The sequence below is a fragment of the Bradyrhizobium sp. USDA 4454 genome (genome assembly GCF_054822705.1).
This window is the reverse complement of record NZ_JBTRCN010000001.1, coordinates 7,137,088-7,192,212: the sequence shown is the minus strand read 5'-3', so window position 1 is coordinate 7,192,212 and position 55,125 is coordinate 7,137,088. Positions and strand designations below refer to the sequence as shown.

52 protein-coding genes and 5 pseudogenes (1 of these 57 only partly in view) are annotated in these 55,125 nt (G+C 64.9%); 35 read left to right on the top strand and 22 right to left on the bottom strand.

The features are described from left to right. Positions 1-183: 183 nt before the first annotated feature. From ACVIW0_RS33480 to ACVIW0_RS33465, 4 genes are all read right to left on the bottom strand, one after another. Positions 184-444, bottom strand: coding sequence for a hypothetical protein (locus tag ACVIW0_RS33480; protein WP_461356243.1), 261 nt, complete (start codon positions 442-444; stop codon positions 184-186). A 308-nt stretch (positions 445-752) separates the two neighbouring features. Next, positions 753-1,835 (bottom strand): ISAs1 family transposase, encoded by a 1,083-nt coding sequence (locus ACVIW0_RS33475; RefSeq protein ID WP_461351070.1) that lies wholly within the window; start codon positions 1,833-1,835, stop codon positions 753-755. Positions 1,836-1,992: 157 nt separating this feature from the next. Then, entirely contained in the window at positions 1,993-2,436 is a 444-nt protein-coding gene (locus tag ACVIW0_RS33470; RefSeq protein ID WP_461356242.1) for a nuclear transport factor 2 family protein, read from the bottom strand. 530 nt (positions 2,437-2,966) lie between these two features. Further along, a complete protein-coding gene (locus ACVIW0_RS33465) occupies positions 2,967-3,818 on the bottom strand; it encodes a hypothetical protein (RefSeq protein WP_461356241.1) in 852 nt (283 codons plus the stop codon). 136 nt (positions 3,819-3,954) lie between these two features. Here ACVIW0_RS33465 and ACVIW0_RS33460 point away from each other — a divergent pair, with 136 nt between their 5' ends. The 3 genes from ACVIW0_RS33460 (at position 3,955) to ACVIW0_RS33450 (ending at position 5,771) form a co-directional block, all read left to right on the top strand. After that, positions 3,955-4,191, top strand: coding sequence for a hypothetical protein (locus tag ACVIW0_RS33460; protein ID WP_461356240.1), 237 nt, complete (start codon positions 3,955-3,957; stop codon positions 4,189-4,191). Positions 4,192-4,289: 98 nt separating this feature from the next. Further along, positions 4,290-4,481, top strand: coding sequence for a hypothetical protein (locus ACVIW0_RS33455; protein WP_461356239.1), 192 nt, complete (start codon positions 4,290-4,292; stop codon positions 4,479-4,481). A 903-nt stretch (positions 4,482-5,384) separates the two neighbouring features. Further along, positions 5,385-5,771 (top strand): hypothetical protein, encoded by a 387-nt coding sequence (locus ACVIW0_RS33450; RefSeq protein WP_461356238.1) that lies wholly within the window; start codon positions 5,385-5,387, stop codon positions 5,769-5,771. 347 nt (positions 5,772-6,118) lie between these two features. On the opposite strand, the gene ACVIW0_RS33445 is transcribed toward ACVIW0_RS33450, so the two are convergent. The 3 genes from ACVIW0_RS33445 to ACVIW0_RS33435 all read right to left on the bottom strand — a co-directional run bounded on the left by ACVIW0_RS33445 (position 6,119) and on the right by ACVIW0_RS33435 (position 11,841). Then, a complete protein-coding gene (locus ACVIW0_RS33445) occupies positions 6,119-6,886 on the bottom strand; it encodes a DpnI domain-containing protein (protein WP_461356237.1) in 768 nt (255 codons plus the stop codon). A 91-nt stretch (positions 6,887-6,977) separates the two neighbouring features. After that, positions 6,978-9,890: an excinuclease ABC subunit UvrB gene (gene uvrB / locus ACVIW0_RS33440; protein WP_461356236.1), complete on the bottom strand. Its 2,913-nt coding sequence runs from the start codon at positions 9,888-9,890 to the stop codon at positions 6,978-6,980. A gap of 280 nt (positions 9,891-10,170) precedes the next feature. Then, positions 10,171-11,841, bottom strand: coding sequence for a methyl-accepting chemotaxis protein (locus ACVIW0_RS33435; protein WP_461356235.1), 1,671 nt, complete (start codon positions 11,839-11,841; stop codon positions 10,171-10,173). A 520-nt stretch (positions 11,842-12,361) separates the two neighbouring features. Between ACVIW0_RS33435 and ACVIW0_RS33430 the strand changes: the two genes are divergently transcribed. From ACVIW0_RS33430 to ACVIW0_RS33380, 11 genes and pseudogenes are all read left to right on the top strand, one after another. Beyond that, the gene (locus ACVIW0_RS33430; RefSeq protein ID WP_461356234.1) at positions 12,362-13,015 is read left to right on the top strand and encodes a glutathione S-transferase family protein; all 654 of its coding nucleotides are present in this window, start codon (positions 12,362-12,364) and stop codon (positions 13,013-13,015) included. Between the two features lie 150 nt (positions 13,016-13,165). Continuing rightward, the gene (locus tag ACVIW0_RS33425; RefSeq protein ID WP_461356233.1) at positions 13,166-13,537 is read left to right on the top strand and encodes a nuclear transport factor 2 family protein; all 372 of its coding nucleotides are present in this window, start codon (positions 13,166-13,168) and stop codon (positions 13,535-13,537) included. 129 nt (positions 13,538-13,666) lie between these two features. Next, positions 13,667-14,083 carry a YciI family protein gene (locus ACVIW0_RS33420; RefSeq protein ID WP_461356232.1) on the top strand — a complete coding sequence of 139 codons (417 nt, stop codon included), beginning with the start codon at positions 13,667-13,669 and terminating at the stop codon, positions 14,081-14,083. A gap of 134 nt (positions 14,084-14,217) precedes the next feature. After that, positions 14,218-14,643 (top strand): YciI family protein, encoded by a 426-nt coding sequence (locus ACVIW0_RS33415; RefSeq protein ID WP_461356231.1) that lies wholly within the window; start codon positions 14,218-14,220, stop codon positions 14,641-14,643. Positions 14,644-14,679: 36 nt separating this feature from the next. Next, positions 14,680-15,045: a YciI family protein gene (locus ACVIW0_RS33410; RefSeq protein WP_461356230.1), complete on the top strand. Its 366-nt coding sequence runs from the start codon at positions 14,680-14,682 to the stop codon at positions 15,043-15,045. Positions 15,046-15,170: 125 nt separating this feature from the next. Then, positions 15,171-15,881 (top strand): TetR/AcrR family transcriptional regulator, encoded by a 711-nt coding sequence (locus ACVIW0_RS33405; protein ID WP_461356229.1) that lies wholly within the window; start codon positions 15,171-15,173, stop codon positions 15,879-15,881. 130 nt (positions 15,882-16,011) lie between these two features. Beyond that, positions 16,012-16,503 carry a DUF2852 domain-containing protein gene (locus ACVIW0_RS33400; protein ID WP_461356228.1) on the top strand — a complete coding sequence of 164 codons (492 nt, stop codon included), beginning with the start codon at positions 16,012-16,014 and terminating at the stop codon, positions 16,501-16,503. Between the two features lie 164 nt (positions 16,504-16,667). After that, the gene (locus ACVIW0_RS33395) at positions 16,668-17,429 is read left to right on the top strand and encodes a serine O-acetyltransferase (RefSeq protein WP_461356227.1); all 762 of its coding nucleotides are present in this window, start codon (positions 16,668-16,670) and stop codon (positions 17,427-17,429) included. 341 nt (positions 17,430-17,770) lie between these two features. Beyond that, positions 17,771-17,875, top strand: a pseudogene (locus ACVIW0_RS33390) (serine O-acetyltransferase); the annotation flags it as partial. Between the two features lie 311 nt (positions 17,876-18,186). Beyond that, the gene (locus ACVIW0_RS33385) at positions 18,187-19,269 is read left to right on the top strand and encodes an ISAs1 family transposase (RefSeq protein ID WP_461351070.1); all 1,083 of its coding nucleotides are present in this window, start codon (positions 18,187-18,189) and stop codon (positions 19,267-19,269) included. Positions 19,270-19,404: 135 nt separating this feature from the next. Beyond that, a pseudogene (locus ACVIW0_RS33380) lies at positions 19,405-19,509 on the top strand (serine O-acetyltransferase); the annotation flags it as partial. 231 nt (positions 19,510-19,740) lie between these two features. On the opposite strand, the pseudogene ACVIW0_RS33375 reads toward ACVIW0_RS33380, so the two are convergent. From ACVIW0_RS33375 to ACVIW0_RS33365, 3 genes and pseudogenes are all read right to left on the bottom strand, one after another. Further along, positions 19,741-20,855, bottom strand: a pseudogene (locus tag ACVIW0_RS33375) (integrase core domain-containing protein); the annotation flags it as partial. Positions 20,856-21,173: 318 nt separating this feature from the next. Further along, positions 21,174-22,247, bottom strand: a complete 1,074-nt coding sequence (locus ACVIW0_RS33370; protein ID WP_461356226.1) for a tartrate dehydrogenase — start codon at positions 22,245-22,247, stop codon at positions 21,174-21,176. An 18-nt stretch (positions 22,248-22,265) separates the two neighbouring features. Beyond that, positions 22,266-23,576 carry an MFS transporter gene (locus tag ACVIW0_RS33365; RefSeq protein WP_461356225.1) on the bottom strand — a complete coding sequence of 437 codons (1,311 nt, stop codon included), beginning with the start codon at positions 23,574-23,576 and terminating at the stop codon, positions 22,266-22,268. A gap of 168 nt (positions 23,577-23,744) precedes the next feature. Here ACVIW0_RS33365 and ACVIW0_RS33360 point away from each other — a divergent pair, with 168 nt between their 5' ends. After that, positions 23,745-24,662, top strand: a complete 918-nt coding sequence (locus ACVIW0_RS33360) for a LysR family transcriptional regulator (protein WP_461356224.1) — start codon at positions 23,745-23,747, stop codon at positions 24,660-24,662. 284 nt (positions 24,663-24,946) lie between these two features. Here the strand turns inward: ACVIW0_RS33360 and ACVIW0_RS33355 are convergent, their stop codons facing one another. Next, positions 24,947-26,146, bottom strand: a complete 1,200-nt coding sequence (locus tag ACVIW0_RS33355) for a leucine-rich repeat domain-containing protein (RefSeq protein WP_461356223.1) — start codon at positions 26,144-26,146, stop codon at positions 24,947-24,949. Positions 26,147-26,401: 255 nt separating this feature from the next. On the opposite strand from ACVIW0_RS33355, the gene ACVIW0_RS33350 reads away from it, so the two are divergent. From ACVIW0_RS33350 to ACVIW0_RS33305, 10 genes and pseudogenes are all read left to right on the top strand, one after another. After that, positions 26,402-26,662: a hypothetical protein gene (locus tag ACVIW0_RS33350; protein WP_461356222.1), complete on the top strand. Its 261-nt coding sequence runs from the start codon at positions 26,402-26,404 to the stop codon at positions 26,660-26,662. A 610-nt stretch (positions 26,663-27,272) separates the two neighbouring features. Further along, positions 27,273-28,262 (top strand): annotated as a pseudogene (locus tag ACVIW0_RS33345) (IS30 family transposase); the annotation flags it as partial. A 540-nt stretch (positions 28,263-28,802) separates the two neighbouring features. Then, positions 28,803-29,558, top strand: a complete 756-nt coding sequence (locus ACVIW0_RS33340; protein WP_461356221.1) for a metal ABC transporter ATP-binding protein — start codon at positions 28,803-28,805, stop codon at positions 29,556-29,558. A 5-nt stretch (positions 29,559-29,563) separates the two neighbouring features. Beyond that, positions 29,564-30,433: a metal ABC transporter permease gene (locus ACVIW0_RS33335; protein WP_461356220.1), complete on the top strand. Its 870-nt coding sequence runs from the start codon at positions 29,564-29,566 to the stop codon at positions 30,431-30,433. Positions 30,434-30,438: 5 nt separating this feature from the next. Next, positions 30,439-31,311, top strand: a complete 873-nt coding sequence (locus ACVIW0_RS33330) for a metal ABC transporter solute-binding protein, Zn/Mn family (protein ID WP_461356219.1) — start codon at positions 30,439-30,441, stop codon at positions 31,309-31,311. Between the two features lie 108 nt (positions 31,312-31,419). Then, positions 31,420-32,460, top strand: coding sequence for a CobW family GTP-binding protein (locus tag ACVIW0_RS33325; protein WP_461356218.1), 1,041 nt, complete (start codon positions 31,420-31,422; stop codon positions 32,458-32,460). Then, positions 32,460-33,479, top strand: a complete 1,020-nt coding sequence (locus ACVIW0_RS33320) for a WD40 repeat domain-containing protein (protein ID WP_461356217.1) — start codon at positions 32,460-32,462, stop codon at positions 33,477-33,479. The genes ACVIW0_RS33325 and ACVIW0_RS33320 overlap by 1 nt, the downstream gene beginning before the upstream one ends. Before the next feature lie 88 nt (positions 33,480-33,567). Next, positions 33,568-34,284, top strand: coding sequence for an MgtC/SapB family protein (locus ACVIW0_RS33315; RefSeq protein ID WP_461356216.1), 717 nt, complete (start codon positions 33,568-33,570; stop codon positions 34,282-34,284). Between the two features lie 78 nt (positions 34,285-34,362). Continuing rightward, on the top strand, positions 34,363-34,695 hold the full coding sequence (locus tag ACVIW0_RS33310; protein WP_461356215.1) for a hypothetical protein: 333 nt from the start codon (positions 34,363-34,365) through the stop codon (positions 34,693-34,695). Positions 34,696-34,815: 120 nt separating this feature from the next. Continuing rightward, positions 34,816-35,556: an acetoacetate decarboxylase gene (locus tag ACVIW0_RS33305; RefSeq protein WP_461356214.1), complete on the top strand. Its 741-nt coding sequence runs from the start codon at positions 34,816-34,818 to the stop codon at positions 35,554-35,556. Between the two features lie 63 nt (positions 35,557-35,619). Here ACVIW0_RS33305 and ACVIW0_RS33300 read toward each other — a convergent pair whose 3' ends face one another. Together ACVIW0_RS33300 and ACVIW0_RS33295 are read right to left on the bottom strand one after the other, a co-directional pair. After that, positions 35,620-37,062, bottom strand: a complete 1,443-nt coding sequence (locus tag ACVIW0_RS33300) for a homospermidine synthase (protein WP_461356213.1) — start codon at positions 37,060-37,062, stop codon at positions 35,620-35,622. Between the two features lie 40 nt (positions 37,063-37,102). Beyond that, positions 37,103-37,492 (bottom strand): RidA family protein, encoded by a 390-nt coding sequence (locus tag ACVIW0_RS33295; protein ID WP_461356212.1) that lies wholly within the window; start codon positions 37,490-37,492, stop codon positions 37,103-37,105. On the opposite strand from ACVIW0_RS33295, the gene ACVIW0_RS33290 reads away from it, so the two are divergent. Next, a complete protein-coding gene (locus ACVIW0_RS33290) occupies positions 37,491-37,613 on the top strand; it encodes a hypothetical protein (protein WP_461356211.1) in 123 nt (40 codons plus the stop codon). The two genes, ACVIW0_RS33295 and ACVIW0_RS33290, sit on opposite strands and share 2 nt — an antisense overlap. Here the strand turns inward: ACVIW0_RS33290 and ACVIW0_RS33285 are convergent. The 3 genes from ACVIW0_RS33285 to ACVIW0_RS33275 form a co-directional block, all read right to left on the bottom strand. Continuing rightward, positions 37,610-37,777, bottom strand: coding sequence for a hypothetical protein (locus tag ACVIW0_RS33285; protein WP_461356210.1), 168 nt, complete (start codon positions 37,775-37,777; stop codon positions 37,610-37,612). The genes ACVIW0_RS33290 and ACVIW0_RS33285 overlap by 4 nt on opposite strands. Positions 37,778-37,788: 11 nt before the next feature. Next, positions 37,789-38,436: a GNAT family N-acetyltransferase gene (locus tag ACVIW0_RS33280; RefSeq protein WP_461356209.1), complete on the bottom strand. Its 648-nt coding sequence runs from the start codon at positions 38,434-38,436 to the stop codon at positions 37,789-37,791. 128 nt (positions 38,437-38,564) lie between these two features. Beyond that, positions 38,565-39,707 carry a type III PLP-dependent enzyme gene (locus ACVIW0_RS33275; protein ID WP_212012023.1) on the bottom strand — a complete coding sequence of 381 codons (1,143 nt, stop codon included), beginning with the start codon at positions 39,705-39,707 and terminating at the stop codon, positions 38,565-38,567. Between ACVIW0_RS33275 and ACVIW0_RS33270 the strand changes: the two genes are divergently transcribed. Next, entirely contained in the window at positions 39,706-39,894 is a 189-nt protein-coding gene (locus ACVIW0_RS33270) for a hypothetical protein (protein ID WP_461356208.1), read from the top strand. The genes ACVIW0_RS33275 and ACVIW0_RS33270 overlap by 2 nt on opposite strands. Before the next feature lie 476 nt (positions 39,895-40,370). On the opposite strand, the gene ACVIW0_RS33265 is transcribed toward ACVIW0_RS33270, so the two are convergent. Continuing rightward, a complete protein-coding gene (locus ACVIW0_RS33265; protein WP_461356207.1) occupies positions 40,371-40,631 on the bottom strand; it encodes a hypothetical protein in 261 nt (86 codons plus the stop codon). Positions 40,632-40,761: 130 nt separating this feature from the next. Between ACVIW0_RS33265 and ACVIW0_RS33260 the strand changes: the two genes are divergently transcribed. The 3 genes from ACVIW0_RS33260 to ACVIW0_RS33250 are packed head-to-tail and all read left to right on the top strand — an operon-like array spanning position 40,762 to position 44,611. Then, complete coding sequence (locus ACVIW0_RS33260) at positions 40,762-42,849, top strand: M3 family metallopeptidase (RefSeq protein WP_461356206.1); 2,088 nt, start codon at positions 40,762-40,764, stop codon at positions 42,847-42,849. A 14-nt stretch (positions 42,850-42,863) separates the two neighbouring features. Next, the gene (locus ACVIW0_RS33255) at positions 42,864-43,502 is read left to right on the top strand and encodes a DUF1007 family protein (RefSeq protein WP_461357494.1); all 639 of its coding nucleotides are present in this window, start codon (positions 42,864-42,866) and stop codon (positions 43,500-43,502) included. Next, positions 43,499-44,611 (top strand): nickel/cobalt transporter, encoded by a 1,113-nt coding sequence (locus ACVIW0_RS33250; RefSeq protein WP_461356205.1) that lies wholly within the window; start codon positions 43,499-43,501, stop codon positions 44,609-44,611. The genes ACVIW0_RS33255 and ACVIW0_RS33250 overlap by 4 nt, the downstream gene beginning before the upstream one ends. Positions 44,612-44,767: 156 nt before the next feature. Here ACVIW0_RS33250 and ACVIW0_RS33245 read toward each other — a convergent pair whose 3' ends face one another. Continuing rightward, a complete protein-coding gene (locus ACVIW0_RS33245; RefSeq protein ID WP_461356204.1) occupies positions 44,768-45,166 on the bottom strand; it encodes an MAPEG family protein in 399 nt (132 codons plus the stop codon). A gap of 112 nt (positions 45,167-45,278) precedes the next feature. Between ACVIW0_RS33245 and hemH the strand changes: the two genes are divergently transcribed. The 3 genes from hemH to ACVIW0_RS33230 all read left to right on the top strand — a co-directional run bounded on the left by hemH (position 45,279) and on the right by ACVIW0_RS33230 (position 48,025). Continuing rightward, a complete protein-coding gene (gene hemH / locus ACVIW0_RS33240) occupies positions 45,279-46,316 on the top strand; it encodes a ferrochelatase (RefSeq protein WP_461356203.1) in 1,038 nt (345 codons plus the stop codon). Between the two features lie 216 nt (positions 46,317-46,532). Continuing rightward, positions 46,533-47,537 (top strand): SPFH domain-containing protein, encoded by a 1,005-nt coding sequence (locus ACVIW0_RS33235; RefSeq protein WP_461356202.1) that lies wholly within the window; start codon positions 46,533-46,535, stop codon positions 47,535-47,537. Between the two features lie 41 nt (positions 47,538-47,578). Then, a complete protein-coding gene (locus ACVIW0_RS33230; RefSeq protein WP_461356201.1) occupies positions 47,579-48,025 on the top strand; it encodes an NfeD family protein in 447 nt (148 codons plus the stop codon). On the opposite strand, the pseudogene ACVIW0_RS33225 reads toward ACVIW0_RS33230, so the two are convergent. Next, a pseudogene (locus tag ACVIW0_RS33225) lies at positions 48,022-48,358 on the bottom strand (winged helix-turn-helix transcriptional regulator). The gene ACVIW0_RS33230 and the pseudogene ACVIW0_RS33225 overlap by 4 nt on opposite strands. A 90-nt stretch (positions 48,359-48,448) precedes the next feature. Between ACVIW0_RS33225 and ACVIW0_RS33220 the strand changes: the two are divergent. Then, positions 48,449-48,988 (top strand): carboxymuconolactone decarboxylase family protein, encoded by a 540-nt coding sequence (locus tag ACVIW0_RS33220; protein ID WP_461356200.1) that lies wholly within the window; start codon positions 48,449-48,451, stop codon positions 48,986-48,988. Between the two features lie 130 nt (positions 48,989-49,118). Here ACVIW0_RS33220 and ACVIW0_RS33215 read toward each other — a convergent pair whose 3' ends face one another. Then, on the bottom strand, positions 49,119-50,126 hold the full coding sequence (locus ACVIW0_RS33215; protein ID WP_461356199.1) for a KpsF/GutQ family sugar-phosphate isomerase: 1,008 nt from the start codon (positions 50,124-50,126) through the stop codon (positions 49,119-49,121). Positions 50,127-50,366: 240 nt separating this feature from the next. Between ACVIW0_RS33215 and ACVIW0_RS33210 the strand changes: the two genes are divergently transcribed. Beyond that, positions 50,367-52,067, top strand: coding sequence for an outer membrane beta-barrel protein (locus ACVIW0_RS33210; RefSeq protein WP_461356198.1), 1,701 nt, complete (start codon positions 50,367-50,369; stop codon positions 52,065-52,067). Between the two features lie 213 nt (positions 52,068-52,280). Here ACVIW0_RS33210 and ACVIW0_RS33205 read toward each other — a convergent pair whose 3' ends face one another. Next, positions 52,281-53,738: a glutamate synthase subunit beta gene (locus ACVIW0_RS33205; RefSeq protein WP_461356197.1), complete on the bottom strand. Its 1,458-nt coding sequence runs from the start codon at positions 53,736-53,738 to the stop codon at positions 52,281-52,283. 144 nt (positions 53,739-53,882) lie between these two features. Continuing rightward, positions 53,883-55,125: the 3' end of a glutamate synthase large subunit gene (gltB, locus tag ACVIW0_RS33200; protein WP_461356196.1), read on the bottom strand. The gene runs 3,494 nt beyond the window's last position; the window shows 1,243 of its 4,737 coding nt (coding positions 3,495-4,737); the start codon falls outside the window, past its right edge; it ends in the stop codon at positions 53,883-53,885.

The window sequence follows — 55,125 nt, the reverse complement described above, 5'->3', positions numbered from 1 at the left end:
CTGAATCTGGATTTTCAACGCAAACGAATGGCAGGGGTCAGCGCCGACACCCTGCCAGGTTGCTGCACATGCTATTGGAGGCTGAATTAGTGCCGAGCGGCAAAAACGCAAATGACATTTTTGCAATGCACAATTGCGCCGGTTTTTACCGGAATGTGACCGCCGCCAGAATGCGACCGCAATTCAGCGGTCGCGCTGCCGCGCCGGCTGCCGTTCGATCACGAGCTCGGCGTCGCGGATCGCGACCACCGCGAACAGCAGCGCGCCGCCGAGGCCGCCAATCGCGGCGCCAAGCGGCATGAAGGTGAAGAACACCAGCGTTCCGCTGTCGATCCCGGAGGTTTTGGCCATCCCGATCCAGGTCAGCCCGGCTCCGATACCGAGCGCCGCGCCGCCAAGGGCGCCCAGTGCCAGGCCAAGCACAGCGAGCAATGCGACTTTCATGGTGATTTCAGCCCCGACCGCAACAAGCCCAGTAATGAGTCCGCGCCGGGCCTGCGAGGTTCAACGCTCATGTTGCGAATTTGCCGGGCGGGGGCCCCCGCGCGCGCTTCCGCCCGACGAGCGCAAGTCAGGTGAGCACGCTTCTTAGGCTCTCTCGGGGACAGGGGTGGCCGCAAGCGCAGGCGGAAGAATTGGAGCGAGGCTGCGTCAACGTGTGTCGCGAGGACAATGATTCCGTTGTCGTCATCTTCAACTCGCAGCGGAGCAAGCGGCGCCCCTCTCCCCAACCCTCCCCCGCAAGGGTAGGGCTATCGCATATGGCCGAGGGTCGAGAGAAGGAAGTCGTTGTTCCACCTGGCTTGGAGCATTTTGTGGCTGATGCGCGCGGGGCCGGGTGTCGCCTGCAGAGCATTGATGGCCAGCTTGCGGATAAGAGCAAGATTTTCCGCAGCGTGATCCTTGCGGCTGCGGCAGGCATCCTCGTCGAACAGAACGTCGAGGACCCAGTGCAGGTTGTTCTCGATGCTCCAATGAGCGCGCACGGCCTCGAGCAGCTTTTTGGCCGACAGCAGGCGCGATGCCAGGAAGTATCGGACCGTGTGTTTGACAGCCTTGCCAGAGTTGGCGCGCCAACTGTCGATGCGACCGACTGCGGCGATGGCGGGGAAGCCGTATTGTTTCGCCAACCGAGGCGCCGGCGCGACGAGGGCCTGTCGGCGCTCGACGCGGCCGTGGGCGGTGGCTCTTCGTTGACTCGCTCGCGCGGGCTTTCGGGCTGTGTCGACCAGCGTCTTGGCGGCCTTGAACAGCCGGCCACGATTGCTCTTGATGGCCAACACGTAGTGCCCCTTTCGGTCGCGGATGGCCTGCGCGGTGTCGGGCCGGCAATGCAAGGCATCGGCGGTGACAAGAGCCCCATCCAGATCGAGCAGGGCGAGGACTTCGAGAGCCCCGGCAACCTCGTTGCGGTCGGGAGCCTTTCTCTGAGCCAGCGCCATGCGAGTGCCTGCGGCCCAGACATTGACCATATGCAGCGGCGTGGCCTGCCGACCTCGTGTGTAGGCTCCGCGCAGCGCCTTGCCGTCAATGCTGACCACCCCTTTGACGCCGAAGCTCTTGCTGAACTTGCGCAAAACCGCTTCAAGCCCCTTCGGGTCCAGAGCACGGAAGACATTGCTAAACGTATCGTGGCTCGGGATGCCGTGCTCGAGCTTCAGGAAGCGCCGCAACAGCTCCTCGCGGCCTTGGCCAAAGAACTCGAACTCGGTGCAGGTCTTGGCGCCAGCCAGCGTCGCCGCCAAGGCGATGACGAGGATCTCCACCAGATCATGTCGGGTGTTGCTAGCGCGCGGGTCCTTGAGCGGTCGAAACAGGCGCTTGAGCTTGCGCATTCAGGGCTCCCTCGGGAATCGAGAGACACCCAAAGAATCCAGTTCCAATCGCTTGGCAACACCCCGCTAGCGCCATATGCGATTCCCCTACCCGCAAGGGGGGAGGGAGCCCCTCCAGTCCCGTTGTGGCATTGCCGTTGGAGAGCTGTCCTACGCGCTATTCCGCGGTCTGGCCGAGCAGCGCCGCGGCGAGGTCGCGCTCCAGCACCTGCTGGACCAGGTCGAACGTGTCGATGATCTCGCGGATCTCGGTGATCTTGCCGTCGCGCAGCGTGTAAAACACCGCGACGTCGAACTGCACCACGCGGCGGTTGTTGCGCTTGCGTAAGAACACGCGCAGCTGGGCTGCGACCTTGTCGCCCTCGGCCACCACCGTCGGCGCCTCGTAGCGCATGTCGGAATAGCGCTCATGGATCGTGGTCCACATCTGGCGCAGCGCGGCCTTGCCGCGGTGCTGGCCCATATGCGGAAGAATGTCGATCGGGGCGTTGGCAAGAAACGCGATGTCGTCGCTGCAATGGTCCAGCGCGCCCTCGATGCCGCCGGCATAGTAGACGTCAAGGAAGTTCAGGACGCGCTGCCGGTTCAAATCCCCGCCCATGATCGACTCCGCCGGTTCCATCCGACGCCTTTGGCTTGCCCGGCCCGTATTGTGAACCGAAGCGTTGCGCAATCAAACACATGTTTGACGCTCGGCACCGAATTAGGTTCGGCAACCTGCACGTGCATTGTGGCACAATTTGTACGCCGCGCGGGCGGACGCCCAGGGCCAGCCCCGCACTGGTCGCGATAGTGCCGCTGGCGCCGCATCGATCGCGTCTCGAAGACGTGAAGCGGCGGGCGCAGGTGGCCGCGAATTAATGAAACCTCGCTCCGCGCGCCCGGTTGGTCCGGCATGGGCGACGCATTCGCGATCAGGAGTTCCTCATGAGCAACACCACGTCCCTTGCGCTCGCCACCCTTCTTGTCACGACATAGCTGATCCGAGCGCGCGACGGTGAGCCGGCGCCGACGCCGGTCCAGGCCTTGAGCTCCTCCGGGGCCGATCGGCGCGATCACGCCGGCTCGCTGTCGCGGTGCGCGTGATGTTCACCTCGCGTGCGGGGGAGGGCTAGTTCGCCGGCGCGGCCTCTAATCCGCCGGCGCGGCGTTGCCGGTCACGAGATCGATGATGAAGCGCCTTTTCTTCTCGTTGCCCTCCGGCACGAAAGCCTCGCCGGGCAAGAGGTCGTGAAACAGTTCCTTCGGCTTCGCAAAGCCCGCGCCGCAGGCGGTGCGGATGGTCTCGTCGTCGGCATAGTCGACGTCGACCGCAACCGTGTTGCGGCGAGGACCGGCGGCGAGATTGGAGAGGCCGAAATATTTCGGTCCCTCGTTGCACATCACGACATTGGAGCCATAGGCGCTGACCGCATCCTCGGCGCGGAGCAGGAAGTCCGGCGCGATCTCGATCCGTTTGCCGGACTTCTTGCTGAACTCCATCCGCGCGACCGCACTTTCGAGAATGCCCTGGCCCATGTGACCGACGGTGCAAACCAGCACATCCTGCTGCTCGTCTTTCGGCACGACGATGCAGTCATGGCCCTGTGCGCCCGGCACGAAGCGGATGAAGCGGGTGGTCTTGCCGTCCTGCTCGAACAGCGCGACGCCGCCGAAATCGGTCGCGTGCGGCTCGCACTCGCTTTCATAGTTGACGGCGAGCAGCGCATGGCCGGCGGCGAGGAAGCGTCCGGCGTAGCGTTCCTCGGTCAGCTTGACGTCGCAGGCGCGGCCTCCGCCATTTGGATAGGATTTTGCCCGCGTGCAGCTCGATCCCTTGATGTTGGCGCTGGCGCAGAAGGTTGCGAGCAGGGCGCGGTCGCTGCCGTCCTCGGCGCGGGCGAAATTTGCGATGCAGAGGCTTGCGATTGCGATGAACAGCGTCGCCGGCAACAGGAAAGCCAGGATGAAGGCCGGAATGAAAGCAAACTGTGATGTCCGCATGATCTTCGCTGTCCGCAATGCGGCGGCATTTAGAGCATGATCGCGACCTTTGCGCAGCGCATTTCTGCGGCGAGCCGATCGGAACCGGCGCGGTGGCTCGGCCGTTAATGCCGCATCATTGCATTGGAGCCGCATCATGAAATCAATTCTTCTCGCATCCGCCATTGCCGTCACCGCGCTCGCCGCAGCGTCCCCGGCCGATGCCAAGGGCTGCATCAAGGGCGCCGTTGTCGGCGGCGTCGCCGGCCATTATGCCGGCCATCACGGCGTGCTCGGCGCCGCAGCCGGCTGCCTCTACGGCCGCCATCACGCCAGGGAGCAGGAACGGCAGCGCCAGCAGCAGGCGCAGCCGCCGCAGCAGGAGAAGCTGTAAGGCAAGATCAGTTGTGAAGTCGTCGTGGAACGTGAAGGCACGTTCCGGGAACGCCGCCCGCTCGGGCGGCGTTGTCTCGTTGCGTAACGGAGACGATGATGACGAAACCAAAGACAAAGACCATCCAGCCCGTTCCCGACGACAACAAGAGCCACAAGGGCCCCGGCAGCGCCCCCAGCGTTCCCCTCGACACCACCAAGGGCCATCGTGACGACGAGAAGCACAACATCCGCGAGCAGGCCGCGCACGGCAACCTGACCCAGAACACCAGCAACAAGCGGTCGGGGTAGGGCGCGAGGCGGAGCCAACTCCTCCGCGTCGTCCTGGCGAAAGCCAGGACCCCTAACCACCGCATTCGACTGTGAACGGGATCGCGGCCCCAGCGTCGCGCCGCAATCGAATTTTGGGGTAATGGTCCTGGCTCCCGTGCGCAATTGCGCACCAGACCAAGGCGACGGATGAAAGTCGGATTCACATGTCAAACAGCGTACTCGCTGTCATCGCCCGCGAAAGCGGGTGATCCAGTATTCCAGAGGCCGCAGTGCTTGAATCGAGACGCCGCGGCGTGCTGGATCGCCCGGCCAAGCCGGACGATGACAGACGAGTGTGGGATACAACTCGGCGTTCTCGCGACATGATTTGTCCGAGCTTTGCTCTTCGTTTCGCCCTCCTCTCACAGAGGGCGCAGGGAAGACCGGGTGCCGATCGCACCCATGGGCCCCGAGCAATAGGGTAGAGAGCTCGGGGGTAGGACCACAGGTGTAACCGGAAACAACCCGGCCTTCCCTGCGCGATGGGTTACGGCTTATACGTGCTCACCCCGGCGAGACTTGGCTTTGTTGTCACCGTCTCCGCACGCGCAATGCGCAATGGGAAAGACACCTGCCACTAGGGTGTCAGGCCTGCACGATTTCGCCGTCCGCCTGATCGCGCACTCGTCAGTTGCGCAATCGGCGTCCACCGCATCTCACCGCAACACTCCTGACGATGCGCAGCGCCCCTCGATCGGGTGAGACGGGTATATTGAACATCTGAGTTGGGTCAAACGCGAAGCGAAAATTTGCCCGTCGGGGTGATTTGTCGCACCCGGCGATCGCGTGCCGGCGCGTGACGCGCATCACGCCGCGGCCGGACACGCGCGGCTAGCATGGCGGCATCGGATCACCCGTTCGCCTGACGAGGGAAAGACCGCCATGAACGCCATCGCCGCACCGAAATCGCCCGCGCAGAACCGGCTCGAAGGCTTCGCGCTCACCGCCTTCCTGCAGGGCTTGCCGACCTTCGCCGCCGCCGTGCTGACGCTGAAGATAATGGGTGCGCGCGAGATCGTCGGCGAACGCTATGGCGCCGCGATCTTCGTCGTGCTCGCCTCGCTGGTCTACGCCGCGATCATGCCAAAACTTGCCGCCAAATTCCCAAGGCGATTCGGAAACGCCCATGCGTCGATGTTCTTCAATGCGGGCCTGTCGTTCTCCGAAAAGATCGCGAGATGGCGGGCCCAGCCCAACGTCTCGCTGCAGCTCGTGACGACGATGATCATGCTGTCGCTGTTGGCGGTCGCGGTGGTGAGCGCGGGGTGAGCATTGTCGAGGCGTAGTAGGATCACTGTCGGAGCGGACTGTTCTGCACCTATCGGGATTAGTCGGAACCAGCCGAGGACAGAAATTCTTCCGCCTGCGCCCGCGTTGGAAACCGCCCAAGTTCGCGATAGTCCGGACTATGCTCAGCTGAGTCCGGCGAACGAATTGCAACGTATTCGTCACCTTCCTGCGCGACAAGCTCAGTCAGGTCTTCGCTGTTGAATGGCGACATGTGCCGTGCCGCAATGCGGGCAATCGTCGTCGCAGGTGCAGGACCATTCGTCAGTCCAGATTTTCTTACAGCGCGCACACCTATAGAGATTCAGAAACCAAGCCATGGCCGTCCCTCACGATTTCAGTCGGTAGTTGCCTCGCGAAACAAACTCGATGAATCCGCGATCGCGCAAAAACTGAAGCTGTTGGCGTATCTTCGGTCGGACATTCTGGTTGCCCGGGTACAGCTCGCCAAGATGGCGCTCGAAGGCATAGACTTCGTCAAGGGAGAAATCGCGCTTGCCCAGCGTCTCCACACACTTCATCACGTCGAGTAGCCAGCCGCGCGACTCCAGCGATTGATCTCGGAGAAAGAGTGTCTTCTGCCATTCGGACAGAACCATCTCTTTGTCACGAATGACGCCGTTCTGGATGATGTGGATTTTCCCGGACTCCGGGACCTTTCCGAGCAGGATGTTGGACCCGACCCAGCCCGCGCGCCGAGCGGTCGCAGCCAGCGGCTTCCGCTCCTCGATAATGTCCCGGACAAAGAAGTGCTTTGGCACAATCAGCAGATTGACGACCGCGAGCGTCTTGAGGTCGTAGTTCATCAAGAGAAGATTGGGGTTGTTGCTGGCGTCCAAACGTTCGCATTTCGTCTTGTAGGCGCCGTCGGCTACCTTCGGGCCGAACTTCCCCTTCTGGCTCTTGAGTTCGAACTCCTCGCTGCATGACCCACACAGGAAATCGGCCACCGGGCTGTTGTTGGGAAACTGCGCCATCTTTGAAGTGCCGCAATGTGGGCAATAGGCCCAAGCCTTGACCCAAGCCTCCGTCCAGGCACGCGCACTTTGCGAGCCGCTGGTGTAGGACGTTTGCGCTTCTTCGAAACCGAGTTTCATGAGGATAGCGTAGCCAAACGGAAACAAGTTTCCAACGCTACGCACCTAGCCCGGCTCGATCTCCACAATCCGCGCCGGCGCCGCGGCGCCCCTACCTTTTCTTCCACCCACCCCGCTTCCCCGGCGCCCCGCCGCTGCTCCGCGGCGACGGCCCGAACTCCGGCCCTGACTGGCGCGAATCCGTCGGCTGGATGATCCGGCTCGTGGTGCCGAACGGTTTGGCCGGCAGCGCGCCGCTGGGGCGGAAGGGGAGCGATTCCGGGCCGTGCATTTCGTCGAGGTCGGGCTTGTGCACGCGAGAGCCGGACTTGCCGCCGCGGCTGGCCTTGAGCGAGGTCTGTGCCGACTTGTTCTTCAGCGCGCTGACCGGCAGATTGGCGGCATCGCCGTATTTTCGCGTGCCGGCGTAGGCGCCGGCCTGCTTCTGCACGCTGCGCTGCTTGGCGGTGGGGTCGTCGACCACGGCCATCTCGGTGGCGCGCAGCCGCTTGACCTCGTCGCGCAGGCGGGCGGCTTCCTCGAAGTTCAGGTCGGCGGCGGCCTCGCGCATCCTGGTTTCGAGATCGCTCAGCACGGCCTCGAAATTGTGCCCGATGCTGATGACGTCGTCGGCCATGCCGCCGTCGCCGATCTCGACCAGCACGTGGTCGCGCTCGTAGACCGAGTTGAGGATGTCGCCGATCGACTTCTTGACGCTCTCCGGCGTGATGCCGTTGGCCTCGTTGTACTCGACCTGCTTCTCGCGGCGCCGATTGGTCTCGGCGATCGCGCGCTCCATCGAGCCGGTCATCCCGTCGGCATAGAGGATCACCTTGCCGTCGACGTTGCGCGCGGCGCGGCCGATCGTCTGGATCAGCGAGGTCTCGCTGCGCAAAAAGCCTTCCTTGTCGGCGTCGAGGATCGCGACCAGCGCGCATTCGGGAATGTCGAGGCCCTCGCGCAGCAGGTTGATGCCGACCAGCGCGTCGAACGCGCCGAGGCGCAGGTCGCGGATGATCTCGATGCGCTCAATCGTGTCGATATCGCTGTGCATGTAGCGGACGCGGATGCCCTGCTCGTGCAGATATTCGGTCAGGTCCTCGGCCATCCGCTTGGTCAGCACGGTGATCAGCGAGCGATAGCCGGCGGCCGCGGTGGCGCGGACCTCGCCGACGAGGTCGTCGACCTGGGTGCGCGCCGGGCGGATATCGACCGGCGGATCGATCAGCCCGGTCGGGCGGATCACCTGCTCGACGAACACGCCGCCGCTCTCGTTCAGCTCCCAGCCGCTCGGCGTCGCCGACACCGCGATCGTCTGCGGCCGCATCATGTCCCATTCCTCGAAGCGGAGCGGGCGGTTGTCCATGCAGGAGGGCAGGCGGAAGCCGTATTCGGCCAAGGTCGCCTTGCGGCGGAAGTCGCCGCGGAACATGCCGCCGATCTGCGGCACGGTAACATGGCTTTCGTCGGCGAAGATCAGCGCGTTGTCCGGCACATATTCGAACAGCGTCGGCGGCGGCTCGCCGGGACGGCGGCCGGTGAGGTAGCGCGAATAGTTCTCGATGCCGGCGCAGCTTCCGGTCGCTTCCATCATCTCGAGATCGAAGGTGGTGCGCTGCTCCAGCCGCTGCGCTTCCAGCAGGCGACCCTGGTCGTTGAGCTGGTCGAGCCGCTGCTTCAGTTCCGATTTGATCGACTTGATCGCCTGCACCAAGGTCGGGCGCGGCGTCACATAGTGCGAATTGGCGTACATCTTGATGAATTCGAGCTCGTCCTGCTTGTGGCCGGTGAGCGGATCGAACTCCTCGATGGTCTCGATGGTGTCGCCGAACAGGTTCACGCGCCAGGCGCGGTCCTCATAGTGCGCCGGGAAGATGTCGATGACGTCGCCGCGGACCCGGAAAGTGCCGCGGGTGAACTCGGCCTGGGTCCGCTTGTACTGCAGCGCGACCAGATCGGCGATCAATTGCCGCTGGTCGATGCGCTCGCCCTTCTTCAGCGCGAAGGTCATGGCGGTGTAGGTCTCGACCGAGCCGATACCGTAGATGCAGGACACCGAGGCCACGATGATGACGTCGTCGCGCTCCAGCAGCGCGCGCGTCGCCGAGTGGCGCATGCGGTCGATCTGCTCGTTGATCGAGGAATCCTTCTCGATATAGGTGTCGGTGCGCGGGACGTAGGCCTCGGGCTGGTAGTAGTCGTAATATGAGACGAAATATTCGACGGCGTTGTCGGGGAAGAAGCTCTTGAACTCGCCATAGAGCTGCGCGGCCAGCGTCTTGTTCGGCGCCAGAATCAGCGCCGGGCGCTGCGTCGCCTCGATCACCTTGGCCATGGTGTAGGTCTTGCCCGAGCCGGTGACGCCGAGCAGCACCTGGGTGCGGTCGTTGCGCTGGATGCCCTCGACCAGTTCCGCGATCGCGGTCGGCTGATCGCCCTTCGGCTCGTAGGGCGACTTGATCTCGAAGCGCACGCCGCCTTCGGATTTTTCCGGGCGCGGCGGCCGGTGCGGGGTCCACACCCGCATCGAGCCGTCGTCCTTGCGGAACTCGGGGCGGCCGTCGCGGATCAGATTCTCCAGCGCGTCGGCGGTCGCCTTGACGCCGAGCGCCTCCATCTTGCTGCGCGGCGGACGGGCCAGCGCCTCGTCATCGTCCTCGGCGGTCGGCAGCCCGAGCTGCCGCGCCAGTTCCGGATCCAGCGTCGGAATCGTGGCCGAGGTGCCGTAATTGGCCTGTGGGGCCTCTTCGAGCCCGGAGGCATCGCGCCTGGCGACGCCCTCGCTGGTCTCGCGCGTCGACGCCCGCGCGCGATGCGCGGCAGCCTCGCCGCCGGCGCGGCGGTCCCAGGAATTGTCCGGCGGCGGCTGCAGGCCGGTGCCCGAACCCATGCCGGCGTCGCCGCGGTTGATCGCGGGATTGAGCAGCTCGGCCAGCGCCGGACCGATCGGAAGGACGTCGGGCCGGTGAGCTTTTGATTTGGGGGATTTGCCGGGCTTTTTCGGGGTGTTCGGTGTCTTCGCCATGCCGGGAATATGGGACGAGTCCGGCAGCGATGAAAGGGCAAACGACGGCTGGATCAGCGCACCAATAAGGCTGCTGACAGCAGGGTGTCAGCAGGGCAAAGGCCCGGTGCAGCGCGTCAGGATGACCGGATCGGTTTACGCAGCTTGCTCAGTGTCATCACCCACACCTCAGGATGACGGGGAGAGACCCCATTCCGTGGCGGAGTCCGCAAAAGGCGCGTCTCGAAGGATGTACGGCCCCCAGCCCGGGCTGCGCACCCTTCGAGGATCGCACCGCGCCCTACGCCGCAAGCTCGGCGGAAGCGCGCTGCATGTTGGTCGACATGTCCTGGGTCACGATGCTCTGCTCCTCGACCGCAGCGGCGGTGGAGGTGATGTACTCGTTGACGCCGGCGATCGCCGCCTTGATCTCCGAGAGCGACGTGACCACCGCGGCGGCGATCGAGTTCAGCGCGTCGATTTCCGAGGAGATCGTGTCGGTCGCCTGCTTGGCCTGGTTGGCGAGGCTCTTCACCTCGGAGGCCACCACCGCGAAACCGCGGCCGGCTTCGCCGGCGCGTGCCGATTCGATCGTGGCGTTGAGCGCGAGCAGGTTGATTTGCCCGGTGATGCTCGAGATCATCTCGACGATGCCGCTCATCGCCTGCGCTGCAGCGTTGAGCTTCTGCGCCTGGCCGTCGGCGGCCTCGACGCGGCCGGTGGCGACCGCGGCGTTCTGCTTCGACTTGGTCATGGTTTCCGAGATCTCGCGGATCGAGGCGCTCATCTCCTCACTGCCGGCGGCGACCGCCTCGATCAGGCCGCGGGCGCTGTCGGCCTTCTTGCGGCCGATCGCCTGCGCGGTGATGTCGGTGGCGTATTTCACCACCTTGTAGGGCTTGCCATTGAGGTCGAGGATGGGGTTGTAAGACGCCTGGATCCAGATCTCGCGGCCGCCCTTGGCGATGCGCTTGTATTCCGCGGCCTGGAACTCGCCCCGGTTCAATGCGCCCCAGAACTCGCGATAGCCGTTCGAGTTCGCTTCGGCGGGCTCGACGAACATGCTGTGATGCTTGCCCTGGATCTCGGCAAGCGAATAGCCCATCGCCGCGAGGAAGTTCGGGTTCGCACTCCGGATCGTGCCGTCCATGTTGAATTCGATCACCGCCTGCGACTTGCCGATCGCGTCGATCTGGCCGTCATTGTCGGCGGCCTTCACCTTCTGCTGCGTGACGTCGGTCGCGAACTTGACGACCTTGAAAGGCTTGCCGCGCTCGTCGAGGATCGGGTTGTAGCTGGCGAGGATCCAGATTTCCTTGCCGCCCTTGGCGAGCCGCTTGAATTCTCCGGTCGCGAACTCGCCGCGGTTCAGCCGCGCCCAGAATTCGCGATAGGCGGCGCTGTCGCGGTCGGCCGGCGGCATGAACATGCTGTGATGCTTGCCCTGGATTTCGGCGAGCGAATAGCCCATCGCGCCGAGGAAGTTGTCGTTGGCGTTGACGATGGTGCCGTCCATGTTGAACTCGATCACCGCCTGGGCGCGCCCGATCGCCGCGATCTTGCCGGCATCTTCCATACTGTGGATCTTCTGCGCGGTGATGTCGGTCGCGAATTTGACGACGCCGACCGGCTTGCCGGTCTTGTCCAGGATCGGGTTGTAGGAGGCCTGGATCCAGATCTCGCGGCCGCCCTTGGCGACGCGCTTGTACTGCGCGGCTTGGAACTCGCCGCGGTTCAGGTTCGCCCAGAACGCGCGGTAGTCGTGGCTGTCGCGATATGCCGGCTCGACGAACATGCTGTGATGCTTGCCCCTGATCTCGTCGAGCGAGTAGCCCATCGTGTTCAGGAAGTTCTCGTTCGCGTCGACGATAGTGCCATCGAGCTTGAACTCGATCACGGCCTGCGACTTGCCGATCGCTGCGGCTTGCGCCAGTGCGTTGTCGATCTTTGCCTTGTTGCTGAAACTGAACATCAGGGCTCCGTGAAGTTTCAAAAATGAAACGGGATGGGAAAAGCGGATCACTGCAACTCACCGAAAGGTTGCAGCGAGCCGTTTAGCATCGGTAAAGCCTGCGGCTCGCACGCGCGTGGCACGAACTGCATAGAAACGTGATGCAGCCGTGCATCTATCTCAACTTGCGACGTATTTTTTCCGTATGCACATTATCACCCATAACCAGCATGCGATGTTCACCGTAATCTTACGGACGAAAATCGATCGCAACTTTCGACTGATGCGAGCGATCGAGACAACGCGCACCTCAGCGCCGCTGATGGGCCTATTACGAACGGTGATATTGTGGACCGCTTCGCAGATCGAGTTCGTATCTCGATTCGGTTCGTCGACGAGTCCGCCTCGCGTTCGATTGCTTGAGGCTGCGCGCCCCGCCGACCACAAAAAAGTATCGGCTTACGAAAGATATCGTGCGCGAGATGTCGGCAGGGCCGTCTCCGGTTCGTCCTCCGGCCACTGGTTCCATGATGGAGTTCTGATGTCCCTTACCCTGCATTATCACCCGCTGTCCTCGTTCTGCTGGAAGGCGCTGGTGGCGCTTTACGAGAACGGCGCGCCGTTCACCCCGAACATGGTCAATCTCGGCGATCCCGCCGAGCGCGCGGCGCTGCTCGCGCTGTCACCGATCGGTCGCTTTCCCGTGCTCCGCGACGAGGCGCGCGGCGAGACGGTGCCGGAATCGAGCATTGTCATCGAATATCTCGACCAGCACTACCCCGGTGCCGTCAGGCTAATCCCGGAGGACCCGGAGCTCGCGCTGCAAACCCGGCTGCGCGATCGGTTTCTCGATCTCTACCTCCATCTGCCGATGCAGAAAATCGTCGGCGACCGGCTGCGGCCCGCAGACAGCAAGGATCCTCATGGCGTCGCCGAGGCGCGGGCGCAGCTCCGCACCTCCTATACGATCCTCGACCGGCAGCTCGCGCATGGCGGCTGGATGATGGGTGAGCGGTTCTCGCTGGCCGATTGCTCCGCGGCGCCGACGCTGTTCTATGGCGCCAAGGTCGAGCCGTTTGCGGAAGGACACCGGCACCTGGCGGCCTATCTCGAGCGGCTCAAGGTGCGGCCGTCCTTGGCCCGTGTTCTCAGAGAGGCCGAGCCCTATTTCGGCATGTTTCCCAAGGAAACCTGAGAATAAAGCCTGCGAAGGGGGCCGCCCGGTTCCCAAAATAAATCGCGGACCGATGTCGCGTTCGCGCGGTCCCATTCGTCATCTCCCTGAGGCCCGGGGTTCTGGAGCATTCCTCGCTCCGGAAGCCCGGGCGAATGATGTGGAGACGACATGGCTGCAGCTGGCAACAGGGCGGAGATCATCCGCTCGCTCTTCGCCGCCTATCTCGCCAATGACCGCGCGAGCGTCGAGGCGGCGTTTGCGGAGAACTTCCGTTTCTCGACGCCCTATGGCGAGAACATCGACAAGCCACGCTATTTCGCCGAGTGCTGGCGCGACTCCGGCTGGATCGGCCGCCACGAGATCGAGCGCATCATGGTCGACGGCGCCGAGGCCTTCGTCACCTATCGCTGCATCGGCCGCGACGGCAAAAGCTTTCGCAACACCGAGTTCTTCGTGTTCGACGGCGACAAGGTGTCGCGCATCGACGTCTATTTCGGACCGTCGCATCAGGACGGCGAGCTCGTCAGGCAGGAGCGCTGACGACTGTGGCGCGCGATGCAATGACCTCCGGAATAATTTCGCGCGCCCTGTCGGCGTGGCAGGACCCGCGTCGTCCTTGGGACGAGCACCGGCGGTGCCGGCAAGACCACAAGGCAACGGAGCAGGACGATGAAGTTCATGGTGATCGTGAAGGCGAACAAGGATACCGAGGCCGGCGTGATGCCGAGCACCGAGTTGCTCGCCGCGATGGGCAAGTTCAACGAGGAGATGGTCAAGGCCGGCGTGATGCAGGCCGGCGAGGGGTTGCATCCGACCAGCAAGGGCGCGCGGGTCAAATATGCCGGTGGGCAGAGCACGGTGAGCCGCGGGCCGTTCAGCGTGACCAGCGACCTCGTCGCCGGCTTCTGGCTGATCGAGACCAAATCGCTCGATGAGGCGATCGACTGGATGAAGCGCGCGCCGTTCGAGGCCGGCGCCGAGATCGAAATCCGCCAGGTCTTCACGCCGGACGATTTCGGCGCGGCGCTGACGCCCGAGCTGCGCGAGCAGGAAGAGCGCCTGCGCAAGCAGGTGAGCAAGACATGACACCCGACGTCATTCTGCGATATCGCCGACGCGGTGATAACCATCGACGCAAGTCGTGGATTCCGGGCCTGACACGTTCCGGAATGACGAAGGCGAGAATTGCGAATGCGTCAACAGATGAGGAAATCCGACCAATGCGTTTCATGATGCTGATGATCCCGCTCGGCTACGAGTCCGCACCGGCCAAGCTCGAGCTCGACCCCGAACGGGTCGCCGCGATGATGCGATACAATCAGGCGCTGAAGGACGCCGGCGTGCTGATCACGCTGGAGGGCCTGCATCCGCCGGCTGCCGGCGCGCGCGTCAAGTTCGACACCGGCGTGCCGGTCGTGATCGACGGCCCGTTCACCGAGGCCAAGGAGGTGATCGGCGGCTTCTGGATGATCGAGGTCGCCTCGCGTGCGGACGCGATCGCATGGGCCAAGCAGTGCCCGGCCTCGGCCAACGAGATCATCGAGATCCGCCAGGTCCAGGAGATGGCCGACTTCTCCGAGGAGGTGCGAGAGGCCGCCGCGACCTTCGAGCATCCGCAGGGCGGCTGGGGCAAGGCGCTGCGCTAATTTTCAAACCACCGACCACCACAACGGAGACGCAAGATGAGCACCAACACCTACCTCGCCGTCTATCTCGGCGGCGGCAAGACCGGTTCGCGGATGGCGGCCTGGAACGCGCTGCCCGAGGCTGAGCGGCGCGCCAAGGAGCAGCAGGGCATGGCCGCCTGGGGCGCCTGGGTCGAGAAGCACCACGACGTGATCGTCGAGATGGGGGGGCCGCTCGGCAAGACCAAGCAGGTCGGCGCCGACGGCACCGCCGACATCGCCAATCTGATGACCGGCTTCACCGTGGTCCGCGCGCCCTCGCATGAGGCGGCCGCCAAGCTGTTCGAGAACCACCCGCATTTCACGATCTTCCCCGGCGAAGCCGTCGAGATCATGCCGGTGCTGCCGATCCCGGGCCGCTAGTGCCCGGGGCCGCTAGTGCCCGGGCCGTCAGGCCCGCGTCCAGCGGGAGCGATCCGTTAATCTTGATGGACGCGCCATCGCCCCGCTAGTGACCTTTACCGCCGGCTCATGTAAAAGCCGTTCACATGAGCTGGCGCAAGGACCAAGGCCGTGCCGAGCGCGGCTATCATCACGGCAATCTCAAAGAGGCGTTGCTGCAGGCCGCGCTCGATTTGATCTCGAAGAAGGGGCCGGCTGGCTTCACCTTCGCCGATGCCGCGCGGATGGCCGGCGTCAGTCCCGCAGCCCCCTACCGGCACTTCCGCGACCGTGACGAATTGATCGCCAGCATCGCGCAGCGCGGCTTCGAGCAGTTCGAGCAGCTGCTGATCCAGGCCTGGGACGACGGCCGCCCCGACACCGTCACGGCGTTCGAGCGGGTCGGCAAGGCTTATCTCGCCTTCGCCCGCGAGGAGCCCGCGTTCTACTCCGCGATGTTCGAATCCGGCCTGCCGCCCGATGCGAATCCGACGCTGATGGCCGCCAGCGAGCGCGCTTTCGCGATCATCCGCGCCGCCGCCGAGCGGCTCGCCGCGTTGGCGCCGCCGGGCATGCCGCGTCCGCCGGCGATGATGATGGCGCTGCACATCTGGTCGATGTCGCATGGCGTCGCCTCGCTGTTCGGCCGCGGCGACGCCGCGCGTCGCAAGCTGCCGATGTCGCCGGAGGATCTGCTCGAGGCCGAAGTGCTGATCTATCTGCGCGGCCTCGGCTTCCCGACCGACCGCCGGCCTGGAACCGCGGCTGCCGACGAAAAGCCGGCCGAAAGGTCCGGTCCGTGGGGCAAGGCGAAATAAGGTTCAACGGCTGAGCCAAAAATAATCGGCCAGGTGCGTCATCCGCGCTGCTTGACTTTCCCGGGGGATCGGCTACCTATGTAAATGTTATTTACATTCACAACGGCGTGATGCCGTGATGGAGAAGGAAATGGCCTACACCGCTGATGTCAATCGCTGGCGCGGCCCCGTCGAAGAGCCCTACCGTCCGCACTTCTACGCGACGCCGTGGCATCCCCTGAAGATCGCCGGGATCATCCTCGGCTTCATGATCTGGTGGCCGATCGGCCTCGCCCTTCTCTTTTTCACACTCGGGAGCAGAAAAATGGCCTGTTGGAGTCACAACGACATGGATCGCTGGCAGAACAAGATGGAGCGCATGCAGGACAAGATGGAGCGGATGAGGAGCCGCATGGAGCGCCGCGGCTTCCCGTTCGGCGGTTTCGGCCCGCCCTCCAGCGGCAACCGCGCCTTCGACGAGTATCGCCAGGATACGCTGCGCCGGCTCGAGGAGGAGCAGGTCGAGTTCAAGAACTTCCTCGATCGCCTGCGCCACGCCAAGGACAAGGAAGAGTTCGACGCCTTCATGGCGCAGCACAAGAGCCGCCCGACCCCGCCGAACGACCAGCCGCCGCAGAGCTGATCCTGCAAGGCTGATCCACGCCAAGATCAGCTAGCCTTCAGGCGATGTGCCCCCATAGAACCTGATGGCCCTGAGCCGCCCGTTTGCGACGAGCAAGCGGGCGGTTTGCATTTTGGCCCGGTGATGCCCACTATCGCCTCAATGCGTGCGGCGAGACGAAGTCGATGGCGGGATCAGCGATGGCAAGTTCTGACGATCTCTGGTCCGCGATCCGGCGCGAAGCGCAGGCGGCTGTCGTCGCCGATCGCTTTCTTGAGGCCTCGGCCGCCTTCATCCTCGACCAGGGCGATTTCAGCGGTGCGCTCGCTTTCCTGATCGGCCGGCGCATCGGCCGCGAAGATGCCGACTGCGCCCAGTTCGTGCGGGCGGCCCGCGAGGCGTTCGCAGCCGAGCCTGCGCTGGTCGATGCTGCCGCTGTTGATCTCACCGCCATCGTGCGCCGCGATCCGGCGATCACGGGCTTGCTGCCGCCGCTCCTCAACTTCAAGGGCTACGCCGCGCTGCAGGCCTGGCGGGTGTCGAACTGGCTGTGGCGGAATGATCGCCCCGACCTTGCGCTGCTGATGCAAAGTGCGGCGGCGGACCAGTTGCAGATCAGCATTCACCCGTCGGCCCGGATCGGAACGGCTGTGTTCCTCGATCACGGCACCGGCATCATCATCGGCGCGCTGGCTCGTGTCGGCGACGAGGTCACGATCCTGCAGAACGTCACCATCGCGCGGCATCAGGATGATCCGCGCCACGCGCCGAAGATCGGCCATGGCGTGCTGCTCGCCGCCGGCGCCACCGTGATCGGACATCTCTCGATCGGCGATTTCGCCAGGATCGGCGCCGGCGCGCTGGTCACGTCGGACGTCCCCGCCGGCTGCACCGCCGTCGGCGTGCCGGCGCGGCTGACCAATTGCGCTGAGGCGGCGCGTTCGTGAGGGGAGCAAGCAGGGACGGCTTGCGCTGCGTGAGGTGAGCACCCCGCTCAGGCTCCCTCTCCCCTTGCGGGAGAGGGTGGGGAGAGGGGTTGCCCCGGGAGAGATGCGAGACGTTGGCGGACCGCATCAACGCACATCTCAAAAGGCTACAAGAGTTTGGCCGTTTTCTCAATCAGCAGCGGAGCAAGCGGTACCCCTCTCCCCAACCCTCCCCTGCAAGTGGGGAGGGAGCCTGAGCAGCGTGCTCACCTGACTCCACCCGCTGCCGCGATCGCGTCCGCACCCTACACATTCGACCCATGAATCGCGTCGATCACCGCGTCCGTCACTTCTTTGGTGGTCGCCTTGGCGCCGGCGCGCTGGTCACGTCGGACGTCCCCGCCGGCTGCACCGCCGTCGGCGTTCCGGCCCGGCTGACCAATTGCGCGGAGGCGGCACGTTCGTGAGGGGAGCAAGCAGGGACGGCTTGCGCTGCGTGAGGTGAACACGTCTCTCAGGCTCCCTCTCCCCTTGCGGGAGAGGGTGGGGAGAGGGGTGGCCCCGGGCGAGATGCGAGACGTTGGCGGACCGCATCAACGCACATCTCAAACGGCCACAAGAGTTTGGCCTTTTTCTCAATCAGCAGCGGAGCAAGCGGTACCCCTCTCCCCAACCCTCCCCCGCAAGGTAGGGGAATCGCATATGGCGCTAGCGGGGTGTTGCCAAGCGATTGGAACTGGATTCTTTGGGTGTCTCTCGATTCCCGAGGGAGCCCTGAATGCGCAAGCTCAAGCGCCTGTTTCGACCGCTCAAGGACCCGCGCGCTAGCAACACCCGACATGATCTGGTGGAGATCCTCGTCATCGCCTTGGCGGCGACGCTGGCTGGCGCCAAGACCTGCACCGAGTTCGAGTTCTTTGGCCAAGGCCGCGAGGAGCTGTTGCGGCGCTTCCTGAAGCTCGAGCACGGCATCCCGAGCCACGATACGTTCAGCAATGTCTTCCGTGCTCTGGACCCGAAGGGGCTTGAAGCGGTTTTGCGCAAGTTCAGCAAGAGCTTCGGCGTCAAAGGGGTGGTCAGCATTGACGGCAAGGCGCTGCGCGGAGCCTACACACGAGGTCGGCAGGCCACGCCGCTGCATATGGTCAATGTCTGGGCCGCAGGCACTCGCATGGCGCTGGCTCAGAGAAAGGCTCCCGACCGCAACGAGGTTGCCGGGGCTCTCGAAGTCCTCGCCCTGCTCGATCTGGATGGGGCTCTTGTCACCGCCGATGCCTTGCATTGCCGGCCCGACACCGCGCAGGCCATCCGCGACCGAAAGGGGCACTACGTGTTGGCCATCAAGAGCAATCGTGGCCGGCTGTTCAAGGCCGCCAAGACGCTGGTCGACACAGCCCGAAAGCCCGCGCGAGCGAGTCAACGAAGAGCCACCGCCCACGGCCGCGTCGAGCGCCGACAGGCCCTCGTCGCGCCGGCGCCTCGGTTGGCGAAACAATACGGCTTCCCCGCCATCGCCGCAGTCGGTCGCATCGACAGTTGGCGCGCCAACTCTGGCAAGGCTGTCAAACACACGGTCCGATACTTCCTGGCATCGCGCCTGCTGTCGGCCAAAAAGCTGCTCGAGGCCGTGCGCGCTCATTGGAGCATCGAGAACAACCTGCACTGGGTCCTCGACGTTCTGTTCGACGAGGATGCCTGCCGCAGCCGCAAGGATCACGCTGCGGAAAATCTTGCTCTTATCCGCAAGCTGGCCATCAATGCTCTGCAGGCGACACCCGGCCCCGCGCGCATCAGCCACAAAATGCTCCAAGCCAGGTGGAACAACGACTTCCTTCTCTCGACCCTCGGCCATATGCGATAGCCCTACCCCGCAAGGGGGGAGGGAGCCTGAGCAGCGTGCTCACCTGACTCCACCCGCTGCCGCGATCGCGTCCGCACCCTACACATTCGACCCATAAATCGCGTCGATCACCGCGTCCGTCACTTCTTTGGTGGTCGCCTTGGCGCCGGCGCGCTGGTCACGTCGGACGTCCCCGCCGGCTGCACCGCCGTCGGCGTACCGGCGCGGCTGACCAATTGCGCGGAGGCGGCACGTTCGTGAGGGGAGCAAGCAGGGACGGCTTGCGCTGCGTGAGGTGAACACGTCTCTCAGGTGAGCAACCGGCGACATAGGTAACAGGTCAGACCGACGACATAGGTAACACAATTCTCGTTTCGTTCAGGTCTGTTGTTGTTGGGGCTGTGGACCCTGAGGGCAACGCGCAGCGTTGTCCTCAAGTCCACAGCCTTTTGCTGTGCGTTTTGGTCTGCTGAGCTGGTCACCGCGATGCGCGATCGTGCCGAGCACAATCGGGCCATAGCTGACGGTCCAGCCGTCCCGCTCCTCGGCCAGGCCTACCGGCTCGCCGATCAGCGCTTCGCTGATGTAGATCGTGTTGCCCAGCCATTTGATCTCGCCGTTTTGGCGGACCGAGCGGATCTCCTGGTCATCAGCGTATTCCGGCTCGCGCAAGATGCCGTCGAAGCGGCGCGAGGAGGCCAGGTAACGGTCGGCCGGCGTGGCGTTGTCGAGCGATTGGTGCGGGCGCTCTTCGTTGTAGAGATGCTGGAAGCTGCGCAAGCGCTTGCGCTGCTCGCGCATGGTGGGAGCCGGCGGATTGGCAACGTCTTGCAGCAGGGTCAGGTGCATGCGCTCATGGCGACCGTTCTGCTGAGGTTTGCCCGGTGCAATGCGTTCCGGCGTCACGCCGGCCTTGATCAGCTTGACCGATAGCCGCGACAATCCTCCGGCGCCACGCGAGGCAAACGGCGAGCCGTTGTCCGAGCGCATGTGACGCGGCAACCCGAACTCGCGGAACGCCGCGTCCAGCACCGGCCAGACATGATCCGTGTCGGTGCGCGCCAGGGCCTGGCAGCGCAGCAGATAACGACTATAGGCATCGGTGATCGTCAGTGGCTCGCAGCGCATGCCGTCCCCGGTCAGGAACCAGCCCTTGAAGTCGATGCACCAGGTGTCGTTGGGCGCCTCGCAACTGGCAAAGGGCGCGCTCGAGGGCGGGCTGCGCCGGCGCAGCTTGCGTTTCACCGTCAGGCCTTCGCGGTCGAACAGCTCCCCGATCGTGCTTGCCGCCGGCCATGCCGTTCGAGGTGACTTCCGTTCGAGAAAGGCCAGCACCTTGATCGGCCCCCAGCTCGGATGCGACCGACGCACCTCAAGACAGCGTTCGGCGATCTTCTCCGCAATGCTCTGCGGATGATGCAGAGGAGCTCGCGAACGATCGAACAGCCCAGCCGCCCCTTCCTCCTCGAACCGTACCAGCCATTTATAGCCCACCGACGGCTCACCCCGAACCGCCGGCACACCGCCGCAAACGACTCCTCATGCTTTTGCGCCGCCACCACAAACCGCATCCGCTCATCCACAGCACAGGTCTCCATCCATCCCATCGGCAAGCTCCTCCTCGCCGATCAGTTGACCTGTTACCTATGTCGCCGGTCTATTCTGTTACCCATCTAGCCGGTTAGGACCCAGGCTCCCTCTCCCCTTGCGGGAGAGGGTGGGGAGAGGGGTGGCCCCGGGCGAGATGCGAGACGTTGGCGGACCGCATCAACGCACATCTCAAACGGCCACAAGAGTTTGGCCTTTTTCTCAATCAGCAGCGGAGCAAGCGGTACCCCTCTCCCCAACCCTCCCCCGCAAGTGGGGAGGGAGCCTGAGCAGCGTGCTCACCTGACTCCACCCGCTGCCGCGATCGCGTCCGCACCCTACACATTCGACCCATGAATCGCGTCGATCACCGCGTCCGTGACTTCCTTTGTTGTCGCCTTGCCGCCGACGTCGGGCGTCAGCACGCCGGCCGCGCAGACCTTTTCCACTGCCGCCATCAGGCGCGCGGCGGCGTCCTTTTCGCCGAGATGCTCCAGCATCTGCGCAGCCGTCCAGAACGTCGCGACCGGGTTGGCGATGCCCTTGCCGGTGATGTCGAAGGCCGAGCCGTGAATCGGTTCGAACATCGAGGGGAAGCGGCGCTGCGGGTCGATGTTGCCGGTCGGCGCCACGCCGAGGCTGCCGGCCAATGCGCCGGCAAGATCGGACAGGATGTCGGCGTGCAGATTGGTCGCCACGATGGTGTCGAGGCTCTTCGGGTTGAGCGTCATGCGCACCGTCATGGCGTCGACCAGCATCTTGTCCCAGGTGACGTCGGGGAAGTCCTTGGCCACTTCGGCCGCGATCTCGTCCCACATCACCATGCCGTGGCGCTGCGCGTTCGACTTGGTCACCACGGTGAGCAACTTGCGCGGCCGCGACTGCGCCAGCTGGAACGCGTAGCGCATGATCCGCGTCACGCCGACCCGGGTGAACACGGCGACTTCCGTGCCGACCTCTTCCGGCAGGCCCTTGTGGGCGCGGCCGCCCATCCCGGCATATTCGCCCTCGGAATTCTCGCGCACGATCACCCAGTCGAGATCGCCGACGCCGACATTGCGCAGCGGCGAGGCGACGCCGGGCAGGATTTTTGTCGGCCGCACATTGGCGTATTGATCAAAACCCTGGCAGATCGGCAGGCGCAGGCCCCAGAGCGTGATGTGGTCGGGCACGTCGGGCGCGCCGACCGCGCCGAAATAGATCGCGTCGAACCTCTTCAGTTCGGCAAGCCCGTCGGCCGGCATCATCACGCCGTGCTTCTTGTAATAGTCCGAGCCCCAGTCGAACGTCTTGACGTTGAAGCTGATGTCGCCCGAGCGCTTGGCCAGCGCCTGCAGCACGCGGACACCCGCGGAGATCACTTCGGGGCCGATGCCGTCGGCGGGTATGGCGGCGATGGAATGGGTACGCATGGGTTCTCTCCGGGTCAGTCAGTGGGTTCGCACGGGATTGGGTTCGGGCGTGGCCGCCGGTGCGCTTTGCGCACGCGACAGCAGCAGCGTCAGCACGGCCGACAGCACCAGCAGGCCGGCGACGAAATAAAGACCGCCGTCGAAGCTGCCGGTGCGGTCCTTGATCCAGCCGATCATCGCAGGGCCGACGAAGCCGCCGAGATTGCCGATCGAGTTGATGGTGGCGATCCCGGCCGCGGCGGCCGAGCCCGACAGGAACATGGTCGGCATGCTCCACAGCGGCGGCTTCGACGAGGAGATGCCGATATTGACCAGGGTCAGCGCCGCGATCACGGCGGCAAGCCCGGTCCACAGTCCCGCGAGCGCAAGTCCCGCCGCCGCCATCAGACAGGCCAGCACCACGTGCCAGGTGCGCTCGCCGCTGCGGTCGGAATGCCGCGCCCACAGCACCATCGCGATCACGGCGACCGTCGCCGGCACCGCGTTGAGGAAGCCGACCTGGAGCGACGACAGGCCGAACGCCTTGATGATCTGCGGCGCCCACACCCCGAGTGTGTAGAGCCCGGCGGAGGTGCCGAAATAGACCAGCGCCAGCGCCAGCACCCGCGGATCGGCGAGCCCGCGCCAGATGCTGTGGCTCGCGGTCGAGGCCTTGCCGTCATGCTCCGCCTTCATGGTCCTGACCAGCCAGGCGCGCTCGTCATCGGCGAGCCATCTGGCCTGCTCCGGCCGGTCGGTGAGGAAGCCGAGCACGACCAAGCCGAGCAGCACGGCGGGCACCGCCTCCAGCACGAACAGCCATTGCCAGCCCTTGAAGCCGAGCAGTCCGTCCATCTCCAAGAGCGCGCCCGACAGCGGCGAGCCGAGCACGGTCGAGAGCGGTGCCGCGGCCATGAACAACGCGGTCACGGCGGCGCGCTGCCGCGCCGGGAACCAGTACGAGAGATAGAGGATAATGCCGGGGAAGAAGCCGGCTTCCGCGGCGCCGAGCAGGAAGCGCAGCACGTAGAAGCTGGTCGCGCCCTGCACCAGCGCCATCGCCGCCGAGACCAGGCCCCAGGTGATCATCACCCGCGCGATCCAGATCCGCGCGCCGATCTTGTGCAGGATGATATTGGAAGGCACCTCGAACAGGAAGTAGCCCCAGAAGAAGATACCGGCGCCGAAGCCGTAGACCGTCGGCGACAGGCCGATGTCCTTGTTCATGGTCAGCGAGGCGAAGCCGATATTGACGCGGTCGATGAAGGCCACGAAGTACAGCAGCATGATGAACGGCACGATGCGCAGGGTGACCTTGCGCAACACGCGCGTGCCAAGCTCGCTTTCCATGGGCTTCCTCGGGGGTTCGTATTGTTTGTTGAGGCGGCGCATTTTGCCGCGCCACAGGGAAGCCTAGAGGGGCGGGCCCTTCCGGTTCAATCGGCGCCGGTTTATACAAAAAAATGATATAATCGCCGCGGCCGTCAAACGGCGGATCGGAATGCACAGGAACACGTCTTGGAACTGCACCAGCTTCGCTGCTTCGTGGCGGCTGCCGAGGAACTGCATTTCGGCCGCGCCGCGCAGCGGCTGCAGATGATGCCGTCGGCGCTGGGTCGCCACATCAAGCTACTGGAGGAGGATCTCGGGGTGCGGCTGTTCGCGCGCACCACGCGCGCGGTGTCGTTGACCGAGGACGGCGCCACTTTGCTGCGCGAAGGACGCGCGCTGCTCGGCCGCGCCGAGGCGATCGAGGACGGCTTTCGCCGCCGGCTGCGCAAGCCGCAGGCGCGGCGCTTCCGGATCGGCGCGATCGACAGCGCCGCGGCCGGCCTGCTGCCGCCGCTGCTGCGCGACCTCCGCGCCGCCCATCCAGATGTTGCCGTGCAACTGCTCGAGGAGAAGACCATCCGGCTGCTGCCGAAGCTGTTGTCGGGCGCGCTCGACCTTGCGTTCGTGCGACCGCCGGAGCGGCCCGACCGCCGCATCGAGTTCGTCCCGCTGCTGCAGGAGACCGCGGTGGTGGCGTTGTCGCACAAGCATCCTCTGGCGCGGCGCAAGCAGATCGTGCTGCCCGATATCGCCGATCAGCCCCTGATCGTGCCGGAGCGCCGCTCGCGGCCGCACAGCCACGATCTCACGACAAAACTGTTCGACGAGGCGGGGCTGACGCCGCGCATCCAGGAGATCGCCGACGAGAAGCAGACCATCGTCAACATGGTCGCCGCACGGCTCGGCGTCGCCATCGTGCCGCGCTGGACGGCGCGGATGGCGATTCCGGGCGTGCGTTTCGTTCCCCTCAGGCTCAAGCGTGGCAGCCCGGCCGGCCGCCTGCCGCTCGCCACCGCCTGGCTGAAAGGCTCCCGCGACCCAGTCCGCGACCAGGTGCTCGCGGTGCTGCAGGCGAAGCTGAAGGGTTACGCAAGAGAGGCGTGAGCACGTCTCTCCCCGTCGTCATTCCGGGGCGTGCGCAGCACGAGCCCGGAATCCATCGGGCCGCATGCTCCGTTGATGAATGGATTCCGGGCTCTCGCTTCGCGAGCCCTCAGGTGCGCAATTGCGCACCGGGGAATGACGAAGGGATAACGTCGAGCCCTAACGCTGCTCCGCCCGGCTTTCCAATGCACCGCTCTCCGTAGCCAGAAACAGGGCGCTGCTCGGACGGCGTCCGCACAGAGTTGCCTACGGCATTCCGGCTGATAGCATGGCACGCAAGGACGTCAGGATCGCGGGCGGCCGATCAATGCGCTCCAGAATCCGCGCCGGGGCGGTGCTGCGCGGGGGCGAGCCATCTCCTGTAGATGGCGTTTGGTTTCAAAGAAGCAGGTCGTCGGGCTGGCTTCCGCCAGGGCAGCGAGCTCTGCATATCGTTCGCTTGCGCGCGAGGCCGGCGTATCGCGGAAATCCAGCGCTTCGGACGAATAGCGATGGTCCGCCTGATTCTTGCCGATATCGATGATCTGGCTGATATCGGCCACCTGCGAGCCGCGCAGATCGAGCGATCGACATTCATGGGCGCGTCGTATCGGCGTCAGGTCGGATACGTCAGTCTCAGCGATGTTCAACGTCTGCAGTGATGACGCAGGCGCGAGCGCCTGCAAGTTCCTGATCCGGGTTTTCGATGCGTTGATGGATTGCAGTTGCGAGAGCGAGCCGTGGCGTCCGAGGTCGGTTACCGCGCTGCCCGCGATGTTCAGATTCCACAACGTCTTGCGATCGTGCAGTGGATCGATCGACGAAACCGCGGTCTCGCCGAGATCGAGGTTTCTGATGCCGTCGAGATGCGCGATCGCGGAAATGTCGCTGACCTTGCTGTTCGATATGTTAAGCCACTCCAGGCCCTTGAACACCCAGAACGAATTCTCCGCGCGCTTCATCTGATCGAATTCGCGCTGACATTCGGCCAACGGCCGCAGCGGCGACAGATCGGAAACCTGGGTCTTCGAGACGTCGAGGCTGTTCAGCGAGGGCAGACCGGCCAGTGCCGACAGATCGCTGACCTGGGTGCCGCGAAGGTTCAGTTCTTCGAGCGTTGTCAGGCCGGCGAGCGGCGACAGGTCAGTGACCGACGACTCGGTGGCACTCAGGCTGCTCAACTGATGCAGATTTTCAAAGCCTGCCAGCGTAGACAGACCAGTTCCAAACAGCAGAACGACCTTCAATTCGCGCCATCGCCCGATCACGTCAAAGCGCGCCGACTGCACGCCATTGAGTGATAGAAATTCGAGTCCCTGCAGGGTCGCGAGCGCATCGAGATTGAGCAGGTCGATCCGACCCTGGGTGCACCAGACATGCAAGCGCTTCAGCGGCGCGCAATCGGCCGCGGGCTTCAGATCGATCGCCGACGGTGTAAGGATTTCGAGCACTTGCAGGCCGGTCCAGCCCGACACGAAGTCGAGGCCCGGAAACGGACATTTCATCGATCCGATCTGCAATGATTCCAGGTTCGACAGCGGTGCGAGCGGCGAGAAATCAGTGACCCTGCCACCGTAGATCTCCAGATTGCGCAGCCATGTCAGAGCCGAAATACCGTCGGGAAGCCGTTGGAGGTCAAGGCCGCCGAGCGTGAGACCTCATCATGTCGTTCGGTGCAGACCGCGACGCGCCGCTCCGCTTCCGACAGCGCAGCTTCAGGGTCGGCTAGCCACGATCCGTAAGTTGTCCATTGATCCGACATGGCGCGCCCCGTCAAACAGGAAGGCGGAAATCATGCCGGGCAGGCGTTAACAAAATCGTTCTTCGATCCGCACGCACTTTCCTTCCGATTTGCAGAATTCAGCTTGACATCCGACCCAACTCAGATGTTCAATACGCGCGTCTCACCCGATCGAGGGGCGCTGCGCATCGTCAGGAGTGTTGCGGTGAGATGCGGTGGCCGCTGCTTGCGCACTGACGACGTGCGCGATGTAGCGGACGGCGAAGTCGTGCAGACCTGACGCCCTAGCGGCAGGTGTCTCCTAGCGGAACGCGCAAGCGTTCTCGCGAAGGACGGTGACAAACAAGCCCAGTCTCACCGGGGCGAGCACGTATAAGCCGTAAAACCATCGCGCAGGGAAAGCCGGGATGTTTCCGGTTACACCTGTGGTCCGACCTCCGGTGCTTTTTATTTGCACCGGACCCATGGGTGCGATCGGCACCCGGCTTTCCCTGCGCCCTCTGATTGAAGAGCGGCGAAACGAACAGCAAAGCTCGGGCAATCATGTCGCGAGAATGCGAAGCTATGTCCTCACCCACAACTGTCATCGCCCGCGAAGGCGGGCGATCCAGTATTCCAGAGACAGCCGTTGTTGAATCGATGAGCCGCGGCGTACTGGATCGCCCGGTCAAGCCGGGCGATGACACCGAAATGAGGCGCGCAAGCGCGGTGCATCGTATTGCGCGAGAAGCATCCGCATCGTCGGCCCGGCGGAGGCCGGGACCCACAACCACAAATGCTGCTTGTTCTACGATGCTGGAAGGACGAGTCCTATTCACTACTGCTGCTGCGGCGTATGGGTCCCCTGAGTTCACAAACGAAGTGCAACACTTCCGACTGGAGGTGTTGCGATGGGCCGGACTTACAAGCAGCTGTCACTGGACGAGCGATGCGAGATTGCCAGACTTTCGGCCAATGGGGCCTCGATCCGGCAAATCGCTGCAGCTTTGGATCGCCCGCCATCAACGATCTCTCGGGAGATGAACCGTAATCATGGCGTTCAGGCCGGCTACAAGGCCGACTATGCCCAGCAACGGATGCGAGCGCGGCGCTGGACGGGCGGACGCCTCGAACGGGAGCCCGTCCTGCGCCGCGCGGTGTTGGATGGCCTTCGCCGTGGCTGGTCGCCCGAACAGGTCGCCGGCCGGCTGGCCATCGAGCATGGACGCAAGGTGATCTCCTACGAGAGCATCTACCGCTTCATCTATGCCCAGATCAGACGCACCACGGACGGCAGCTGGCGGCACTATCTGCCACGCGCCAAGAGCAAGCGCGGCCGCCGTGGCAAGCGGGGCGGAAGTCCCGCAAGCTTCATCGAAGGCCGTGTTTCCTTGGATAAACGGCCCGTCGAGGTCGCCGATCGCAACACTCCCGGCCATTGGGAGGCCGATCTGATGATGTTCTCCAAATACCGTCAGCAGATCCTGGCCGTGCACGAGCGCACCTCCCGCCTGCTGCTCGGCGTCCGCCTCCCAAGCAAGCTCGCTTCCGGTGTCGCAAGCTATCTCGTGCGTCTGTTCAAGGCGCTGCCAGAGCAGATGCGCCAGACCGTCACCTTCGACAACGGTACCGAGTTCGCATCTCACCTTTCCTTGCAAAGCCTCTTGATGAAGACCTTCTTCTGCGATCCGCACGCCCCCTGGCAGAAAGGTGGCATCGAGAACGCCATCGGTCGCATGCGACGCTTCATCCCGCGCAAAACCGATCTCGACAAGCTCCCAACCCGACGCCTCAGCAAGTTCATCGCCGCATACAACAACACCCCGCGCAAATGCCTTGACTTCAGGACCCCAGCGGAGACCTTTGCTGCTCAAGTGTTGCATTTCGAGTGTGAATCCACCTCCTGGCTTTCGCCAGGACGACGGGAGAATTTGAGACGTGCAGTAGCGCTTCACAACTGGTGCCGCGCACTCAGCGTCGTCCTGGCGAAAGCCAGGACCTATTACCCCAAATCTCAATTGTTGCGCGACGCTGGGGCCGCGATCCCGTTCACGATCGAAGGCGGTGGTTATGGGTCCTGGCTTTCGCCAGGACGACGCCGGAGGGAGCTGCACACGGGGCCGCCGGTTCCATCCGGGCGGGTCCGGCGGTCGGCGCGGGGCAAATCTCACCCGGTTTTGCGGGCCGGCCATGAGTTCCTCGTTGGTGGACTCGCGTTATGTTATAATATAACGGTCTCCTCATGGCGCAGACGCACACCCACGACGACCACCATCACGGCCACGGCCATCCCCACGGCCACAGCCACGCGCCGCACGCGCATCCGGCTCAGACCGCGCACTGGTCGATCCTGCGCATGCCGGTGCCGGCCCGGCTTTCCGCGGCGGTCGCGGTCTCGGCCTGCCTGTGGGCCGTCGTCTGGCTGGCGATGAGGTAAGTCGATGAGCGCGCTTGTCACCTTCCGCGACGTCACCCTCGGTTACGACCGCCACCCGGCGGTGCATCATCTCAATGGCGCGGTCGAGGCCGGTGCGCTGCTGGCCGTGATCGGTCCGAACGGCGCCGGCAAGTCGACGCTGCTGCGCGGCATCGCCGGCGTGCTGACGCCGCTGTCGGGCGTGATCGACCTCGACGGGCTGGATCATCGCGACATCGCCTATCTGCCGCAATCCGCCGACATCGACCGCAGCTTCCCGATCTCGGTGTTCGACTTCGTCGGCACCGGGCTGTGGCGCTCCACCGGCTTCTTCGGCGGCATCGGCAAAGCCGCGCGCGACAAGATTTTGGCGGCGCTCGCCGCGGTCGGCCTCAACGGCTTCGAGAACCGCCCGATCGGCACGCTGTCCGGCGGGCAGATGCAGCGCATGCTGTTCGCGCGGGTGCTGTTGCAGGACGCCCGGCTGATCGTGCTCGACGAGCCGTTCAACGCGATCGACGCCAAGACCACCGCCGATCTCTTGGCGCTCGTGAAGCGCTGGAACGGCGAGGGCCGCACCGTGATGGCGGCGCTGCACGACCTCGACATGGTGCGCAACAATTTCCCGGAAACGCTGCTGTTGGCACGCGGCCCGGTGGAATGGGGGCCGACCGCCGAGGCGTTGACCCCGGAGAATCTGACAGTCGCGATGCGGATGTGCGAGGCGTTCGACGACCAGGCCGGCGCCTGCGCCGTCGATCCGCGCTCGAGGGCTGCCTGACGTCCATGCTGTCTGACGCGCTGATCACGCCCTTCACCGAATTCGAGTTCATGCGCCGCGCGCTCGCGGCCGTGATCGCGCTGTCGCTCGGCGGTGCGCCGATCGGCGTGTTCCTGATGCTGCGGCGGATGAGCCTGGTCGGCGACGCCATGGCGCATGCGATCCTGCCGGGGGCCGCGATCGGCTTCCTGATCTCCGGGCTCAGCCTGTTCGCGATGACGACCGGCGGCCTGATCGCGGGCTTTGCCGTCGCGCTGCTCGCCGGCCTGGTCGCCCGCACCACTGAACTGAAGGAGGACGCTTCGCTCGCGACCTTCTATCTGGTCTCGCTCGCGCTCGGCGTCACCATCGTATCGATCAAGGGCACCAATATCGACCTGCTGCACGTGCTGTTCGGCAACATCCTGGCGATGGACGACCAGACCCTGCTGGTGATCGCGTTCAACGCCACCATCACGCTGCTGGTGCTCGCGGTGATCTATCGGCCGCTGGTGATCGAATGCGTCGATCCGGTATTCCTGCGCACGGTGAGCCGGGCCGGTGCGCCGGCGCATCTCGCTTTCCTGGCGCTGGTCGTGGTCAATCTCGTCAACGGCTTCCATGCGCTCGGCACGCTGCTCGGCGTCGGGCTGATGATCCTGCCCGCCGGCATTGCGCGGTTCTGGTCGCGCGACATCACCACCATGATCTGCATTGCGGTGGCGAGCGCGATGTTGTCGGGCTATGCCGGGCTGGTGCTGTCGTACCAGACCCGCGTTCCCTCCGGTCCCGCGATCATCCTGGTCGCGGCGGGGCTCTATATTGTGTCGCTGCTGTTCGGCAATGTCAGCGGCCTGCTGCGGCAACTGTTCCCCGGCCGCCATCTCGAGGCATGACGACGATGCGGCGGTTGTTTCGATTGATCGGTCTGGCGCTGGTGCTGGCGAGCGCACCGGCGCGCGCCGCCGATCGCATCAATGTCGTGGCGAGCTTCTCGATCCTCGCCGACATGGTGCGCAATGTCGGCGGCAACAGCGTCGACGTGACGGCGCTGGTCGGGCCCGACGGCGATGCGCATGTCTACGCGCCGACGCCGGCGGACGCCAAGAAGGTCGCCGACGCCAGGCTGCTGGTCATCAACGGCCTCGGCTTCGAGGGCTGGCTGCCGCGGCTGTTACAGGCCTCCGGCAGCAAGGCGCCGGTCGCGGTGGCGACCAAGGGCATCATGCCGCGAAAGATGGGCGGCCATGACGATCCGCATGCCTGGCAATCCGTCGCTAATGCCAAGATCTACGTGGTCAATATTCGCGACGCGCTGATCGCCGTGGCTCCCGACCAGGCCGCCGTCTTCAAGGCCAATGCCGACGCCTATTTGGTCAAGCTCGAGGCGCTCGACCGCGAGGTGCATGAGGCGGTGGCGCGCGTGCCGGAGGCGCGGCGCAAGGTGATCTCGACCCATGGCGCGTTCGGCTATTTCGCCGATGCCTATGGGGTCACGTTCTTCTCGCCACTCTCGGTCTCCACCGATTCCGAGCCCAGCGCGCGCGATATCGCGGCCATCATCGCCCAGATCAAGGCCGCGAAAATTCCGGCAGTTTTTCTCGAAAATATCAGCGATCCCCGCCTGATCGAGCGGATCGCGGCCGAGACCGGCGCCCGGGTCGGCGGGACGCTGTATTCAGACAGTTTGACGGGCGAAAAGGGCGACGCACCCACTTACATTGATATGGTCAGGCACAATATAAAGGCCCTGACCAGCGCGCTCGCCAACTAGGGCAGGGGCCTCCTTGCCGGGTTGAGCGCCGCCTAGCATGATCCGGAAAAGTGGGGTCCGGTTTTCCGATAAGATCATGCTCAAACAAAGAGTTCCTTCGGAGTTGTTATGGCTGAAGCTTCGCAAAAAATTCCTGTGACCGTGCTGACGGGCTATCTCGGCGCCGGCAAGACCACGTTGCTCAATCGCATCCTGTCGGAAAACCACGGCAAGAAATACGCCGTCATCGTCAACGAATTCGGCGAGATCGGCATCGACAACGACCTCATCATCGGCGCCGATGAGGAAGTGTTCGAGATGAACAATGGCTGCGTCTGCTGCACGGTGCGCGGCGACCTCGTCCGCATCATGGACGGGTTGATGAAGCGCAAGGGCAAGTTCGACGCCATCATCGTCGAGACCACCGGCCTTGCCGATCCGGCGCCGGTCGCGCAGACCTTCTTCGTCGACGAGGACGTGCAGAAGAACGCCCGGCTCGACGCCGTGGTGACGGTCGCCGACGCCAAGTGGCTGAGCGATCGCCTCAAGGACGCGCCGGAAGCCAAGAACCAGATCGCGTTCGCCGACGTCATCGTGCTGAACAAGACCGACCTCGTCTCCAAGCCCGAACTCGCCGAGGTCGAGGCCCGCATCCGCGGCATCAATCCGTACGCAAAACTGCATCGCACCGAGCGTTGCCAGGTCGGGATCACCGACGTGCTCGAGCGCGGCGCGTTCGACCTCGACCGCATCCTGGAGATCGAGCCCGACTTCCTCGAGGCCGGCGACGATCACGACCATCACCATCACGACCACGGTCATGACCATGATCATCATGATCACGGGCACGGGTTGAAGCACTATCACGACGAGGACATGCAATCGCTGTCGCTGCGCTCGGAGAAGCCGCTCGATCCGACCAAGTTCATGCCATGGCTGCAGAACCTCGTCGCCACGGAGGGCCAGAAGATCCTGCGCTCGAAGGGCATCCTCGCCTTCACCGGCGACGACGATCGCTACGTGTTCCAGGGCGTCCACATGATGCTGGAGGGCGACCACCAGCGGAAATGGAAGGACGGCGAGAAGCGCGAAAGCCGCGTCGTGTTCATCGGTCGCGAATTGCCGGAGCAGGCGATCCGCGACGGCTTCGAGCAGTGCATCACCACGTGATGAAAGAGTTCGATCCGGGCGAGGCCGCTTCCTCCATTGTTTCGATCACCGATCGCGTCAAGCCGCTTCCGCTTGGCGCGGCGGTCGGCTCGGTGCATTTCCTCGGCGACCGCGCCTTCTTCGTCGGAGCCGAGGAGCGCGTCGCGATCGCGACCGCCGGCGGCGAGATCACGCGCACCGACACGCATTTCGGCGCCATCCTGTGCGCGGCCTCCGACGGCAAGCGGCTGGTCACCGGCGGCGATGACGGCAAGCTGATCTCAATCGACGCCAAGGGCGAGACCGCAACGCTTGCGACCGACGCCAAGCGGCGCTGGATCGACAATGTCGCCCTCCACAGCGACGGCACTGTTGCGTGGTCGGCGGGCAAGACCGCGTTCGTGCGCAATCCCAAGGGCGAAGAGAAAACCTTCGAGGTGCCTTCGACCGTCGGCGGGCTGGCGTTCGCGCCGAAGGGCCTGCGGCTGGCGATCGCGCATTACAACGGCGTGACCTTGTGGTTTCCCAACATGGCCGCCAATCCGGAATTCCTGGAATGGGCCGGCTCGCATCTCGCGGTCACCTTCAGCCCGGACAACAAGTTTCTCGTCACGGCGATGCACGAGGCCGCGATGCATGGCTGGCGGCTCGCCGACAACCGGCACATGCGGATGAGCGGCTATCCCGGCCGGGTGCGCTCGATGTCGTGGAGCGTCGGCGGCAAGGGGCTCGCGACCTCGGGCGCCGATACCGTGATCGTCTGGCCGTTCACTAGCAAGGACGGCCCGATGGGCAAGGAGCCGGCGATGCTGGCGCCGATGCCGGCGCGGGTCGCCGTGGTCGCCTGCCATCCGAAGAACGACATCATGGCGGTCGGCTATGCTGACGGCACCGTGCTGATGGTCCGGCTCGAGGACGGCGCCGAGATCCTGGTGCGGCGGAATACCGGCGCGGCGGTGTCGGCGCTCGGATGGAATGCCAAGGGCACGCTGCTCGCCTTCGGCACCGAAGATGGTGACGCGGGCATCCTGGAAATGTAAGAGATCGCGGCATCCGCAGCGTTTTCGAGCGAAGTGGGGACCGGTTCGCGTGAAGAAAACGCGTCAAATGAAGAGCCGGGCAGGTGCCATGCGATTCCTCACGACATTCCAGCTCGCAGACTTCCTCGACACGCTGGTCAGCCTGACGTCAGCCTTCGTGCTCGGCACGCTGATCGGGGCCGAGCGGCAGTACCGGCAGCGCACCGCGGGTCTGCGCACCAATGTGCTGGTCGCGGTCGGGGCGGCCGCCTTCGTCGACCTCGCGATGCATCTGGCGGGCGCCGACGGCGCAGTGCGGGTGATCGCCTATGTGGTGTCGGGGATCGGCTTCCTCGGCGCCGGCGTTATCATGAAGCAGGGCATGGATGTGCGCGGTCTCAACACCGCGGCGACGCTGTGGGCTTCCGCCGCGGTCGGCTCCTGCGCCGGCGCCGATCTGGTGGCGCAGGCCGCGGCGCTGACCGTGTTCGTGATCGCCGGCAACACGCTGTTGCGTCCGCTGGTCAACGCCATCAACCGCATCCCGCTCAACGAGAAGGCGCTGGAGGCGACCTACTACTTCAAGCTCGCGGTTACCCCCGAGGCGCTGCCCGACATGCGCGATCGCCTGGTCGAGAAGCTCGAGGCTGCGAACTATCCGGTCGCGGATGTCAACGTGGTCGAGGCCGGCGACGACTTCCTCGAGATCGTAGCCGAGCTGGTCTCGACCGCGGTCGAACCCAACGAGCTGAATGCCGTGGTGGTCGACCTGCAGCATCTGCCCGGGGTGCGGCACGCGACCTGGGAGATCAGCACCACGGATTGAGTTCCCGGAGGCGGTGCGCGCAGGAACCATGCGTCGGCCGGATCGTTGACCTCGCTGACATGATGCGGGGTGAACGGGATGGCTGTGGATCGGACCAAGCTGCGGAATGACGTGCTGATCGCCTCGACATTGGTCGCGGCGGGCGTCGCGATCGCGGCGCTGTCGCTGCACGCGATCAACGCCGCCCCGCCGCAGGAGATGGCGCAGGCGACCCAGCCGCTGCAGACGACGCCAACGCCAGAGCCGCACAAGACCACCACTCCGGCCGAGTCGAAGCCCGGCGGCGAGCGGCCGACCACCCCTGCGCCGCAGCCGGCCCGCCCCGACGACGAGGCGCAGAAAGCCGGTGCCAAGCCGGTGCTGCCGCCGGCGCCCGCCGAGAAAACCGCGCCGCCGATCGAGAAGAAATAGGCTCTCCGGTCGGCGCATGTGACGCGCATTTGACTGATACTGCCGATTATACGGTCTCGCCTCCGTCATCCCCGCCCGCCATAATCCCCGTCGTCTTGCCAACGACAGAGGGGGCCTTCCATGAAGATCGAGGACGTCCGGCGCACCGCCTATTCGATGCCGCTCACCAACCCGTCGTTCCCGCCGGGGCCGTACCGGTTCTTCGACCGCGAATATTTCATCATCACCTACAAGACCGACCCGGAAGCACTCGCGGCCGTGGTGCCGGAGCCGCTCGAGGTTGCCGAGCCCGTCGTGAAGTACGAGTTCATCCGCATGCCGGACTCGACCGGCTTCGGCGACTATACCGAGACCGGGCAGGTGATCCCCGTCCGCTTCAAGGGTGAGCTCGGCGCCTATACCCACGCGATGTATCTCGACGACGAGGCCCCGATCGCCGGCGGCCGCGAGCTGTGGGGATTTCCGAAGAAGCTGGCGCGGCCCAAGATCGCGGTCGAGAGCGATGTCCTGGTCGGCTCGCTGCATTACGGCTCGGTGCTCTGCGCCTCCGCCACCATGGGCTACAAGTACCGCAAGGTCGATCACGACACGGTGCTGAATTCGATGAAGGCGCCGAACTTCATCCTGAAGATCATCCCGCATGTCGACGGCAGCCCGCGGATCTGCGAGCTGGTGCGCTTTCACCTCGACGATATCGTGCTGAAGGAGGCCTGGACCGGCCCCGCCGCGCTCGGGCTGTTTCCGCACGCGCTATGCGACGTCGCCCGCCTGCCGGTGCGCGAAGTGGTCTCGGCGCTGCACTACAAGGCGGATCTGACGCTCGGCCTCGGCTCGGTGGCGTTCGACTACATGGCGAGGTGACGCGCAACAATCTCGACATCCCAGGTCTGCGCGCCGAAGCGCGCATCCCGGGATGACTTCGGGTCAGCACACCAGGATATTCTTGAACTGCCAGGGATCGCTGGTGTCGATATCTTCCGGGAACAGTCCCGGACGATCCGTCAGCGGGGTCCAATCGGTGTAGAAACCCTTCACCGGGCCCAGATACGGCAGCTGGATTTCCAGCAGGCGATCGAAATCCATCTCGTCGGCCTCGACGATGCCCTCGTTCGGATTCTCCAGCGCCCACACCATGCCGGCGAGCACGGCGGAGGTCACCTGCAGGCCGGTGGCGTTCTGATAGGGCGCGAGGGCGCGGGTCTCTTCGATCGAGAGCTGCGAGCCGTACCAGTAGGCATTGTTGTCGTGGCCGAACAGCAGCACGCCGAGCTCATCGATGCCGTCGACGATCTCGTTCTCGTCGAGGATGTGGTGCTTCTCCTGCATCTTCGCGGCGCGGCCGAACATCTCGTGCAGCGACAGCACGGCGTCGTCGCATGGATGATAGGCATAGTGGCAGGTCGGCCGGTAGATCGCCTTGCCCGATGCGTCGCGCACCGTGAAGTAATCGGCGATCGAGATCGACTCGTTGTGAGTGACGAGGAAGCCGTACTGCGCGCCGCGGGTCGGGCACCAGGTGCGCACGCGCGTGTTGGCGCCGGGCTGCATCAGATAGATCGCCGCGCCGCAGCCGACCTCATGGGTCCGCGCATTCTCGGGCATCCATTTCTCATGGGTGCCCCAGCCGAGTTCGGACGGCTGCATGCCTTCCGACAGGAAGCCTTCCACCGACCAGGTGTTGACGAAGACGTCCGGCTCCTTCGGCGACTTGGAACGCTGGGTGTCGCGTTCGGCGATGTGGATGCCCTTGACGCCGGCCTGCCGCATCAGGTCAGCCCATTCGGCCTTGGTCTTCGGCCGGGGGGCATTGAGCTTCAGATCGGCGGCGACATTGAGCAGCGCCTGCTTGACGAAAAACGACACCATGCCGGGATTGGCGCCGCAGCAGGACACCGCTGTGGTCGAACCCGCCGGGCGCGCCTTCTTGGCGGCCAGCGTCACTTCGCGCAGCGCGTAGTTGGAGCGCGCTTCCGGGCCCTTCGAGGGATCGAAGTAGAAACCGAGCCAGGGCTCGTTGACGGTGTCGATATAGAGCGCGCCGAGTTCGTTGCAGAGCTCCATGATGTCGGTCGAACCGGTATCGACCGAGAGATTGACGCAAAAACCCTGGCCGCCGCCTTCCGTGAGCAGCGGCGTCAGCAACTCGCGATAATTGTCCTTGGTCACGGCCTTTTGGATGAACTTGACGTTCTGCTTCTCGCAATGTGCCTTGCGGCCCTCGTCCTTGGGGTCGATCACGGTGACGCGCGACTTGTCGTAATCGAGATGCCGCTCGATCATCGGCAGCGTGCCTTTGCCGATCGAGCCGAAGCCGATCATGACAATGGGGCCGGTGATTTTCGCGTAGATCTGCGAGGAGGGGCTCATCATTTTCTCCAGGAGAGCGCCGAGCGGCGGGTAGAGTGAATCAGGGGTTGCGTCGCTTTGCGGTGACTTCGATCTCGACCTTCATCTCGGGCTTCAAGAGCCCCGCGACGATCAGCATCGTTGCGGCCGGGCGGATGTCGCCAAGGACTTCGCCGCAGACCGCGAAATGGGCGTCCGCGTCGTTGACGTCGGTGAGGTAGTAGGTCGCACGCACGATGTCGGCCATCGCGAAGCCGCCTTCCTTGAGGGCGGCCTCGATGGTCTTGAAGCAGTTCCGTGACTGGCTCGTGACATCATCAGGCATGGTCATCGTGGCGTAGTCGTAGCCGGTGGTTCCGGCGACGAAGGCGAAGTCGCCGTCAATCACGGCACGGCTGTAGCCGGCACTCTTCTCAAAGGGCGAGCCGGTGGAAATCAGGCGACGGGGCATGCTGGACCTCGACGGAAAAAGGCTTTGCGCGGGGTTTACGGGCATTTTTGCCGCCCGCGCAACCCCTTGGATTCGGGCCTTGGATTCGGTGCTGGATTTCGGCCCTGCGGCCGGTGGTTAGTGGGACTGCTGCGTGGTGTCCGGCGGCGACGGCGGCGCGCCGGTCCAGCGCCTGATCAGGATGTCCCTGACGATCATGACCGCGATCAGGATCAGCATCGCGGTGGTGACGAGGCCGCGCCAACGCGGGCGCGCGCCGTCGATTGCGGGAAGGTTCTCTGCCATGGCCGCCCGCCTTACGCCGCGTGCGGCACGGCGAGCGGTGCCTTGCGGGTCCGGGCTGCCTTGCTCTCCGATGCCTTGCGCTCTGATGCCTTGCTCTTGGGCAGGCTCTTGGGCAGCGGCGCGCCGGTCGGCGTGATCATGCCCCAGGCGCCGTCCAGCGCACCCTCGACCAGCTCGAGGCCGAGCAGCCGCTCGCGCTCGAACGCGCCGGGCAGCGACAATTCGCCGGTCCTGGCGGCGGTGAAGCCGTAACGGGCATAGTAGGGCGCGTCGCCAAGCAGGATCACAGCGCCATGGCCGCGGGCCTTCGCCACGGCCAGCGCGCGCTGCATCAGCGCGGCGCCGACGCCGAGGCCGCGGCAGTCGTCATCGACTGCCAGCGGCCCCAGCATCAGCGCGCTGCGGCCCCCCGCGCTGACGTGCCACAGCCGCACGGTTCCAACCAGCCGGCCGTCCTGGCGCACGGCCGCAAGGCTCAGGCCTTGGGCGGGCGCGCGTCCGTCGCGCAGGCGCTGGCAGGTGCGCGTATGGCGGTTGTCGCCAAAGCAGGCATCCAGCAGCGCTTCGCGCGCGACGACGTCCGAAGCCCGCTCCGCACGGATCGCGAACGGAGCCGCATTTCGGATGAAGGCAACGGGGGTGTTCCGTTTTGCAGTCATGGCACGTCAGTCCTCGCTCGCAACGGCTGGTCGTACGCCGCGGCAAGCTTCGTTCGAAACTTCAAAAATGGTTCGGAGAGGAGCCGGCGGAGCCGGCTCCCGGTTCAGGCCTCGAATAAGAGGCTAGGTCAGATGTGATAGGTTCGGAGCGGCGGAATGCCGTTGAAGGCCACCGACGAGTAGGTCGACGTATAGGCCCCGGTGCCTTCGATCAGCAGCTTGTCGCCGATCTCGAGCGTCACCGGAAGCGGATACGGCAGCTTCTCGTACAGCACGTCGGCAGAGTCGCAGGTCGGGCCCGCGAGCACGCACGGTGTCATGTCGGCCCCGTCATGCGGGGTGCGGATGGCGTAGCGGATCGACTCGTCCATCGTCTCAGCGAGACCGCCGAACTTGCCGATGTCGAGATAGACCCAGCGCACCTCGTCCTCGTCGCTCTTCTTCGAGATCAGAACGACTTCGGTCTCGATGATTCCGGCATTGCCGACCATGCCGCGACCCGGCTCGATGATCGTCTCCGGGATCTGGTTGCCGAAATGCTTGCGCAGTGCGCGGAAGATCGACCGGCCATATTGCAGCACCGGCGGAACGTCCTTGAGATACTTGGTCGGGAAGCCACCGCCCATGTTGACCATGGTGAGGTTGATGCCGCGCTCGGCGCAGTCGCGGAACACGGTCGACGCCATCGCGAGCGCGCGGTCCCACGCCTTCACCTTGCGCTGCTGCGAGCCGACATGGAACGAGATGCCGCACGGTTCCAGCCCGAGGCGCTTGGCGAGGTCGAGCACCTCGACCGCCATCTCCGGGTCGCAGCCGAACTTGCGCGACAGCGGCCACTCGGCGCCGGCGCAATCATAGAGGATACGGCAGAACACCTTGGCGCCGGGAGCGGCGCGGGCGACCTTCTCGACCTCGGCGGCGCAATCGACCGCGAACAGGCGAATGCCGAGCGCGAAGGCACGCGCGATGTCGCGCTCCTTCTTGATCGTGTTGCCATAGGAGATGCGGTCCGGCGTCGCACCGGCGGCCAGCGCCATTTCGATCTCCGCGACTGTTGCGGTGTCGAAACAGGAGCCGAGCGAGGCGAGCAGGGAGAGCACTTCGGGCGCCGGGTTGGCCTTGACCGCGTAGAACACGCGGCTGTCCGGCAGCGCCTTGGCGAAGGTCTGGTAGTTGTCGCGCACGACCTCGAGGTCGACGACGAGGCACGGCTCGGTGTCGAGACCTTCGCTGCGGCGGTTGCGCAGGAATTCCTGGATACGTTCAGTCATGGCACTCTCCAACGGCCCCAGCGACGGGATCCGTATCAACGTGACGTCGGATAAGAGCGCTGCGGCCACATCGCGCGATGGAGGCGCAACAAAGCCGAAAAACTCAAACCAGACTGTGCTGCCGTGGATTGGTTGGGAGAGATTCCCGCCCGCACACCTGGCAATGAAGGACAAGCCTTTTCAGTAGCCCGCGCCGGCGTTGGAATGCCGGTAGAGACCAAAAAAGCCCGATCCGTCGTTGCTTTAAGTCGCGTCCCCCGTTGAGAGCGGGGTGCGCCGGTTCGCCTCCGGCTGCCAGTCACGGTTGCAAAGAGTGGCGAGACCTTCAACGCGGCATCCCTGGAGAGAGATGCTGGCCGCCTGGTGTCCTCTCGGACATAAGCGACCCTCGGTTCTTCCACCCCTTGGCGGCTGTCCGGCCTCTTGTCCGGATACCTACCGACTGACACACGACCACAGGCACGTGCGAAATTGGGCAAGGCAGGAAATAAGTCTTTTGACTTCGCGGCGCAAGAATTTTTTTGCGATAGCGGCAAATTTCCCTAACGCGTGCTTGCGATCTCGCGCGTAGCCCGTGTTGAAGATGAACGGCTGTTAAGAATGACTAACGAAGCGCGTGCGTTTTAGCCCTGTGCCGCAGTGTTTTTTTGAATCGCACGAGGCTCACGCGCGACGCGTGAACGGCTCGACGCGCTGCGCCGCTCGAATGAAGGCGATCATGATCAGGACGCCGATGCCGAACAGCACGGCCTGCAGGATGTGCGCACCAGTATCGTCGAGCCCGAACAGGATCGCGAGCGCCCAGCCGCCGGCGAACGCCGCGCCGAACACTTCCGCGCCGATCAGGATCGCCGCCGAAATGACGGTGATGACGCTCGGCCAGGCGATGGTGCGGTTGCCGGAGGCGGTGGGCTGCATGCTCATGAAATAGGTCCTGTTCAGGGGGCGCAATCTCTCCGAAAAGAGCCCATCTATCAAGCGCAAAAGGCCCAAAAATGCCGTATCGCGTGATATAGATTGGGCCGCATTTTCAAGGCGAAAAACGGGATTTTCGATGTCAGAGACCAGCGCAGAAGCCAAGACTCAGGTTCTTGCCAACCCCCTCCTGAAGGCGTGGCAGACGCCGCTCGAGACGCCGCCTTTCGCCGAGATCAAGCCGGAGCATTTCCTGCCCGCCTTCGAGCAGGCCTTCGCCGACCATTCGGCCGAAGTGGCTGCGATCACCCACGATCCGGCGCTGCCCGACTTCGACAACACCATCACGGCGCTGGAGCGCTCCGGCAAGCTGCTGTCGAAGGTCTCGGCGGTGTTCTACGACCTGGTCTCGGCCCATTCCAACCCGGCGATCCTGGAGATCGACAAGGAGGTCTCGCCCCGGATGGCGCGGCACTGGAATCCGATCATGATGAACGCTGTGCTGTTTGGCCGCATCGCCATGCTGCATGAGAAGCGCGCCTCGCTCGGCCTGACCGGCGAGCAGATGCGGCTCCTGGAGCGCACCTACACCCGCTTCCGCCGCGCCGGCGCCGGGCTCGACGAGGCCGCAAAAGCACGCATGGCGGAGATCAACGAGCGCCTCGCCCATCTCGGCACCACGTTCAGCCATCATCTGCTCGGTGATGAGCAGGAGTGGTTCATGGAGCTCGGCGAGGGCGACCGCGCCGGCCTCTCCGACACGTTTGTGGCGGCCGCCAAGGTAGCGGCGGAGGAGCGCGGCATGCCGGGCAAGGCAATCGTGACGCTGTCGCGCTCCTCGGTCGAGCCGTTCCTGCAGAGCTCGCAGAGGCGCGACCTGCGCGAGAAGGTCTACAAGGCCTTCATTGCCCGCGGCGATAATGGCAACGCCAACGACAACAACGCGACCATCGTCGAGATCCTCAGACTGCGCGAGGAGACCGCCAAGATCCTGGGCTTCCCGACCTACGCCGCCTATCGCCTGGAGGATTCCATGGCCAAGACGCCGGAGGCCGTGCGCGGGCTGCTGGAGCGGGTCTGGAAGCCGGCGCGGGCCCGGGCGCTCGCCGACCGCGACGCGCTGCAGGCACTGATCGCGGAAGAGGGCGGCAATTTCGCCTTGGCGTCCTGGGACTGGCGCTACTACGCCGAGAAGCTGCGCCAGCGTCGCGCCAATTTCGACGATTCCGCGATCAAGCCCTATCTGGTGCTCGACCACATGATCGAGGCCGCCTTCGACTGCGCCACCCGCCTGTTCGGCGTCACGTTCGAGGAGCGCAAGGACGTCCCGGTCTGGCATCCGGATGTCCGGGTCTGGGAGGTCAAGGGCCGCGACGGCAAGCACAAGGCGTTGTTCTATGGCGACTACTTCGCGCGGCCCTCGAAGCGTTCCGGCGCCTGGATGACCTCGCTGCGCGACCAGCAGAAGCTCGACGGCGGCGTCGCGCCGCTGGTCATCAATGTCTGCAACTTCGCCAAGGGCGCCGACGGCGCGCCGGCGCTGCTGTCGCCGGACGAAGCGCGGACCCTGTTCCACGAGTTCGGCCACGGCCTGCACGGCATGCTCTCCGACGTGACCTATCCGTCACTGTCGGGGACCTCGGTATTCACCGACTTCGTCGAGCTGCCCTCGCAGCTCTACGAGCATTGGCAGGAGCGGCCTGAGGTGCTGCAGCGCTTCGCCCGGCACTACCAGACCGGGGAGGCGCTGCCGGACGATCTGCTCAAGCGCTTCCTCGCTGCGCGCAAGTTCAACCAGGGCTTTGCCACGGTGGAGTTCGTCTCCTCGGCGCTGCTCGATCTCGAGTTCCACACCCAGCCGGCGGCGGCGAGCTGGGACGTTCGCGCCTTCGAGCAGAAGGAGCTGGAGAAGATCGGGATGCCCGCCGAAATCTCGCTGCGGCACCGGCCGACCCAGTTCGGCCACATCTTCTCCGGCGACCATTACGCCTCCGGCTATTACAGCTACATGTGGTCGGAGGTGATGGACGCCGACGCGTTCGGCGCGTTCGAGGAGGCCGGCGACATCTTCGATCCCGCGACAGCCAAGCGGCTGCATGACGACATCTATTCGTCGGGCGGCTCGCGCGATCCGGAGGAGGCCTATGTCGCCTTCCGCGGCCGCGAACCCGAGCCGGACGCGCTGCTGCGCCGTCGCGGCCTGCTCGAGACGCCTGAGGCGGCCTGAAGGTGCGGCCGTCTCTGCACCGGCTGATCGCCGGGTTCGTGTTGGCGGTGTCCGTCGTGCTCGGCACGGCGGAAGCCTGGGCCCATCCGCATGTCTGGATCACAGCCAAAAGCGAACTGATCTACGCGCCCGACGGCACCATCACCGCCGTCCGGCATGCCTGGACCTTCGATGACATGTTCTCGACCTATGCGCTGCAGGGCATCGAGACCAAGGTGAAGGGCGCCTTCAGCCGCGAGGAGCTGGCACCGCTGGCGCAAACCAATGTCGAGTCGCTGAAGGAATACGCCTACTTCACCTTCGCCAAGGGCGACGGCAAGAAGCAGAAGTTCACCGAGCCGGTCGACTACTTTCTCGAATACAAGGATTCGGCGCTGACGCTGCACTTCACTTTGCCGGTGAAGACGCCGTTCAAGGCCAGGCAGCTCTCGCTCGAAGTATTCGACCCGACCTATTTCATCGACTTCCAGTTCGCCCAGAAGGAGCCGGTCAGGCTGGTCGGCGCCGCCGCCGACTGCAAGATGCAGTTCGAGCGGCCGAACAGCGACGGCACCGCCGCCGCGCAGAAGCTCGGCGAGCAGAATTTCCTCGACGGTAATGCCGGCAATTTCGCGATGATGTTCGCGAACAAGATCACGGTGGATTGCCCATGACGCCGATCGTTTCGCGCGTGATGCGCGGCTTCGCCGTATCGGCCGCCGTGCTGGCGGCAGTGGTGATGCTCGACGGCGCGATCCATGCGCTGCTGGCGCAAAATCCGTTCGGCGCGCCGCGTGCCGCGGAGCCGCAGGGCGGCTTCGTCGGCTGGCTACTGGCAAAGCAGTCGGAGTTTTACCGCGAGATCTCGCAGGCCATTCGCGCCGCGAAATCCGACGGCTCGGCGGTCTGGACGCTGCTGGCGATCTCCTTCGGCTACGGGATTTTCCATGCCGCCGGTCCCGGCCACGGCAAGGCGGTGATCTCGTCCTATATGGTCGCCAACCGCGAGACCGCGCGGCGCGGCATCGTGCTGTCGTTCGCCTCGGCGCTGATGCAGTCGCTGGTCGCCGTCCTGATCGTGGGCGTTTGTGCCTGGCTGCTCAACGCGACCGCCAAGACCATGTGCGGGGCGGAGAAGGCGATCGAGATCGCAAGCTACGCGCTGATCGCGGCATTCGGCGCCCGGCTGGTCTGGGTCAAGGGCGGCGGCTTTGTCCGCGCGCTGCAGGTGCCGCGTCCGGCGCTGGCGCTGGCCGGCGCGCAGCAGCATGATCACGACCACCATGCTCACCAGCGCCACCATCACGGCCATGATCACGATCATGACACGCACGACGATCACGCCCATCACCACGGCCTCGATCACGGTCATGATGCGAGCCATGTCCATGACGAGCATTGCGGCCATTCGCACGGCCCCACGCCGGCCGAGCTTGAAGGGCCCGGCGGCTGGCGGCGCGGCATCGGTGCGATCCTCACGGTCGGGATCCGGCCCTGCTCGGGCGCGATCCTGGTCTTGGTGTTCGCGCTGGCGCAGGGTCTGTTCTGGGCCGGCATTGCCGCGACCTTCGTGATGGGGCTCGGCACCGCCATTACGGTGGCGGCGATCGCGCTGGTCGCGGTGTCGGCGCGCGGCGTCGCGGAGCGGCTCAGTGCGGCGCGCGACGGCGGCGGCATGCTGATCATGCGCGGCCTGGAATTCGCCGCCGCGGGCCTGGTGCTGCTGTTCGGGCTCGGGCTGTTGTTCGGCTATGTTGCGGCCGAACGGGCGACGTGTCTTTGAAATACAGGTCCCGCGCGTACCTGCCGGTAATCCGTGATCCTGAGGAGGCGCGTCAGCGCCGTCTCGGAGGATCGACGGCCACCGGCCCGGCTGTGCATCCTTCGAGACGCCGCTTCGCGGCTCCTCAGGATGACGGGAAGGGAGTTGAGTTTGGGCTCACCGCGCGAGATATCCCGGGATCGCCGGCAGGACGAAGATCGCGATGTTGATGGCGAAGCCGATGCTCCAGAGGATCGAGCGCAGGGTCGGGCGGTTGCCGATATAGGTGAAGACGTAGGCGATCCGCACGATCAGGAACAGCACGGCGAGCTCGTCGATCAGCCGCAGCGGGCCGACGCGGAATTCGGCGAGCAGCACGGCGAAGGCGAAAAACGGCAACGCCTCGAGGCCGTTCTGATGGGCGCCGAGTGCGCGCGAGCGGATCGGGTCGTCGTAGAAGTCGGGATCGCGCGGCCTTGAATTGTCGAAACTTCGGAAGCCGATCCATTTCACCGATACGACCGTCAGCAGCGAGAGCAGCAGCGTCCCGAACACGCACCATTCGGCGATCGTCATGGTTCCCCCCATTCACTGACGGGAACGTAGCCAACCGGCACTCGGCTTGACAAGGTTGGTGCAACGCGCGAAGCCCAAAGTCCAGACAAAGGACCTTAGGCGCAAGGCCATCATGAGCACGGTGATTCCGTTCGAGAGCCCGAAGCCCGCCGCGGCGTCGAAGCCGGAGCGCGTCGGCGTGCTGCTGGTCAATCTCGGCACGCCGGATACGGCGGACGCCGCGGGTGTGCGGGTCTATCTCAGGGAATTCCTGTCCGATCCGCGCGTGATCGAGGATCAGGGCCTGCTCTGGAAGCTGATCCTCAACGGCATCATCCTGCGCGTCCGCCCGGCCCGCAAGGCGCGCGACTATCTGAAGATCTGGAACACCGAGAAGAACGAGTCGCCGCTGAAGACCATCACGCGCTCGCAGGCCGCCAAGCTGGCGGAGGCGATCGCCGATCACGATCATGTCGTGGTCGACTGGGCGATGCGCTACGGCAATCCCTCGATGAAGGCGCGGATCGAGGCGCTGGCGGCACAGGGCTGCAGCCGGCTCCTGGTCGTGCCGCTCTATCCGCAATATTCCGCGGCGACGTCGGCGACCGTCTGCGACGAGGCGTTTCGCGTGCTGGCTGCGATGCGCGCGCAGCCGGTCCTGCGGGTGACGCCGCCCTATTACGACGACCCCGACTACATCGAGGCGCTCGCGGTTTCGATCAATGCGCATCTTGCGACACTGCCGTTCCAGCCCGAGATCATCGTCGCCTCGTTCCACGGCATGCCGAAGGACTATGTCGACAAGGGCGATCCCTATCAGGCGCAATGCATCGCCACGACGGACGCGCTGCGCAAGCGGCTCGGGCTCGACCCCAACCGGCTGATCCTCACCTTCCAGTCGCGCTTCGGCAATGCCGAGTGGCTGCAGCCCTATACCGACAAGACAGTCGAGAAGCTGGCCAAGGATGGCGTGCGGCGCATAGCCGTGGTCACGCCGGGCTTCTCCGCCGATTGCCTGGAGACGCTGGAGGAGATCGCGCAGGAGAACGCCGAGATATTCCGTCACAATGGCGGCGAGCAGTTCGCCGCGGTCCCCTGTCTCAACGACAGCGACGCCGGCATGGACGTGATCCGCCAGCTCGTGCTGCGTGAGCTCCAAGGCTGGATCTGACAAGGCCTGGATTTAGCAAGGCGGTGTCCAGCAAGGCCGGATCGGATTGTTAACGATCGGTGACAGCAGGGCCGACTATTCGTTTGCATCCGGTAGTCCGACAGCAGCTTCCAATGTGCTAGGCAGAACGACAGCCGGGCCTGAACCGGCGCCGCGGTCGTGCCGACCAATGCACGAGCGCGCCTGGCGACGGTCTCGCCGGCTCTGGAGGACTTCATGACTGGCTTCGACATTTTCGCGATTGCGTTCGTTCTTCTCGTCATCGTTACGCTGTTCGCTGGGATCAAGACCGTGCCGCAGGGCTTTGACTGGACCATCGAGCGGTTCGGCAAGTACACCCGCACGCTGTCGCCCGGCCTCAATCTGATCGTGCCCTATTTCGATCGCATCGGGCGCAAGATCAACATGATGGAGCAGGTGATCAACATCCCCGAGCAGGAGGTGATCACCAAGGACAACGCCACCGTGACGGTGGACGGGGTCGCGTTCTACCAGGTGTTCGATGCGGCGAAGGCGAGCTATGAGGTCGCCAATCTCAACCAGGCGATCACCGTGCTGACCATGACCAACATCCGCTCGGTGATGGGCTCGATGGACCTCGACCAGGTGCTGTCGCATCGCGACGAGATCAACGAGCGGCTGCTGCGGGTGGTCGACGCCGCGGTGTCGCCGTGGGGCGTCAAGGTCAATCGCATCGAGATCAAGGACATCGTGCCGCCGGCCGACCTCGTCGAGGCGATGGGCCGGCAGATGAAGGCCGAGCGCGTCAAGCGCGCCGACATCCTGCAGGCGGAAGGCCAGCGGCAGTCGGAGATCCTGCGCGCCGAGGGCGCCAAGCAAGGCCAGATCCTGCAGGCCGAGGGCCGCCGCGAGGCCGCGTTCCGCGACGCCGAGGCGCGCGAGCGGCTCGCCGAGGCCGAGGCCAAGGCGACCCAGATGGTGTCGGAATCGATCGCCAAGGGTGACGTTGCCGCGCTGAACTACTTCATCGCCGACAAGTACATCAAGGCGTTCGGCCAGCTCGCGGAATCGCCGAACCAGAAGGTCCTGATGCTGCCGATCGAGACCTCGAGCGTGCTGGGGTCGCTGGCCGGCATCGGCGAGATCGCCCGCGCCACCTTCGGCGAGAGCGCGGCATCCGCCAGCGCCGCGGCGCGGCGCGGCGGCTCGGTGCCGCCGGCCGGTCCACAGGCGCCGCCGCCGGTGCCGCCGCAGCGGTGAGGGCGTGACGACGTCGCGCCTGCAATGATAGAGGTCGTGTCATGGCCGAGATGTTTTCGACATTGGGTACCTGGAACTGGCTGATCTTCGGCTTCATCCTGATGGCGCTGGAGCTCGCCGCGCCCGGGGTGTTCCTGTTCTGGCTCGGGCTCGCGGCGCTGCTGGTCGGCCTGCTGTCGTTCGCCTTCACGCCGTCCTGGCAGACGCAGCTGTTGATGTTCGCGGTGTTCGCCGCGCTGGCGGTGCCGGCCTGGCGGCATTTTGCCAGGGGGGCGACCGCGGCGAGCAAGACCAACCCGTTCCTCAACCGCCGCAACGAAGCGCTGGTCGGCCGCGAATTCACGCTGGAGAAGCCGATCGTCGACGGATCGGGCACGGTGCGGATCGACGACACGGTGTGGCGCGTCGCCGGCCCCGATGCGCCGGCCGGCAGCCGGGTCAAGGTGGTCCGCGCCGACGGCGCCAGCCTGACGGTGGCCGCGGTCTAGCTACCAGCGTGCTTGCTCCAGCGCTCGGCGAAGCGGTTCAGCGGCGTGAAGGTGGCGAATAGCTCTCTGCCGAGCACGGTGAGGCCGTAACCATCGTCGGTCAGCTCGACGAGGCCCGCCTCGCGCAGCTCGGTCAACCGCGTCTGCAAGATCGTCGGCGAGGCTTCGTCGCACGCGGTGCGCAGCGCGCGCGAGGTCAGCGGCGCCGTCGCGCAATTCCCAGAAGATGCGCAAGGTCCAGCGCCGCCCCAACAGATCGAGCAGCGCCATGATCGGGCGGCCGGACCGCGAGCCGCGGACGCCTGGCTTGGTCGCTGGAGCCTGTTTCGCCATGCCGTGAATCCCTTTCGAATCCCCGCTTGCGTCGATTGCTACAGATATTGTAGCGTACCGCTACATTAAATGTAGCAACGGGACCGAGCCATGTCACGCATCGCGCCGCTCGATCCGCCCTATGCGGCGGACGTTCAACAGCATTTCGACCGCATCATGCGCGGCAAGCCGCCGCTGCTGCTGTTCCGTACGATGGCGGCCCATCCGCGCGCCTGGGAAAAATTTCGCGGCGCCAGCCTGCTCGACCGCGGGCCGCTGCCGCTGCGCGCGCGGGAGATCGTGATCGACCGTACCTGCGGGCTGAATGAATGCGAATATGAATGGGGCGTGCATGTCGCGGCATTCGGCGCTGCCGCCGGGCTGTCCGAGCAGCAGGTGCACGCCACCGTGCACGGTGCGGCCGATGCCGATTGCTGGTCGCCGGCCGAGCAGGCGATGATCGCGGCGGTCGACGCGCTGCATGCCCGCGCGACGCTGAGCGAGGAGGAGTTCGCCGCGCTGTCGGCGCATTACGACGAGGACCAGATCCTGGAGATCATCCTGCTGTGCGGCTTCTACCGCACGGTCTCTTATCTCGCCAACGCGCTGGCCCTGCCGCTGGAGGCGACGGCGGCAAGATTTCCGAATTGAGCGTAGGGTGGGTTAGCCGACTACGTCCGCCGTAGCTCAACGAGCGAAGGCGGAAGGCGTAACCCACCATTTTGGCGGCGACAAAGGTGGTGGGTTACGCTTCGCTAACCCACCCTACGAACCGCGTCCGTTACGCCACGCCCGCGCGCAGCAGGTCGTGCAGATGGATGATGCCGACCGGCTTCTTGGCATCGGTCACGATCAGCGTGGTGATCTTCGAGGCGTTGAGCAGCTCCAGCGCTTCGCCGGCCAGCGTGTCGCGGCTGATTGTCTTCGGGGTCCTGGTCATGACCTCGTCGACCGACAGGGTCAGAAGCTCGGGACGCATCTGCCGGCGCAGATCGCCATCGGTGACGATGCCGACGAGATGACCGTGACGGTCGATGATGCCGACGCAGCCAAAGCCCTTGGAGGTCATCTCGACCAACGCGTCCGACATCTTGGTGCCGAGCGGCTTGAGCGGCAGCGCGTCGCCGCTATGCATCAGGTCGCGGGCATATTTCAGCAGCGCGCCGAGCTTGCCGCCCGGATGCAGCACGCTGAAATCGGTCGAGGTGAAGCCGCGGCCCTCGAGCAGCGCGATCGCCAGGGCATCGCCGAGCGCCAGCATCATCAGCGAGGACGTCGTCGGCGCCAGATTGTGCGGGCAGGCCTCGCGCGCCTTCGGCAGCGTCAGCTGCACGTCGGCGGCCTTGCTCAGCGTCGAATCCTTGTCGGCGGTCATCGCGATCAGCGGAATACCGAAGCGCGCGGCATAGGCGATCAGGTTGCGCATCTCCGGCTGCTCGCCGGACCAGGACAGCGCCAGCATCACGTCATCGGCGGTGATCATGCCGAGATCGCCGTGGCTGGCTTCCGCCGAGTGCACGAAGAACGCCGGCGTGCCGGTCGAGGCGAAGGTCGCGGCGATCTTGCGGCCGATATGGCCCGACTTGCCGAGCCCGGTGACGATCAGCCGTCCCTTGGCCTTGCGGATCAGCCCGGCCGCCGCCGTGAACGCCGCGCCGAGGTCGGACGTGAGTGCCGCGGACAGCGCAGCGACGCCGCTGGCCTCGGCATCGAGGGTGCGGAGCGCCGACTGAACGGCGCCGTCATCGGGGCCGGATGATTTGGTCATCAGCGGTTTCGGTTTGGCCATTTCGGATTCCAGGGGAGGGTTTTTGCACCCGGGCGTCTCCCTTAGCACGTTCGATTCCGCGATGCGACGCACGGCCGCCGGTCCTCAACGGCTCATTAACCATAATTGTTTTAACTCCATTAACGACGTTTTCCGCCACCCGGTGGAATGCGTACGTCAAGTGCATGAATTCGTTGGGGTAATTCCATCGTGTTGCGGCGGCCAGCAAGCGGCCCAAATCGGCGCGGACGCCTCGTTCGCGTGGTTTTGCCGTGCCCTTTGCTAACTGCTCTTTTGCTGACTGCGACCAGTGGCCTCGCCACCGCCCAGACCGTGACGCCGGATTTGTTCAGCCCGAATCGGCAGAGCCAGGTCGTCACCCAGGATTCGCCGCTGCGCCGGACCCAGCTCGACGCCATGGATCCGCTCAACGGCCTGAAGCTGCCGGATGCCGATCCCACCCGGCGCTCGTCGTCATCGACGTCGACGACGCAGCGCCTCGGGCAGGTCCCGACCTACGGCCTGCCTGCCGCGAACGGTGCCGCGACGTCGGGCTATGACTCGCTCAACCGCAAGCGCCTGAAGCCGAAATATTATCCGGGCCAGGCCAGGCCGAAGCCGCCGCCGGGACCGGGCTCGCCGGTGCCGACCCCACCGCCGTTGAACGCGGCCGGGCAGTTGCGGCTGTCGATCCCGCCGTCGGAGGCCGCCAACAAGCCGCCGCTGCCACCGGCGATGGCCGGCACCATCGTCGGCCAGCCGCCGCGCAGGCGGCTCAAGCTCGACGACGATCCGTTCGGCGCGGTCGGCGATTACGCCGGCTCGTTCATGGTCAAGACCGCGGTCGAGGTGATGGCGGGATACGACACCAATCCGGGTCGCCTGTATCAGCCGCAGGGCAAGGCGTTCTACATGGTGTCGCCGGAATTCGTCGCGATGTCGGACTGGGAGCGCCACGCCGTCGTCGCCGATCTGCGCGGCTCCTTCACCGGCTACGGCTCGCAGCTGACGCCGAACGCCGACGGCTCGCCGCTGTCGGCGCCGCTCGATGTCGACCGTCCGAATTTCACCGGCCATGTCGACGGCCGTCTCGATGTGTCGAAGGACACGCATCTTCTGGCGCAGGGCCGCCTGCTGGTCTCGACCGACAATCCCGGCAGCCCGAACGTGCAGGCCGGCCTCGCCAAATATCCGATCTACACCACGGTCGGCGGCACCTTCGGCATCGACCAGCACTTCAACCGCATGCAGGTCTCGCTCGGCGGCACCGTCGACCGCACCGATTACCAATGGTCGAAGCTCACCGACGGCACCTCGTCGTCGAACGACGACCGCAACTTCACGCAATATGGCGGCGTCGGACGCGTCAGCTACGAGCTCAATCCGGCGGTGAAGCCGTTCGTGGAGGTGCAGGGCGACAGCCGCTTTCACGATCTCTATCTCGACCGCGCCGGCTACGCGCGCAATTCCTCGGGCGGTTACGTCAAGGCCGGTACGTCGTTCGAATTCACGCGGATTCTGTTCGGCGAAATCTCGATCGGCTATGCCAGGCGTGACTATGTCGACCCGCGGCTTAGCCCACTCGAGGGCCTGCTGACCACCGCCTCGCTGACCTGGAATGCAACGCCGCTGACCACGGCCAAATTCTATTCCGACACCCAGCTCGGCGAGACCACGCTGCCCGGTACCTCGGGCGTGCTGTCGCGCACCTACACCGTCGAGGTCGACCACGACTTCCGTCGCTGGCTGACCGGCATCGGCAAGTTCACCTACGGCACGCTCGACTACCAGGGCGACAACCGCAACGACACGGTCTACTCGGTGTCGGGCGACCTGATCTACAAGATGACCCGCAGCCTCTGGATCAAGGGCACGCTGCGCCGCGACTGGCTGGATTCCAACCTGGCCGGACAGAGCTCGGCGTCGACGGTGGTGATGCTCGGCGTGCGGGTGCAGAACTGAGCGAACGGAATAAGCAGGTCGCACTCCACATGAGGTGTCATGCCGCGCCACCGGGTCTCGCCTTCGGCGAGCCCGATGACAGGCTCCAGCGGGGCATCCAGTACGCCGCGGCTTTTCGATTCCAGCGCTGACGTCTCTGGAAGACTGGATCGCCCGCTTTCGCGGGCGATGACAGTTCAGTGTGTGGATTTGGATTCCCGCAACCGCCGAGGCTTACCCCGGCAAATCCGTCTTCCCCATCAGGAACGCATCGATCGAGCGCGCGCACAGGCGGCCTTCGCGGATCGCCCAGACCACCAGCGACTGGCCGCGGCGCATGTCGCCGGCAGAGAAGATCTTTGCGCGCGAGGTCTGGTAGTCGTGCAGCGAGGCACGGACGTTGCCGCGTTGGTCGAGGTCGACGCCCAAGGTCTTGAGCAGGCCCTCGTGCACCGGATGGACGAAGCCCATCGCCAGCAGCACCAGCTCGGCGTCGAGCGTGAACTCGGTGCCGGGCAGCGGCTTGAACTTGTCGTCGACCTTGACGCAATGCAGCTTGGTGACCTTGCCGTCCTTGCCTTCGAACCTGGTCGTCAGCACGGCGAATTCGCGCACCGCGCCTTCGGCCTGGCTCGACGAGGTCCGCATCTTCAGCGGCCAGTTCGGCCAGGTCACGCCCTTGTTCTCGCGCTCGGGCGGCGCCGGCATGATCTCGAGCTGGGTCACCGACAGCGCGCCTTGCCGGAACGAGGTGCCGATGCAGTCCGAGCCGGTGTCGCCGCCGCCGATCACGACGACATGCTTGCCTCCGGCGAGGATGTCGACCGCGCCGTTCAGCGATTCACCGGAGACCCGGCGGTTCTGCTGCGGCAGGAAGTCCATCGCGAAGTGGATGCCGGCAAGATCGCGGCCCGGGATCGGCAGGTCGCGCGGGGCTTCCGCGCCGCCGGTCAGCGCAACGGCGTCATACTGCTTGGCAAGCTCCTGCGGGTCGATCGCGCCGGAGGTGCTTCCGCCGACGGCCTTGCCGTAGTGGAAGGTGACGCCTTCGGCTTCCATCTGTGCGACGCGGCGGTCGATGACGCCCTTCTCCATCTTGAAGTCGGGAATGCCATAGCGCAGCAGGCCGCCGGCCTTGGCGAACTTCTCGTAGACATGCACCTCGTGGCCGGCGCGCGCGAGCTGCTGGGCGCACGCCATGCCGGCAGGGCCGGAGCCGATCACGGCGACCTTCTTGCCGGTCTTCTGCGCGGCGACTTCCGGCTTGACCCAGCCATTGTCCCAGGCGCGGTCGACGATCGCGCATTCGATGGTCTTGATGGTGACCGGGTTGTCGTCGACGTTGAGCGTGCAGGACGCTTCGCACGGCGCCGGGCAGATCCGGCCGGTGAATTCGGGGAAATTGTTGGTCGAGTGCAGGTTCCGCGAGGCTTCTTCCCAGTTGCCCTGATAGACGAGGTCGTTGAAATCGGGGATCTGGTTGTTGACCGGGCAGCCCGGCGTGCCCGGCACGGTCGAGCCGGTGCCGTGGCAATAGGGGATGCCGCAATTCATGCAGCGCGCCGCCTGGTCGCGCGTGTCCTTCTCGCTCAGCGGAACGACGAATTCCTTGAAGTTCTTGATCCGCTCGGCGACCGGCTCGTACTTGCGGTCGTGCCGCTCGATCTCGAGGAAACCTGTGATCTTGCCCATTTAAACCCGATGCCCCTGCATCATGCGTTCGTGGTTGTCTCTGTCGTTCCGGGATGCGCCGAAGGCGCAGACCCGGACCAAAGAAGTTGCCTTGCGAGATTCCGGGTTCGCGTTTCGCGCGCCCCGGAATGACGCCTGGTGATATTACGCGCCGATCGCGATTTTTGGCTCGGCGTCGGCGTTGGCCTTCAGTTCCTTCAGGGCGCGGCGGTACTCCACCGGCATCACCTTGCGGAACTTGGGCAGCCAGGTCTTCCAGTTGGCGAGGATCTCTGCCGCCTTCTTCGAGCCCGTCAGCTTGGCGTGACGCGTGATCAGCACATGCAGCCGCTCCACGTCGGAGTCGAGCAGGTTCTGGAACACGTCGACCCGGCCATGCGCCTCGAGATCGCCGGAGTGGTGGTAGGTGCCGGCGTTGATCATCTCCTCCGACAGCACGGGCTCCAGCTCGACCATCGACAGGTTGCAGAGCTTGTTGAAGTCGCCGGCCTCGTCCAGCACATAGGCGATGCCGCCGGACATGCCGGCCGCGAAGTTGCGCCCGGTCTTGCCGAGCACCACCACGATGCCGCCGGTCATGTATTCGCAGCAATGATCGCCGGCGCCTTCGACGACCGCGACCGCGCCGGAGTTGCGCACCGCGAAGCGCTCGCCGGCGATGCCGCGGAAGTAGCACTCGCCCGCGATCGCGCCGTACATCACGGTGTTGCCGACGATGATCGATTCTTCCGGCACGATGCCGGAAATCTTCGGCGGCTTGACGATGATGCAGCCGCCCGAGAGGCCCTTGCCGACATAGTCGTTGCCTTCACCCTCGAGCTCGAAGGTGACGCCCTTGGCGAGCCAGGCGCCGAACGCCTGTCCGGCGGTGCCCTTCAGGCTGACATGGATGGTGTCGAGCGGCAGGCCGGCATGGCCGTAGATCTTGGCCACCGCGCCCGACAGCATCGCGCCGGCGGAACGGTCGCTGTTGTTGATCTCTTCCTCGATCCTGACCGGCGCGCCGCGATCGAGCGCGGCTTGCGCCTTCTCGATCAGCCGCCGGTCGAGCACGGCTTCCAGATGATGGTTCTGGCTCTCCGAGTGATAGATCGTCTGGCCCTTCTCCTCCTTCTGCCGCACGAACAGCTTGGAGAAGTCGAGGCCCTTTGCCTTCCAGTGCGAGACCAGCGCGGTCTGGTCCAGCATCTGGACTTGGCCGACCATGTCGTCGAACTTCTTGTAGCCGAGCTGCGCCATGATCTCGCGGACTTCCTCGGCGACGAAGAAGAAGTAGTTGATGACGTGCTCGGGCTGGCCGGTGAAGCGCTTGCGCAGCACCGGGTCCTGGGTCGCGACGCCGACCGGGCAGGTGTTGAGGTGGCACTTGCGCATCATGATGCAGCCC

Coding starts and splice junctions, on each gene's coding strand:
- ACVIW0_RS33480 (WP_461356243.1), bottom strand. CDS start 444: ATGAAAGTCGCATTGCTCGCTGTGCTTGGCCTGGCACTGGGCGCCCTT.
- ACVIW0_RS33475 (WP_461351070.1), bottom strand. CDS start 1,835: ATGCGCAAGCTCAAGCGCCTGTTTCGACCGCTCAAGGACCCGCGCGCT.
- ACVIW0_RS33470 (WP_461356242.1), bottom strand. CDS start 2,436: ATGGGCGGGGATTTGAACCGGCAGCGCGTCCTGAACTTCCTTGACGTC.
- ACVIW0_RS33465 (WP_461356241.1), bottom strand. CDS start 3,818: ATGCGGACATCACAGTTTGCTTTCATTCCGGCCTTCATCCTGGCTTTC.
- ACVIW0_RS33460 (WP_461356240.1), top strand. CDS start 3,955: ATGAAATCAATTCTTCTCGCATCCGCCATTGCCGTCACCGCGCTCGCC.
- ACVIW0_RS33455 (WP_461356239.1), top strand. CDS start 4,290: ATGACGAAACCAAAGACAAAGACCATCCAGCCCGTTCCCGACGACAAC.
- ACVIW0_RS33450 (WP_461356238.1), top strand. CDS start 5,385: ATGAACGCCATCGCCGCACCGAAATCGCCCGCGCAGAACCGGCTCGAA.
- ACVIW0_RS33445 (WP_461356237.1), bottom strand. CDS start 6,886: ATGAAACTCGGTTTCGAAGAAGCGCAAACGTCCTACACCAGCGGCTCG.
- uvrB (WP_461356236.1), bottom strand. CDS start 9,890: ATGGCGAAGACACCGAACACCCCGAAAAAGCCCGGCAAATCCCCCAAA.
- ACVIW0_RS33435 (WP_461356235.1), bottom strand. CDS start 11,841: ATGTTCAGTTTCAGCAACAAGGCAAAGATCGACAACGCACTGGCGCAA.
- ACVIW0_RS33430 (WP_461356234.1), top strand. CDS start 12,362: ATGTCCCTTACCCTGCATTATCACCCGCTGTCCTCGTTCTGCTGGAAG.
- ACVIW0_RS33425 (WP_461356233.1), top strand. CDS start 13,166: ATGGCTGCAGCTGGCAACAGGGCGGAGATCATCCGCTCGCTCTTCGCC.
- ACVIW0_RS33420 (WP_461356232.1), top strand. CDS start 13,667: ATGAAGTTCATGGTGATCGTGAAGGCGAACAAGGATACCGAGGCCGGC.
- ACVIW0_RS33415 (WP_461356231.1), top strand. CDS start 14,218: ATGCGTTTCATGATGCTGATGATCCCGCTCGGCTACGAGTCCGCACCG.
- ACVIW0_RS33410 (WP_461356230.1), top strand. CDS start 14,680: ATGAGCACCAACACCTACCTCGCCGTCTATCTCGGCGGCGGCAAGACC.
- ACVIW0_RS33405 (WP_461356229.1), top strand. CDS start 15,171: ATGAGCTGGCGCAAGGACCAAGGCCGTGCCGAGCGCGGCTATCATCAC.
- ACVIW0_RS33400 (WP_461356228.1), top strand. CDS start 16,012: ATGGCCTACACCGCTGATGTCAATCGCTGGCGCGGCCCCGTCGAAGAG.
- ACVIW0_RS33395 (WP_461356227.1), top strand. CDS start 16,668: ATGGCGGGATCAGCGATGGCAAGTTCTGACGATCTCTGGTCCGCGATC.
- ACVIW0_RS33385 (WP_461351070.1), top strand. CDS start 18,187: ATGCGCAAGCTCAAGCGCCTGTTTCGACCGCTCAAGGACCCGCGCGCT.
- ACVIW0_RS33370 (WP_461356226.1), bottom strand. CDS start 22,247: ATGCGTACCCATTCCATCGCCGCCATACCCGCCGACGGCATCGGCCCC.
- ACVIW0_RS33365 (WP_461356225.1), bottom strand. CDS start 23,576: ATGGAAAGCGAGCTTGGCACGCGCGTGTTGCGCAAGGTCACCCTGCGC.
- ACVIW0_RS33355 (WP_461356223.1), bottom strand. CDS start 26,146: ATGAAATGTCCGTTTCCGGGCCTCGACTTCGTGTCGGGCTGGACCGGC.
- ACVIW0_RS33350 (WP_461356222.1), top strand. CDS start 26,402: ATGGCGCGCCCCGTCAAACAGGAAGGCGGAAATCATGCCGGGCAGGCG.
- ACVIW0_RS33340 (WP_461356221.1), top strand. CDS start 28,803: ATGAGCGCGCTTGTCACCTTCCGCGACGTCACCCTCGGTTACGACCGC.
- ACVIW0_RS33335 (WP_461356220.1), top strand. CDS start 29,564: ATGCTGTCTGACGCGCTGATCACGCCCTTCACCGAATTCGAGTTCATG.
- ACVIW0_RS33330 (WP_461356219.1), top strand. CDS start 30,439: ATGCGGCGGTTGTTTCGATTGATCGGTCTGGCGCTGGTGCTGGCGAGC.
- ACVIW0_RS33325 (WP_461356218.1), top strand. CDS start 31,420: ATGGCTGAAGCTTCGCAAAAAATTCCTGTGACCGTGCTGACGGGCTAT.
- ACVIW0_RS33320 (WP_461356217.1), top strand. CDS start 32,460: ATGAAAGAGTTCGATCCGGGCGAGGCCGCTTCCTCCATTGTTTCGATC.
- ACVIW0_RS33315 (WP_461356216.1), top strand. CDS start 33,568: ATGCGATTCCTCACGACATTCCAGCTCGCAGACTTCCTCGACACGCTG.
- ACVIW0_RS33310 (WP_461356215.1), top strand. CDS start 34,363: ATGGCTGTGGATCGGACCAAGCTGCGGAATGACGTGCTGATCGCCTCG.
- ACVIW0_RS33305 (WP_461356214.1), top strand. CDS start 34,816: ATGAAGATCGAGGACGTCCGGCGCACCGCCTATTCGATGCCGCTCACC.
- ACVIW0_RS33300 (WP_461356213.1), bottom strand. CDS start 37,062: ATGAGCCCCTCCTCGCAGATCTACGCGAAAATCACCGGCCCCATTGTC.
- ACVIW0_RS33290 (WP_461356211.1), top strand. CDS start 37,491: ATGCTGGACCTCGACGGAAAAAGGCTTTGCGCGGGGTTTACGGGCATT.
- ACVIW0_RS33295 (WP_461356212.1), bottom strand. CDS start 37,492: ATGCCCCGTCGCCTGATTTCCACCGGCTCGCCCTTTGAGAAGAGTGCC.
- ACVIW0_RS33285 (WP_461356210.1), bottom strand. CDS start 37,777: ATGGCAGAGAACCTTCCCGCAATCGACGGCGCGCGCCCGCGTTGGCGC.
- ACVIW0_RS33280 (WP_461356209.1), bottom strand. CDS start 38,436: ATGACTGCAAAACGGAACACCCCCGTTGCCTTCATCCGAAATGCGGCT.
- ACVIW0_RS33270 (WP_461356208.1), top strand. CDS start 39,706: ATGGCACTCTCCAACGGCCCCAGCGACGGGATCCGTATCAACGTGACG.
- ACVIW0_RS33275 (WP_212012023.1), bottom strand. CDS start 39,707: ATGACTGAACGTATCCAGGAATTCCTGCGCAACCGCCGCAGCGAAGGT.
- ACVIW0_RS33265 (WP_461356207.1), bottom strand. CDS start 40,631: ATGAGCATGCAGCCCACCGCCTCCGGCAACCGCACCATCGCCTGGCCG.
- ACVIW0_RS33260 (WP_461356206.1), top strand. CDS start 40,762: ATGTCAGAGACCAGCGCAGAAGCCAAGACTCAGGTTCTTGCCAACCCC.
- ACVIW0_RS33250 (WP_461356205.1), top strand. CDS start 43,499: ATGACGCCGATCGTTTCGCGCGTGATGCGCGGCTTCGCCGTATCGGCC.
- ACVIW0_RS33245 (WP_461356204.1), bottom strand. CDS start 45,166: ATGACGATCGCCGAATGGTGCGTGTTCGGGACGCTGCTGCTCTCGCTG.
- hemH (WP_461356203.1), top strand. CDS start 45,279: ATGAGCACGGTGATTCCGTTCGAGAGCCCGAAGCCCGCCGCGGCGTCG.
- ACVIW0_RS33235 (WP_461356202.1), top strand. CDS start 46,533: ATGACTGGCTTCGACATTTTCGCGATTGCGTTCGTTCTTCTCGTCATC.
- ACVIW0_RS33230 (WP_461356201.1), top strand. CDS start 47,579: ATGGCCGAGATGTTTTCGACATTGGGTACCTGGAACTGGCTGATCTTC.
- ACVIW0_RS33220 (WP_461356200.1), top strand. CDS start 48,449: ATGTCACGCATCGCGCCGCTCGATCCGCCCTATGCGGCGGACGTTCAA.
- ACVIW0_RS33215 (WP_461356199.1), bottom strand. CDS start 50,126: ATGGCCAAACCGAAACCGCTGATGACCAAATCATCCGGCCCCGATGAC.
- ACVIW0_RS33205 (WP_461356197.1), bottom strand. CDS start 53,738: ATGGGCAAGATCACAGGTTTCCTCGAGATCGAGCGGCACGACCGCAAG.